This window comes from Sphingomonas sp. FW306-1B-B10E, from assembly GCF_058782005.1.
The window spans coordinates 55,496-110,631 of the sequence record NZ_JBYSXG010000001.1 but is presented as its reverse complement, the minus strand read 5'-3'; the positions used below and the strand labels follow the sequence as shown (position 1 = coordinate 110,631).

The following is a 55,136-nucleotide window of genomic DNA, read 5'->3' as shown; positions in this document are numbered from 1 at the left end:
CAGCCCGCAGGCGATCGCCGAAGAAAGCGTGCAGCCGGTGCCGTGGGTTGCCTCGGTCTCGATGCGCGGATCGCTCCATTCGATCTCGGGCGGATCCTCGGGATTGGCCGAATAGAGCCGATCGGTGACTTGAGGCTCGCCACCGTGCCCGCCCTTGACCAATACCGCGCAGCCATGCGCCGCGACCAGCGCCTGAGCATCGCCACCAAGCGCTTCGAGTTCGGGGAGGTTGGGCGTCACCACCGTTGCGCGTGCCATCAGCCGCTCGAACGCGGCGATCGTCGCATCGTCGGCGAGCGTCGCGCCGCTGGTCGCGACCATCACCGGATCGAATACGACCGGAACGCCGGGAAGCTCGCCGAGCTTCTCCGCCACCGCCAGCGCGGTGCGCGCCGATCCGATCATCCCGATCTTGATCGCGTCGACGCCGATGTCGCGGACGACCACGTCGATCTGCGCGAGGACCATGTCAGTGGGAATCGGATGGACGCCGCTGACTCCCAGGGTGTTCTGCGCGGTAATCGCAGTGATCGCGGTCATCGCGTGCCCGCCGAGCATCGTCACGGTCTTGATATCGGCCTGAATTCCGGCGCCGCCGCCCGAATCCGAACCGGCGATGATCAGGATGCGCGGGGTCATGCCGCCGACCCCGGAGTTGCGGCTAAAGTTGAGACCGAAGTTGAGAAAGTTGCGGTCCTGCGCGCCATTCTCGCAGGCCATGCCAACAGGCCGGGCGCGCGCACCGCAATGTTCGAGGAAATCAAGGGCACGGTCGACCGCATCATGCCCGGATTCCTGCCACGAAGCACGGCCTGTAGGACAGCGCTAAATCATCTTCACCGGGTGAATTTGCGCTCGCTCGATGCCGGGTGGCGGCGGAGCGTATCGCCCGTGCGCGTGGGCCGGTCCAGCAGCTCGCCGCCGCAATTGGGGCAATGCTCGTCGAGTGCGTCGGCGCATTCCGCGCAGAAGGTGCACTCGAACGAGCAGATGAACGCGCCGGGATCGTCGGCGGGAAGCTCCGCGCCGCAGCGTTCGCAATCGGGACGCATTTCCAGCATCAGATTCCACCTCCCGCCACCATTGCGCCACCTCTCCCCGTTCGTGCTGAGCTTGTCGAAGCACCGTTCTTCTCTTTCGCCTGACGGAGGAAGAAGGACGGCCCTTCGACAAGCTCAGGGCGAACGGAGGGGACGGAGATCACGCCGCCGCGTCGCGCACCGCGTCGCACACCCGGTCGACCACGGCCTCGACCTGGCCGCGATCGTCGCCCTCGGCCATCACCCGGATCACCGGCTCGGTGCCCGAGGCGCGGATGACGAGGCGGCCCTTGCCGTCGAGCTCGGCTTCGGCCGCGGCGATCGCATCCTTGACGCGGACCTCGTCCAGCGGCTTGCCGCCCTTGAAGCGGACATTTTTGAGGACCTGCGGCAGCGGATCGAAGCGGTGGAGCACTTCGCTCGCCGGTGCACCCGCGCGGACCAGTTCGGCGAGCACCTGGAGCGCCGCGACCAGCCCGTCGCCGGTGGTGGCATAGTCCGAAAGGATGATGTGCCCGCTCTGCTCGCCGCCGACATTATAGCCCGAGCTGCGCATCTTCTCGAGCACGTAGCGGTCGCCGACCGCGGTGCGCACCATGCCCAGCCCCTGTGCGGCGAGATGGCGCTCGAGCCCGAGGTTCGACATCACCGTCGTGACCAGCCCGCCCCCGGCGAGCCGCCCCTGGCGCGCCCAGCCGCCGGCGATCAGCGCCATCAATTGGTCGCCGTCGATCACCCGGCCGGTCTCGTCGACGACGATCAGCCGGTCGGCATCGCCGTCGAGCGCCACGCCGATATGCGCGCCCGAGGCGACGACGGTCTCGCGCAGCGTGTCGGGCGCAGTCGAGCCGACGCCGTCATTGATGTTCTTGCCGTTCGGCGTGACGCCGATCGCGATCACTTCGGCGCCGAGCTCCCAGAGCGCCGAGGGCGCGACCTGGTACGCCGCGCCGTTGGCGCAATCGATCACCACCTTGAGCCCGTCCAAGGTCAGGTCGCTCGGGAAGGTCGACTTGGCGGCATGGGTGTAACGCCCGCGGGCATCTTCGACGCGGCGGGCACGGCCGATATTGGCCGAGGCGGCGAGCGGCACCTCGCCGTCGATCAGCGCCTCGATCGCGAGCTCGTCCGCGTCCGAGAGCTTGAACCCGTCGGGGCCGAACAATTTGATGCCGTTATCGGCATAGGGGTTGTGGCTCGCCGAGATCATCACCCCCATGTCGGCGCGCATCGACTGGGTGAGCATCGCCACCGCCGGGGTCGGCATCGGCCCGACCAGCACCACGTCCATGCCCACCGAAGTGAACCCCGCGACCATCGCATTTTCGAGCATATAGCCCGACAGCCGCGTGTCCTTGCCGATGACGACGCGGTGGCGGTGCTCGCCGCGCGCGAAATGTGCGCCGGCCGCCATGCCGACCTTCATCGCCATCGCCGCGGTCATCGTCGCGACGTTGGTGGTGCCGCGGATTCCGTCCGTCCCGAAATATTTTCTTGCCATGTCTCGCCTGTTCGCGCCCTTGTGGCGTTTCGTGCCCGCAGCGATAGCGGCGAAAACCACAAAGGGCGAGCATGTCGCAACCTACCCGTATTCTTCTGTCGCTGATCGCCGGGCTGATCGTCGGCGCGCTGTTCGCGGCCTATTCGCCGCAGACTGGGCTCGCGGTCGCCGAATATGCGCAACCGGTCGGCCAGGCCTGGCTCAACGGATTGCAGATGACGATCGTGCCGCTCGTCGTCGCCTTGCTGATCACCGGCGTGACCGCCACTGCCGAGGCGGCGCAGGCGGGGCGTCTCGCGGGCCGCGCGATCGCACTCTACGTCGTCGTATTGTTCCTCTCGGCCGCCGCCGCCGCGATCCTCACGCCGCTGTTCCTCCAGATCGCTCCACTGCCGCAGGAATCGGCCGCGAGCCTGCGCGCCGCGCTGGCCGGTGCGGAGAAGATCGGGCCGGTGCCGCCGCTCGGCGAGTTCCTCGCGGCGATCATCCCCGCCAATATCGTCAAGGCGGCGGCGGAGAACGCCTTCCTGTCGCTGATCATCTTCTCGCTGGTCTTCGCCTTCGCGATCACGCGCGTCGGCGAGGAAGCGCGCACCATGCTGACGCGCTTCTTCATCGCGATCCGCGACGTGATGCTGGTGGTGATCGACTGGGTGCTGTGGATCGGGCCGGTCGGCGTGTTCGCGCTGGCGCTGGTGGTCGGCGCCAAGGCCGGCACCGGCGCGTTCGGCGCGCTGATCCATTACATCCTCGTGGTCGCGGGGGTCGGCTTCGTGGTCACTCTATTCGCCTATCCGGTGGCGATCATCGGCGGTCGGGTCGGCCTCGGTCGCTATCTGCGCGCCGCGACGCCGAGCCAGGCAGTGGCGATCAGCACCCAGAGCTCGCTCGCCACGCTGCCGGTGATGATCGAGGGCGCGAGCGGGCTCGGCGTGCCGGTCGCGGTATCGGGCGTGACGATGCCGCTCGCGGTCGCGATCTTCCGCGCGACCGGACCGGCGATGAACTTCGCGGTGGCGATCTATGTCGCCTCATGGTTCGGGGTGCCGCTCAGCCCGGCGACACTGGCGGTCGGCACCGTGGTCGCGACCTTGACCTCGCTCGGCTCGGTCAGCCTGCCGGGGACGGTCAGCTATGTCAGCGCGATCGCCCCGGTCGCCTCGACGATCGGCGCACCCGTGGCGCCGCTCGGGCTGCTCGTCGCGGTCGAGACCTTGCCCGACATCATGCGCACCGTCGGCAACGTGACCTGGGATCTGGCGACGACGGTGTGGCTCTCGCGCCGGGCCGGCGACGTGCCGCGCGACGAGGCCGATGCGATGCTGCAGGAGGCGGCGAACAGCTAGGGTGTCAGAGGACTGAACTCTCCCCGTTCGTGCTGAGCTTGTCGAAGCACCGTCTTTCTTTCTACAGCCAAGAGAAGACGGCCCTTCGACAAGCTCAGGGCGAACGGGGATGGGTTGCCCGTCACCCCGGCCCTGGGCCGGGGCACCATGCCACTAGGGAAAAGCTGGAGCCGCTTGCTTCTCCCGCATCCGCGCAGTTGACCCCGGCCCAAGGCCGGGGTGACGTGTAGCGCTACTTCAGCAGCACCAGCTCCTCGGCCATGCTGGGGTGCAGCGCGACGGTATCGTCGAACGCCTGCTTGGTGAGCCCGGCCTTCACCGCCACCGCCGCCGCCTGGAGGATCTCCGGCGCGTCCGGCCCGATCATGTGGATGCCGACGACCTTCCCAGTCATCCCGTCGCAGACCATCTTGTAGAGCGCGCGCTCGTTGCGGTTGGCCAGGACGTTCTTCATGGCGCGGAAGTCCGAGGCATAGACCTTGACCGAGCCGAGCTTGTTACGCGCCTCGCCCTCGGTCATCCCCACCGCCGCGATCGGCGGATGGCTGAACACCGCGCTCGGCACGCAGCTATAGTCGACCGTCCGCGGATTGTTGCCGAACACCGTGTCGGCAAAAGCCTGGCCCTCGCGGATCGCCACCGGGGTCAGCTGGATGCGGTTGGTCACGTCGCCGACCGCATAGATGCTGTCGACGTTCGAGCGGTTCTGCGCGTCGACCTTGATCGCGCCCTTGTCGTCGAGCTCGACTCCGGCCTCCTCCAGCCCGAGCCCCTTGGAATTGGGCACCCGGCCGGTGGCGAACAGCACCACGTCGAACTCCGCCGGCTCCTGCCCGGTAAGGAACACCTTCAGGCAGCCATTTTCGAGCTTCTCGATCTTCTCGAACTCGGCGTGGAAGCGGAAGTCGATGCCCTTGGTCAGCGAGATCTGGAGCAGCCGGTCGCGGACCGAATGGTCATAGCCGCGCAGGATCACGTCGGTGCGGTTGACCACGGTGACGTGGCTGCCGAACTCGTTGAAGATTCCGGCGAATTCGTTGGCGATATAGCCGCCGCCGGCGATCAGGATGCGCTTAGGCAACGTCTCGAGATGAAAGGCCTCGTTCGAGGTGATGCCATGCTCGGCGCCGGGGAAATCGGGGACGTGCGGATGCGCGCCGGTGGCGATCAATATGTATTTCGACGTGACCTTCTTGCCCGATGCGAGCGTGACTTCGTGCGGCCCGGTGACGGTGGCGCGCTCGAGGAGGATCTCGGCGCCGGCATTGTTGAGCCCCTGGGTATAGAGCCCATTCAGCCGATCGACATCGGCGAGGACGTTGTCGCGCAAGGTCGCCCAGTCGAAGCTGCAATCGGGGACGTTCCAGCCGAAGCGCCGTGCGTCCTTGAGGTCCTCGGCGAAGTGTGCGCCGTAGACGAGCAGTTTCTTGGGCACGCAGCCGCGGATCACGCAGGTGCCGCCGACGCGATATTCCTCAGCGATGGCGACCTTGGCGCCGTACGCAGCCGACACGCGCGAGGCACGCGTACCGCCCGACCCCGCGCCGATGACGAAGAGGTCGTAATCATAGTCAGCCATTCAATTCACTCCGGTGGCACCCATCGCCGATCTGAGGCCGAGGTGCTGGACAAAGGGGTCGAAGTCGCGGTCGCTATACAGAAGCGGTATGCGATCGAGGATGCAGCGGGTCGCGATCAGCGTGTCTATCGTCTTGCGGATCGTTATGCCCAAGCCGCGAAGCGCATGATAGTTGCGAGCCGCCACCTCCGCGATACGCGGATCTGAAATCTGGACGGAGGAATAGACGTCCAGATGTTCCTTCGCCGCCGAAAACGACCTGCCATCGCGGGTTCCTTGCAGCACTTCGGCAAGGATGAGGTCGCCGATGCCGATCTCCTGCTCGTCGAAAATGAGCTGTTCCAATCGTAGCGTCTGCAACGTGGTGCGGCTGGCAAGCTTGTCGATCCAAACGCTGCTATCGACGAGGATCATTCGGCAGCCGGGATGTACTTGCTCGTCCGCATATCGTCGAGATCGCCTTCCCAGCCTATGCCTTCGAGCCCTCGAAGCGCCTCCAACTGCCGATGCGCACGGACTGCACGGCGCAAAGCCTCTTCGACGGCTTCGCGCTTGGTCTTCACGCCAAGCGCGGCCATCGCCTCGGCCATCAAATTATCGTCGATCTCGATATTCGTGCGCATGATGTGTATCCAACCGCAGTTTTATACACATATGCATGAACGCCGCCGCAAACAAGCTCAGCGCTTCCGCACGAACTCCGCGCGGAGCACCAGCCCCTTGATGCCTTCATACTTGCAGTCGATCTCCTGCGCATCGCCGGTCAGCCGGATCGACTTGATCAAGGTGCCGCGCTTGAGCGTCTGGCCCGCACCCTTGACGGTAAGGTCCTTGATCAGCGTCACCTGATCGCCGTCCTGGAGCAAATTGCCCACCGAATCCCGGACTTCGACCGCGTCGTCCGCGCCGGCGTTCGCCGAGGCCTCGGCGGCGGGGACCCATTCCCCGCGCGCCTCGTCATAAACATAGTCGTCGTCGCTCATTCGCCGAATGCACGCTGGATGAGATCGTTGGTCGAGATGTCGAAGTCGCTGTCGCCCTGCGCCGCCGCCTTGGCCATTTCCTTGCCGAGCTCGACACCGAACTGGTCGAACGGATTGATGCCCAGCAGCACCGCGTTGACGAAGGTCCGCGCCTCGTAGAACGCGAGCAACGCACCCAGCGTGCGCGGATCGAGATCGTTCAGCAGCAGAGTCGAGGACGGCCGGTCGCCGGGATAGGCGCGCGCCAAATCCTCATGCGTCTTGCCCGCCATCAGCGCCGCGCCTTGCGCGAACATGTTGAGCAGCAGCTGGCGGTGGTGCCCGTCATCCTGCGCGTCGCCCTGCTCGATCACTCCGACGAACTCGACCGGGACCAGCCGCGTCCCCTGGTGGAGCAACTGGAACACCGCGTGCTGCGCATCGGTGCCGACCCCGCCCCAGGTGATCGGCGCGGTCGGCCAGCTGACGGCCTCGCCCTCGGCGGTGACGCGCTTGCCGTTCGATTCCATCTCGAGCTGCTGGAGATAGCTCGGCAACAGCCGCAGCCGCTCGTCATAGGCGAAGGTCGCGCGCGTCTCGCAGCCGCGCGCCTGGGTGTAATATAAATCGGCGAACGCCGCGAGCGCCGGTGCGTTCTGCGCCAGCGGGGTCAAACGGAAATGGCGGTCCATCTCGGCCGCGCCTTCGAGCATCTCCTCGAACGCTTCCCAGCCGAGCGCCAGCGCCGCGGGAAAGCCGATCGACGACCATAGCGAATAGCGCCCGCCGACGCTCTCGGCGAAGGGCAGCACGCGCGTCTCGTCGACGCCCCAGGCCACGGCCTTGTCGGGCGCCGCGGTCAGCGCGATGACGCGGCCGTACGGATCCTCGACGCCGCTGCCCGACAGCCAGGCCAGCGCGCTCTCGGCGTTGAGCAAAGTCTCGGTGGTGGTGAAGGTCTTCGAGGCGACCGCAATCAGGGTCGCTTGCGGGTCGAAGCGATCGAGCGCCTCTTCGAGCGCAGCCCCGTCGACATTCGAGACCACCGCGACCTCGTAGCGATCGGCATCGCGGCCCAGCGCGTCGACGAGCAGATCCGGCCCGAGCGCCGATCCGCCGATGCCGATATGGAGGATGTGGCGCACCGGCCCGAGCGCCTCGGCCTCGATCGCGTCGATCAGCGCGCGCATCCGGGCATGGAAGCCGCGCGCCCGCGCGACGCTCTCTGGGCTACCTTCGCCACGTTCGGCGGTATGCTCGGCGGCGCGACCCTCGGTGACGTTGATCGCCTCGCCGGCGAACAGCGCATCGCGCTTCGCTGAAAGGCCCATCGATTCAGCCAGCGCTTCGAACGCCTGCACGGCATCGGGCGTCAGATGCGTCTTCGACCAGTCGAAATGGATGCCGGCGACGTCGAGCGACAGCGACGCCAGCCGCGCCGAGTCGGCGTCGAACAATTGCTTGAGCGAAGCGGGCTTGAGGGCGTGGATCGTCGACCAGTCGGGCAATGCCATGTTCATCTCCTTGAACGCAGGCTGCCCCTATCCTCCCCCGAACGCGCCTGCCAGCGCTATTCAGCCGCTTGACCTACCCGCCCAGCCCAAGCAGAGCACGATCCATGGAAAACGCGCCCTCCGCCGAGCCCGAAACGCCCGCAGTCGATGCGCCCAAGCCCTATTCGGTGGGCACGGCCGCGGACAAGCCCAAGAGCGAATGGCGCGATCTCGCCTCGTTCCTCGTCAAGCTGGCGCTGATCGTCTTCGTGGTGCGCAGCTTCATCTTCTCGCCTTTCTCGATTCCGTCCGAGTCGATGCTGCCGCGGCTGCTGATCGGCGACTATCTGTTCATCACCAAATGGAATTATGGCTATTCCAAGCATTCGCTGCCGTGGAGCCTGCCGCTGATCCCGGGCCGCATCTTCCCCGGCACGCCGGCGCGCGGCGACGTAGTGGTGTTCAAGGCGCCGCCGGGCAATGATACCGACTGGATCAAGCGGGTCATCGGGCTGCCGGGTGACAGCGTCCAGATGGTGGGTGGCCAGCTGATACTGAACGGCAAGCCGGTGCCCAAGGACCGGGTCGCGCAATTCGTGTTGCCGATCTCGCCCAATTTCGAGCGCTGCCAGCCGCAGTTCCAGAATATCGACGCCGACGGCAATGCGGTGTGCAGCATCCCGCGCTTCCGCGAGACCCTGCCCAACGGCAAGACCTATGAAGTGCTCGACCAGGGTACGTACCCCAAGGACAATACCGGGATCTACACGGTGCCCGCCGGCCACGTCTTCCTGATGGGCGACAATCGCGACAATTCGACCGACAGCCGCTTCAGCCACGCCGACGGCGGCATCGAATTCGTGCCCCTTGAGAATCTCGAGGGCAAGGCCGTGATCAACTTCTGGTCGACCGACGGCAGCGCCAACTGGTTCCTGCCCTGGACCTGGTTCACCGCGGCGCGCTGGAGCCGCATCGGAGAAGGCTTCTGACCGCCCCTGCGCTGGGGGGATGGATCGCTGAGACCTTCGGCCGCAAGCCCGGCGACCTGGCCGCGTACCAGCGCGCGCTGACGCATGGCAGCCAGGCCGCTGCCAATTACGAGCGGATGGAGTTCCTCGGCGACCGCGTGCTCGGGCTGGTCATCGCCGAATGGCTGTTCGAGCGGTTCGCCGACGAACCCGAGGGTGCGCTGTCGCGGCGATTGAATGCGCTGGTGACCGGCCCGGTCTGCGCCGAGGTGGCGCGCGACATCGGTGTGGCGCCCTATCTGCGGCTCGGCAAACAGGCGCGCGAGGATGGCGCGGCGGACAGCGACAATGTGCTGGGCGACGTGATCGAGGCGCTGATCGGCGCCTTCTATCTCGAATTCGGGCTCGACGCGGCACGCGGCTTCATCCGCAAGGCCTGGTCCGAGCGGATCGACCTACAGGGCCAGGCGCCCAAGCACCCCAAGTCCGCGCTTCAGGAATGGGCCGCCGCGAACAACCGCCGCCCGCCGGAATACGAAATCGTCGACCGCTCGGGCCCGAACCATTCGCCGCGCTTCACGGTGAAGGTGAGCATCGGCAAACTGGCGGACGCGACCGGCGAAGGCACGAGCAAGCAGGAAGCGGAGACCGCGGCGGCTGGGGCGCTATTGGGGAAATTGAAGGGCTGAAGCAAGAAGACGGCGTTTCGACAAGCTCAGCACGCACCCCGGGGAATACGAACCTAAATCCGTTCGCCCTGAGCTTGTCGAAGGGCCGTCTTTCCTTCATCCTCAGGCGATGGGCTTCTGGGTCTATATCCTACACTGTCGGGGTGGCAGCTATTATACTGGCCACACCGATAATCTTGAGGTTCGCCTCGCGTAGCACGAAACGGGAGCGGTGGACGGCTTTACCTCGGACCGGCTTCCAGTGAAACTGGTGTGGTGCGGAGAACTCCCGACACGCCAGGAAGCCATCGCGATGGAACGCCGAATCAAGGGCTGGAGCCGCGCAAAGAAGATGGCGCTCATCCGCGGCGATTGGGACCTTGTCTCCGCGCTGGCGAAAAAGAAGAACGGCCCTTCGACAAGCTCAGGGCGAACGGGGTAAGGGCAGGCGAATGTCCCCTGATCTCCCTGATTCCCCCATGACTCAACATTGCGGCATCATCGCCATCGTCGGCGCGCCGAACGCCGGTAAGTCCACCCTGGTCAATGCGCTGGTCGGCCAGAAGGTCGCGATCGTCAGCCCCAAGGCGCAGACCACGCGGGCGCGGCTGATGGGCATCGCGATCGAAGGCGACGCGCAGCTCGTCCTGGTCGACACGCCGGGCATCTTCACCCCGGAGCGCCGGCTCGATCGCGCGATGGTCGCCGCTGCCTGGGAAGGTACCGAGGGCGCCGACCTGATCGCACTGGTCGTCGACGGCAAGGGCGGCACCGGCCCCAAGGTCCAGCAGGTGATCGAAAGCCTGGCCAACCGCCGCGAGCGGAAGATCCTGATCCTCAACAAGGTCGACATTGCCGACAAGCCGCGGCTGCTCGGCCACGCCGCCAAGCTCAACGAGATGCTGCCGTTCGACGAGACTTATTTCGTCAGCGCGCAGACCGGTGATGGCGTCCCCGAATTGAAGGCCGCGCTCGCCGCGGCGATGCCCGAGAGCGCGTGGCATTTCCCCGAGGACCAGGTCTCCGACGCGACCGAGCGGATGATCGCCGCCGAAGTCACTCGCGAGCAGCTCTATCTCCAGCTCCACGCCGAATTGCCTTACGCGAGCGCGGTCGAGACCGAGAAATATAGCGAGCGCGAGGACGGATCGGTCGAGATCCACCAGCAGATCCTCGTCGCGCGCGAAACCCAACGCGCGATCGTGCTCGGCAAGGGCGGCACCCGGATAAAGGAGATCGGCGCGCGCGCCCGGGCCGAATTGTCGCGGATCATGGGAGTGCCGGTGCACCTCTATCTCCACGTCAAGGTCAACCCGAAATGGGAGGAAGACCGCGGGCTCTACCGCGATATCGGGCTGGATTGGGTGGACTGAATCTCGTCCTACGCCGACAAAGTCCGGGGTGGAGAACTCTATACCAGCACTTCCTCCACCCAGGCCGGCACCAGCACCCCCGCAGGCCCCATCCGGCCCTCGTCGAACCACTGGCTGCCGCCCGACGGATCGAGATTGAGTTCGAGCGTCGCCGCGCCATGATGCCGCGCGGTCTGGACGAAACCGGCTGCGGGATAGACCGCCCCCGACGTCCCGATCGAGACGAACAAATCGGCTTGCGACAGCGCCGCCTCGATCCGCTCCATCTGGTACGGCATCTCGCCGAAGAACACGATGTCGGGGCGCAGTGCCTCAGTGCCGCAATTCGGGCATTCGGTTGCGGGCGGAAGCGGCTCTTCCCACGCGGTGCGAACCCCGCACGCTGCGCATAGCGCCGATTTGAGTTCGCCATGCATGTGGAGCAGCCGCGTCGAGCCGGCGCGCTCGTGCAGGTCGTCGACATTCTGCGTGACGAGCAGCAACTCCCCCGGCCATTCCGCATCGAGCCGCGCGAGCGCCTGGTGTGCCGCATTGGGCTCGACGCCGGCGAGCTTTGCCCGGCGTTCGTCGTAGAAGCGATGCACCAGCTCGGCATCGCGCGCTAGCGCTTGCGGCGTGCAGACATCCTCGACGCGGTGCCCCTCCCACAGCCCGCCAGGACCGCGGAAGGTCGCGATGCCGCTCTCGGCGGAGACGCCGGCGCCGGTGAGAATCACGATGCTGCGGATATCTGCCATTCCCGATCTCTACTGCCCGCCATGCCGTTGCCGCAAATGCCGTGTCGATTGCCGGCAACTCGGGGAGAACGCCGATGCTGTTATTGCTGCTGATCGCCATAGCGACGCCTCAGGAACGCCCTCTCGTCCCCGGCGACGACGACGGTACGCGCACGATAATCACCGAGAAACGTTGCGAGCCGAATTCGAGCGAGGAGGTATGCGTTACTGCCAATCCGAATCGCTATCGCCTCGAAAAAATCGAGCCGCGCTATGTCGAGCCGCCGGTCCGGGCGGCGCGGCGGCTCGGAGCAGGCGAGATCGCGGTTGAGGCCGAGCAACGCGGCTTCCCCGGCGCCACGGCGCCCGCCGCGATGATCCGCTTCCGCGTGCCGTTCGGCAAGAAGCCCAAATAGCCTCTGTCGCGCCGCCCCCCGATTGTGCCACAGCAAGCGCCATGACGAGCATCGGTATTTTCGGAAGTATGGGACGGATGGGTCAGGCGATCGCCGCGATCGCGCCCAGCCTCGGCGCGCAGGTCGCTGGCGGCGCGGATATGGGCGACAATCCCGCCGACCTCGCGCGCAAGGCCGATGTGCTGGTCGATTTCTCCGCCCCCGCCGCACTGGAGGCGCATCTCGGCGCCGCGCGCGCCGCCTGGACTCCGATCGTGATCGGCACCACCGGGATCGGCGCGCACCATCACGCGCTGATCGACGCCGCCGCGGCAGAAATTCCAGTGCTCCAGACCGGCAACACCTCGCTCGGCATCGGGATGCTCGCCCATCTGGTGCGCGAAGCGGCGGCGCGGCTCGGGCCCGATTGGGACATCGAGATCGTCGAGACGCACCACCGCAACAAGGCCGACGCGCCTTCGGGCACCGCGCTGATGCTCGGCGACGCCGCCGCGCACGGCATGGGCACCACGCTGGCCGAGGCCGGCGTCACCGATCGCGCCGGGCTGACCGGCCCGCGCGCCGAGGGCACGATCGGCATGGCGAGCCTGCGCGGCGGATCGGTGGTCGGCGACCATAGCGTCATCTTCGCCACGGCCGGCGAGCGCATCGAACTCACGCACCGCGCCGACGACCGCGCGATCTTCGCACGCGGCGCGGTCCAGGCTGCGCTCTGGCTCAAGGGACAGCAGCCCGGCCGCTACACGATGGACCAGGTGCTGGGCATTTGAACAAGGCGGAGATCGTCGAGTTCTTCGCACGGCTCGCGGCCGACAATCCGCATCCAGAGACCGAACTCGAATACAGCAATCCCTACACCCTGCTCGTCGCCGTCGCGCTTTCGGCGCAGATGACCGACGCGGGGGTCAACAAGGCGACGCGGGTCCTGTTCGCCGAGGCCGACACGCCCGAAAAGATGGTCGAGCTCGGCGAGGAGGCGCTCAAGGCGCGGCTGCGCACGATCAACTTCTACAACACCAAGGCCAAGAACGTCCTTGCGCTCAGCCAGGCGCTGATCGACCGGCACGGCAGCCAGGTCCCTGAGGACCGCGCGGCGCTCGAAGCGCTGCCCGGGGTGGGGCGCAAGACCGCGAACGTCGTGCTCAATTCGGCGTTCGGGCACGAGACCTTCGCAGTCGACACGCATATCTTCCGCGTCGGCAACCGCACCGGGCTGGCGCGCGGCAAGACCCCGCTCGACGTCGAATTGAAGCTCGACAAACGCGTCCCCCAGCCCTTCCGTCTCCACGCGCATCACTGGCTGATCCTCCACGGCCGCTATACTTGCAAGGCGCGCACGCCGGAATGCTGGCGCTGCGTCGTCGCCGATCTCTGCGCCTACAAGCCCAAGACTCCGGCGCCCGCCCCCGCACGCAAGCCCGCGCCGCGCTGACGCGGAAACGGCTGGCGCGGCCCGATTTGCTTTGCTAGGCGCAGCGTCCAGGCACCCGTAGCTCAGCTGGATAGAGCGCTGCCCTCCGAAGGCAGAGGCCAGGGGTTCGAATCCCTTCGGGTGCGCCAAAAATGGTCATGTAATTAGCCACTTACACACATTGCTCAGCGGGCCGGATTAGCGCTTTTTTGGCCACGGAAGCAGCCCGGAAGCAGTCCAGACTGCAGTTTCGATCTCGCAAATTTTGTGGGGAATCGAGGCGATCGAAGCCGGTTGAACGACCTGCGATCGCATCAGACAGGCTAAAACGTGCACCAGATTGCGAGTCGGCTCGAGACAGCTTTCGCAAGATTCAATCGGCTCATTGTGACGTTGCTCCGCGCCGACGCGCTGAAATCCACAACGTACGTGCGATCGATCAGGTGTGTGCGACGGCTATGTTGTTGGTAAGGCTGAGGTCCTGAGTTCAATACTGACCGGAAGCGCCATTTTTTCCAGTTATACCATTGATTTAGCCATCCTTTTTGGGAGGCAGGGTACGAAGCTGACTTTTGAAAGTGTATCGGAAGCGAACGAGGGCGCTGCCTGGGATAGCGTGGCGCATACTTTTCGTGTGGAAGATTCTGATTTGAGGCCGCGATCCCTTTATCCGCGGAGCTGAGGAGCTCAGCAGGCGATGTAGTCGAGCACCCGCCTTTCCCGTCCCTTAGTACGTAGCCTGCCAGCCTTAAGCGTGGCCGATGGACGAGCCTAGCTGCGATGCCTAGCGCCTAAGCGGTGCCGAACAAGTATTGATCCATACTCATGGAAGACTGCGAGCACGATTTTTAAGTGCTGCCACTTTTCGACGGCAGTTCTAAGTCCCGAATGATGCCGCATCAGGTTACAAATATGTAATGAAGTGGTTTCTTTACACCGCAAATAATTGAGTTAATCATTTACGCGCAACCGCTCGTCCGATCTCCTTGAGAAGCTGTCAGGTAACGAGCCCCAATGGAAGGCGCATCGACGGAAGGCGGGTTGAGGTCCGCACCAGCGAGCGGCCAGGGCGGTTAATGGCGCGTTTGCAGATCGTCGAAGCCTTCGTGGAGAAGGCGCGTATCGCAATCACTCCTGACACTCTCTACGAGGCGCTTATCCAATGCTGCTTCGACATGGGCGTGCGATACTTTGCGCTGACCCATCACATCGACTTCGGCCGGGAAGCGGGTCCGGCGGTGCGCCTTCACAACTATCCTTCTTCCTGGGAGGAGTGGTTCGACGAGCGCGGACTCGGGCGAACCGATCCCGTCCATCGCGCTTGCAACCTGGCCAGCGTAGGCTTTGCCTGGTCGTCCGTGCCCGACATGATCAAGTTGACCCCGGATGATCGGCGCGTGCTCGAGCGCGCGTATCAGGTTGGAATAGGTCAGGGATTCACGATCCCTGCGAGCGTACCGGGCGAGGCGCTGGGATCCTGCTCGTTTGCTGTCGATGCGGGTCACGCTTTCCCTGAGCAGTTTCAGTTTGTCTGCCAGCTCATCGGCGCCTTCGCATTCGAAGCAGCCCGGCGGATATCGGGATCCAGAAATATCCTTGCCGACCAGACACCGGTTCTCACGGACCGACAGCGCGACTGCGTTTTGTGGGCGGCACGCGGCAAGACAGATTGGGAAATTGCCGTCATCCTGGGGGTCGGGCACGAAACGGTGATCCAGCACTTAAAGCATGCTCGCGAACGCTACGGCGTCCAGAAACGCGCCCTATTGGCGGTCCGAGCATTGTTCGACGGATTGATCAGCTTCTCTGATATTTTGAAGCACTGACGCTATCCCCATTTCTTGGGATACCGCTCCTCCGCGATGATCGGGATGCTTGAACCTCGTCTTTCGAGGGGTTTTGCGCCATGGTCCTTCTCGTCGATTCATCAGTCGATAAAATTGCCGACACTGCCTTCCGATCGATGTTCGCAGCACGGAAAAGCGTCTTCATCGATCTGCTTAAATGGGACCTGCCTGTTCTCGACGGATGCTATGAGATCGACCAGTTCGACGACCAGCACGCGCGCTACCTGATCCTCACCAATGATGCCCACGAACATCTGGCGTCGGCCAGGCTCCTTCCCACGACACGCCCCCACATCCTGGACGGCCTCTTCCCCGCGCTTTGCGCCGGCGAGATCCCGCGCGGCCCGCGAGTCTGGGAGATCACCCGTTTCTGCCTGAGCCGGCAGCTACGATCCGCCGACCGCCGCCAGATTCGCAACCAGCTCGTGTCCGCACTGGCCACCCACGCGCTCGATACCGGCATTGATACCTATACGGGTGTCGCCGAAATAGCGTGGCTGCAGCAGATCCTGGGCTTCGGCTGGCGGTGCCGCGCCCTCGGCGAACCGTTGCCGAGCGACGGCTGCCTGCTTGGCGCGCTTGAAATCACAATCACCCCCGAAACGCCGGCCGCCCTGGCTGGAGGCGGCGTCTGGGCTCCCGTCACGGCCCGTGAAACGCCGGCGCGCCGTATCGCCAACGCCTGAGGTTATCGCCATGAAGCAAGATCTAAACGCCAAGCCCGCTGGTTTCCACGCCGCGCTGAGGGAACTCACAACTCGAGGATGGTGCGTCATCCAGAACGCACTGCCGCGCGAAACCATCGAAGCGCTCGATGCCGATCTCGCGCCCATCTTCGAGGCAACGCCCTTCTGCGAGGGCGATTTCTATGGCGGCCGCACCAAGCGGTTCGGACGTCTGCTCAAACACTCACCCCATGCCGCCTCCTTGGCCATGGATGAGCTTATCCTCGCCGTCAGCGAGGCCGTGCTTTCGCCATGGTGCGACACGCTTCAGCTAAATTTGATGCAGGCGATCGCACTGCACCCTGGTGCGCCAGCGCAATTCCCGCACCGCGACCAGGACATGTGGCAGGGCGTAAAGGGCGAGGTCGAATATCTCGTCAACGTGATGTGGCCGCTGACCCGCTTCACGGTCGAGAACGGCGGAACGATCATATATCCCGGCAGCCACGGCAGCGGTGCGCTGAGCGAATCGCTGCCCGAAGGACTGATCGTTGCGGATTTCAAACCAGGCGACGCATTCCTCTTCCTGGGGTCGACTCTGCATGGGGCCGGCGCGAACCGTAGCGCCGACATTCGCAAGGCAGTCGTGGTCAGCTACTGCCTCGGATGGCTCAAGCCGTACGAGAACCAATGGCTCGCCTATCCGCCGGCGGTCGCCTGCGGCTTCTCCCCGGAGCTCTCCGCCCTGGTCGGCTATCGCCAGCACCGCCCCAATCTCGGCAATTACGAGGGCGTATGCCCTTCGCTTCTCCTCACGGGAGACCTCCCGGAGCATATCGCAGCGGTGGACGCTCTGCGACCAGACCAGGCCGAGGCCGTCGCGGCGCACAGGATTCGACAGGAGGCCGCCGCATGAGTCCGCTTCAAGCTATGGAGCGCAGCTACGCGACGCTCAAGCAGATACTGCGCGAGGGCCGGTATGCACCCGGCGCCCGCCTGGAAGCAAACCGAATCGCCGAGCAGCTCGGCGTCAGCATGACGCCGGTACGCGATGTCCTTCAGCGCCTGGTGGGCGAGCATCTCGTCGAGGCGAGCGCCGGAGAAGGATTTCATGTGCCGCGGCTGGGAGAGGCGGCGCTGCGCGATCTCTACGAATGGCATTCCGCACTCGTGCAGATGGCGGTGCGCACCGCCAGCAATCCGCTCGTAAGAAACGACTCGGATGATGAGACGGTCGCCGCCAGAACGGCGCTACTGTTCGAGCGGTTCGGCGAGATGGCGCCCAACCGCGAGATACGACGCGCGATCGCGAGTGCTGGCGATCGCCTTCACCCGTTCCGCATGCTTGAGTCGGAAGTACTCGAGCCACTACTCGGTGAACTCGACGAACTGGCCGAAGTCGACAGCGGACTTCCATTAGCAATCCGACGCTATCATATCCGGCGGATTAAGGCGGCTTCCCAGCTAATTCGGCGTCGCGAGGCGCCATGATCAAACACACGATTATAATAGGATTATAAACTTCTTATAAGCGCCGGCATGACCGATCTTCTCGTAGTCGCATCTCGCGACAGGAGAATGATCATGGACCGCGAAACCAACGAAAAGATCGACCTGATCGATCTCGGCGTTGCCAGCGCCGAGACCCAGGGCGCCCTCGACGGCAAGTATGACGTCGTCGGCCTCATCCCGCGCGAAGGCCTGTCGGACGACTGATCCGAATACGCCGGTCCGGCCATGCGCCGGGCCGGCGCAATCAGGGCTTCCGCCGTTCAACGCAAACCGGAGTTGCTCCCATGCAAACCGAACACGACCAAGCGGTCGATCTCATAGATCTCGGCCCTGCCAGCATGGAGACCCAAGGCGCGATGACCGGCACCTTCGACGTCATCGGACTCATTGAGCACGCGGGCCTGTCGAACGACTGATCCGCAATCGCGGGCCCGGCTACTCGCCGGGCTCGCCATTCAAAAACGGAGAATTCTCTTGAAGAACGAAGCACACGCGGTCGTGGACCTGATCGATGTTGGCGCCGCGAGCGTCGAGACGCGGGGCAGCTGTACGGGCATGTTCGAGCTTATCGGATTCGTCCTGCCCGAAGCGCTGTCGGACGATTGATCGTCCGCGTGTGCCGGCCCAAAGCTGGCGCCGCACCACCGAGAGATCCTGGCAACCGGAATGTTCTGGCGCATATTGCCCCACGCGACCGCCTGCGTCGCTTCCGACAAGCTGTTCTTGCTGGATATCCGGCAGGACCGTTATTTCCGGGTGCCCGCCGCTGCATCAGGCGAGATGCTTGCCTGGCTCAACCGGAACTATGCCGGGGTCGTCCCCAAAGCCGTGACTGACACGTTGGAACGTGCGCATATCCTCAGGCCAGACGATCCGCAACCGGCCAACGTGCTCAAGGAGCGCGTGACCATTCCCGCTGCGCTCACCCAGACCAGGGCGCGCTATGCCGGAAAGGAGCACCCCATTCGAGTTGGGATCGAGGTTGCCCGCATGCGGCTGTCGCTTCGCGCATTGTCGCTGAACCACATCCTTTCCGGCATCGTCACCCGGGACCCTCTGCCACGACGTGGGCCGGCGGCGCTAGCGGAGGCGCATGCGTTCGAGCGCGCCCGACATCTGGTACCGATCGCTCGGAACTGCCTGCTCGATTCGCTGGCGCTCGAGCGTTGGCTGGCGCGGCGCGGCGTGGGATCGCAGCTCGTCTTCGGCATCGCGCCCGAGCCGTTCGCGGCCCATTGCTGGCTGCAGACCCCCGAGGCGATCCTAAACGACAGCTACGATCACGTATCGGGCTTCACGCCGATCCTCGCTACATGAACAGGGCAGCCTATCTAGCCTGCGTTGCAAGACCCGGCTCCCAAATGGCTGAGCGCATGTGCAGCCTGGCCGATCGTCTGCGGTCGCCCACTATGGTCGCGTCGGTCGACGTACCGGGCCTAGTCGTCTTCGGTGATCCCACTGCAGCGCAACTGGTGCTGCCAAATGGTAGCGGGATCATCCTGGGCCATCTGTTCGATCGCGAGGGTAGCGGGCGGATTACGAGCGCGTCGAAGCTTGACCAGCCTCTCATTGCCGACTTTGTGAAAGCTTATTGGGGTGGCTATGTCGCGATTCGTCGGCTCGAAGATCGGGTCGAAATCTTCCGCGACCCGTCAGGTATGGTCCCCTGCTATCACGCGGAAATCGAAGGCGTTCATGTCCTGACCTCCCGGCCGGACCTATTGTTCGGTCCCGGCCTTCTCGAAGCTGTCGTCGACTGGACAATTGTCACCCAATCACTGGTCTTCCGTGACTTCCGGCCAGCGCGTACCTGCCTGCGGGGCGTGAGCGAGTTGCTTCCCGGAGTCGTGTTCGATTTAGGCGAATTAGGCCCTTCCACGCGTTGCGCCTGGTCGCCTTGGGCTTTCGCCGGGCTCACCGCCCGCATCACTGACCCTGCCGCCGCGGTCGCGAAGCTGCGTGACGTGACGGCAGCGACGCTCGCCGCATGGGCGGGATGCTTTGAACGGCCGTTGATCGAGATCTCAGGCGGCCTTGACTCCTCGATCGTCGCCGCCGGGATGCGCGCACCGCAGCCGGGGGCGCATTGTGTCACCTTCGGCCCAGCCCCGGGGGACGCGAGCGAACTGCCTTGGGCAAGGGCCGTCGCTGACCATCTAGGACATCCGCTTGTCGAACTGGTTGCCGATGCTGCAACGGTCGACATTTTCCACAGCGACGCGCAAGACTTGCCGAGGCCCTGCGCGCGCGCCTTCGCCCAGGCACTCGACCGTCCGATCCAGGCGCTGGCCGCCGAACTTCGCGCCGACGCTTTCTTCGGCGGCGGCGGCGGCGATAGCATGTTCTGCCTCTCCCACTCGGTTTTTCCTGTGCTCGACCGGCTTGCCGCCGACGGTCTCGGCAAGGGTGTCCTGGAAACGGCAGGTGACGTTGCGCAGCTCACACGCACCAATATCTGGAAGGTCTTGGGGGCCGCCGCACATCGCTGGACGCGCGCTCACGCGTCGATGCCTTCGCCGACTCCTAACAGATTTCTGGCATCGCATGCCCGCGAGGCTCTGCCCTGGCCCGAAGGAAATCCCTGGCTCGCGGCCCCTCATGGAATCCCATTGGGGAAGCGCAAGCATATCTGGTCGATCATGGGAATACAGAACCAGCTTGAAGGCTATGGCCGCGAAGCGAGGGCCCCGTTGCTCGCACCGTTGATGTCGCAACCAATCGCTGAGACTTGCATCGCCATCCCCAGCTGGTTCTGGTGCGCCGGCGGCACCAATCGCGCAGTAGCGCGCGAAGCGTTCCGTGGCAGCTTGCCCACTTCCGTAATCGACCGCCGAACCAAGGTTTCCTTCAGCAGCCTCGCCTACCGGATCATCAAGGCGAACGCGTCCACCCTGCGCGATATGCTCCTGCAAAGCACACTTGCGCGGCAAGGACTGATTGATCGCGATCGCATCACCGACTTTCTTGACGGTTCAATGGCGGACGGTGAGGCACTCCCCGAGCTTATGGCGCTCGTCGACGTCGAGGCATGGGTGAGACACTGGGAATGCCGGTCCTCGAGCGCTTAGGTCCATGGGTTGCAGGAAAGCGCGGGCTTGCGAAACCCGGGGCGGGGCGCCCGCCCGTCCAGCCGCCCCCGCATGAACGAATTCGGGCCGACAGCGGATCGGCGGCTTCCGATCGTCAAACCGTAGAGCAGAGGCTCTTCCTATCGACCTATTGTCGGCGTGAAGTCAGGATCAAGCTGGAGCGAGCCGCGGTCCCAACGACCGCGGCCTCGCCCGCTTCAATTCGCGCTGGCCGCGTTCATGGTCTCGGGCGAAATCCGAGTGTGCGGTTGGGGGGCGCAGCCTGTACGCCGGGGCGATCGTCGCAGCCGGCGGCCGCCGGCGGCGGCGGCACTGCGGCGTCAGGACCACCGGCCGGCGGCGCGTCATGCCGAGGACGGCCTGGCCCACCCGCTCCACCGGGCCCATGCGGCAGTGCGCCAGCGGGGCCTGTTGCAGTCACACGACCATTTGCGGCGACCAGATAGGAAGCTCGAAACTGGCCATCTTCATAACGCCCCTGCGCGGTCACGTCTTGCCCGACCGCAAGACTAAGACTGGAAGAGCGCCCGACATCGATCATTGTCTTGCCGGTCTGGTCCTGGACGACAATACGGTCGCCGAACATCTCGACCACCTTGCCCTTGACCGTAACGACACCACTGCCGCTGGCGAGCTTGCCGATCGGCGTCGCGTTCAGTGGTGCCATCTCGATCGACGGTCGGGTCAGCGAAACGGCGCCCGCGCCGCCCGCGGCGCCAAGCGCGAGCAGCAGTGCGGCGCCGACGCTCAGCGCCGGCCCACGCGAAAGGCGGGGGAACTTGTCCATGAGGCTCGTCATCGTCTGTCTCCTTGTCGTCGATGAGAGCCATGTACGACTCTGCCTCCCACGCCCCGCTGAACCCTCGCGTTCAGTTTGGGTTTAACCCCGGGAGGTAGCCACGGCGCATGCGCATCCTGCTAGTCGAAGACGATCCTGATCTGGGCCCCGCCATCGCCCGCGCGCTGCGACAGGAGAATTGCGCCGTAGATTTGGCTGCGAATGGGATCGATGCCGGGCATCTTGGCGATACCGAGCATTATGACGCGGCCGTGCTCGACCTGGGCCTGCCGGGAAAGGACGGCTTTACTGTGCTGCGCGAGTGGCGCGAGGCTGGCCGCACATTGCCCGTGCTGGTGCTCACCGCGCGCGACGGCTGGTCCGACAAGGTCGCCGGGTTCAAGGCGGGTGCGGACGATTACTTGACCAAGCCGTTCCGGGTGGAGGAGCTGACGATGCGGCTGCGCGCCCTCATCCGGCGGGCCGCGGGACATGCTGCCACGCGCATCGCCTCCGGCGCACTCGCGTTTGAAGCGCAAACCGGGCAGTTCGAACTGGACGGCTTGCCGCTTAGACTTACGGCGCTCGAGTGGCGCGTGCTCTCCGCACTAACGCTTGCCAAGGGTATCGTTATCGAACGGCTCGACTTGCTCGAGCGGGTTTATGAGGGCGATGCCGACACCGATTCCAACAGCCTGGAGGTCATTATAGGCCGGCTGCGCAAGAAGATCGGTGCCGAGCTGATTGAGACGGTGCGCGGGCGCGGATACCGGCTTTGCGAGATGCCGCCGTCATGAGGCTGGTGCCACGATCGATCCGGGGACGAATGCTCGCCTTGTCGGCGATCGCGACATTGGTCGCGCTGCTGTTGGCCGGTGTCGTCGTCGCGGGGATCCTCGGGAGGGTGGTGACACAGGGAATCGACCGGCGCCTCGATGCCCAGCTTGCGCTGATCGCGACGGCGGTGGGCAAAGACGGCACGCTCGACCGCGCGCGGCTGCGCCAGGTGCAGGGCGTGCTCGATGCCGGGCCGGGATGGCGCTGGCGGGTCGAGACGCCCGCCATGACGCTTGGGTCGGAAGATTTCCCGCAGATCGAGGCGGGGCCGCCGGGACACCGACGAAGCGAAGCGGATCTTGTTCGCGCGCGGCCCATCGAGGGGCACGGCCCTGACAGGGACGCCGTGCACGGCCGCACGCTGCGTCTGGAAACGTCTGGGGGAACGGCGACACTATTCGCCACCGCGCCGCGAGACGTCATCGAGCGTCCGGTTCGCGACGCCTTGCTTCCGCTCCTCGGGATGCTGGCGGCGATAGGCGCTTTGCTGGGCCTCGCTGCGGTGTCGCAGGTCGCGCTGGGCCTTCGCCCCGTCCGCCGCTTGCGCGACGCGGTCGCTGCAATCCGCGACGGGAGCATGGCGAACGTCGATGCGGGACAGCCCGAAGAGCTTCGCCCGCTCGCCGAGGAACTGAACGCGCTCGTCCGCGACAATCACGCAGCGCTCGCGTCCGCGCGCGCGTCCGCCGCAAATCTCGCCCATGCGCTCAAGACGCCGACTGCGACTCTCGCTTTGGAACTGCGCGACGATCCACGTGCCGCTCAGGTCGAACGGATCGACATGACGATCCGACACCATCTGTCCCGCGCCCGGCTGGAATCATCCTCGGTCAGAGCTATGACCAGTGTCGATCCGGCATTGGGTGCGTTGGCCCGCACGATATCGCAGCTCCATGCAAGCCGGAATATTTCCATCTCAGCCGCCCCGGCGCGCGATTGGGCAATCGCGGTCGATCCGTCGGATTTTGACGAGTTGCTCGGCAATTTGATCGACAATGCCGCACGGCATGCGCGCACGGCCGTCGTAATCGACGTCCAGCGCAACGGACGAATGCTCGGGTTCGTAGTTTCCGATGACGGACCAGGGATTCCTGTGGCGGAGCGCGACCGTGCGACCGCGCCAGGCGTCAGGCTGGACGAGCGTGGCGATGGCCATGGCTTCGGGCTCACCATCGTGCGCGAACTCGCCGCGCTTTATGGCGGTGCACTAGAGCTAGACAGAGCTGTCCAAGGCGGCCTCGCTGCGACCGTCACGCTTCCCATTTCAACACGAACTTTCCCCTGACGCTCGCTGGCTATTTGGAGCGACTCAAAGACAGTTCCCAGGATACATTAGGCGGATCTGAACCACTGAAACGGGCCAGAACTGCACCTCGATGTCGTCCGGCCTCGACTCACGAAGGGACAGGCAGTTCCGCGATGGGACGCGGGAGATCAGCAGCGCGCGCCGCGCCTTCCGCGACGGCGTCAGGGCTCGCGCGCTCTTGGCCCGCGCGGCACGCTTGCGATCGGTGAGAGTTCACGGCGGCTGGCCCCATGCCTGCGCGCGCCGCCGCGACGGCCGACCGCCTGCAAAAGTGCGTCCTTGCCTGCGCCTGCGGCGTTGCGCCCCACGGCCGCCTTCTCCGCGAGACTTGTCCGAAGTGGTTTCGATTCTTGCGCATTGTGATTGGCTTGCCTTTTGAACCGTTACAATCCTAGTCTTGGAGCGCGCCGCTCAAAGTGCGGCGCCGAGGCGTGAGAACCTTGTTTGGGGTCCCAATCCAACCGTCGTTTGCCGGGTGGCTGACGCGCATGTCCAGGCCGTCCGCGGCTAAAGGCGTCGGCGCAAGTCCTCAAACTTGTTCTCAACACCCGGCTTGCCGGCCGGGCTGCCTTGCTTTTCTGGAGGCAGGACGATGGGGGTCATGGTCGGACAGGGCAGCAAGTCCCGGACGCGGCTGATGTCGCCCCCGGCTCCCTCGACTGCGGCGGCGTTTGGCGAGCCGGACGAAAGTGCCGCCGCGGGTCCGCTCGGGCTGGAGATGATCTACCGCAACGAGCGCCACGCGCTGGTCCGCTTCATCACCCGCTATCGTTCCAATCCAGAGGAAGCAGGGGATGTCGCCCAGGAGGCGTTCCTGCGCCTAGCGCAGAGCGAGCAGGCACGCAGCGAACCGATCGCGCGGCCGCGCGCATTCCTGCGACAGGTGGCGCGCAACCTGCTGCGCGACCGCGCCAAGAGCGCCGCGGGGCGGGCAGAATTGCTGCGCACAGCCTATGACGACGAGGTCATTTCGGTAGCGAATGAAGTCGCGCGACTCGAAGCACGCGATAGTCTTGCACGCATCGAAGCGGTAATGCGCAGGATGAAGCCCAGGACTCGGGAAATATTCATGGCGCACCGCCTCGACGGCCTCAGCTATTGCGAAATCGCGCAGCGCACCGGCATGTCGGTCTCGGGCGTCGAGAAGCAGATGGCCAAGGCGATGACGATGCTGCTTCGGTACGCGGACAAAGATTGATGCCCGTCTCCGGGAATGGGAATAGCCGAAGCCCCGCCGTCACCAAGCAGGCCGGAATCTGGTTTGCGCGGATGCGGGGCCCCGATCGCGCGCGCTGGCAAGGAGAATTCGAGCGCTGGCGCGATGCAGATCCCGCACACGGCGAGGCTTACGCTGCGACCGGCGAGCAATGGCTGGCGACCGGCGGTCTCGCGGGAACCGAGCTAGGCCGCAACCGGGGCTTGCCCGAGCCTAGAACTCCGGTGTGGCAGATGCCGGCCGCGCGGCCCGTGTTCGCGCTGGCGGCGGTGGTGCTGGTCGTGCTTGCCGGCTTCTGGCTGCTGCGCGCGCCTTCCGCCGCGCCGGACACGACACTGGCGGCAACGGCCGGGCCGCAGGCGACGCGGGTGGGCGAGATCCGCACGGTCAAGCTGGTCGACGGGACTGTTGTCACCCTCGACACGGACAGCGCGATCGACGTCCGCCTGTCGGGCGGCCTGCGCCAGGTCCGGCTGATGCGCGGCCGGGCGCGGTTCGACGTTGCGCACGATGCCGCGCGGCCGTTCCGGGTCGAGGCGGGCGGCCGTACGGTCACGGCGCTGGGCACCATGTTCGATGTCGGGCTCGAGCCGGGAGGGGTGCGGGTGAGCCTGTTGCGCGGGTCGGTCGAGGTTCGCGGCGTCGCGCCCGCGGGCGGGATCGCGGCGGTGACGCCGCTCGCGCCGGGCGAGTGCTTCACCGATGTCGCCCACCGCCCGCAGGTGGTGAAGGCGTCACCCGGCTTGCCGCAATGGGTCTCGGGCATGCTCGATTTCGACGGCGTGCCGCTCGGCGACGCGCTCAAGCAGACCAATCGCTATTCGGCGCGCAAGATCCGGCTGGGCGACCCGTCGCTCGCCACGCAGCGGGTGACCGGTGGGTTTCGGCCGCTGCCGGTCGAGCAACTGGCGACCGCGCTGGCGGCGGCCTTTTCGCTGCATGTCGAGCGCTCGCCGCAGGGCGATTTGATCCTTCGCCGCCGCTTACCCGACCGCACGAAATAATTTTGGGCGGGTCTCCCGCGCAATCTCGTCTCGCACCCCAGACCGCCAAATCGGCGGCACGGAAATGGGGAGCGATACATGCGAGTGGGAAAACTGGGCGCGCTTGCGCTGGCGGGCACGGCGATGGTCATGGTCGTGCCGGCGGCACTCGCGCAGGCGGACGCCCGCGAATTCGACCTGCCGAGCCAGGATCTCGGCTTCGCGCTTCGCACGGTCGCGCAGCAGTCCGGCACGCAGGTCATTGCGCCGACCGATCTCGTCGCTGGCCTTCGCGCGCCTGCGCTCAAGGGGCGCTTCCGTCCCGACCAGGCGGTATCCCGGCTGCTGCGGGGAAGCCGCCTGCGGGCAGTCACGGTGGGCAGCACGCTCGTTGTCCAGCGCGATGATGTCGCCGAGGTGAATGAACCCTCCGAACGGCAGGGCGAGATCCTGGTTACCGGCACACGCATCCGCGGCGGCGGGCCGGTCGGCGTCCCTGTCATCACGGTCGACCGCGAAGCGATGGTCGAGGATGGTTTCTCCACGACGCAGCAGATCGTACAGTCGATCCCGCAGAACTTCAGCGGCGGCGCCATCGAGGGGATGAGCGGACTGATCACCGGCGCGGGAAACGGCAATGTCAGCCGCGGTGTCGGTGTCAATTTGCGAGGGCTCGGTCAGGGTTCGACGCTGGTACTCGTCAACGGCGACCGGCCCCCGCTCGGCGGCTTCTCCGGCACCTTCTCCGACCTCTCGATTATTCCCGCTTCGGCGATCGAGCGCGTCGAGATCGTGCCCGATGGCTCTTCGGCGATCTACGGATCGGACGCCGTGGCGGGCGTGGTCAACGTCGTTACTCGCAACAATTTCAGGGGTGCCGAAACCAGCTTTCGGATCGGATCGGCTGACGGCGATGCGCAGGAATATCAATTCAGCCAGTTGTTCGGCATCAAATGGGCCAGCGGTCATGCCGTCCTGGCCTATGAATTCTACCACCGCGACAATCTCTCCGCCGACGATCGGCCTTATATCACTGACGACCTGCGGCCCTTCGGCGGCGGGGACTATCGTGGCAATTATGCGAGCCCGGGCACAATCGTGGCGGGCGACGTCAACTTCGCGATTCCGCGTGGGCAGTTCGGCAACAGTCTCACCGCCGCGCAGCTCACGCGCGGCGCAGTCAACCGGGGCGATGGCTGGGACGGGGTCGACATCCTTCCGCAGCAGCAGCGGCATTCGCTGTTCGTGTCGCTCAGCCAGGACCTGACCAGCAATCTGCACTTTTATGCGCGTGGGCTGGCGACTTGGCGCAGGTTCGACGTCGCGGTTCGCAGCGGCAGCGACACGCGTCGCACCGTTCCGGTCACCAACCCTTATTATGTCGATCCGATCGGCACGCGTCTTCCGATTGGAGTGAATTACAGCTTCGTGCGGGACCTTGGCAACGAGCACTATCGCGGAGACGTACGGGCCTATGGCGAGACTGCGGGTCTCGAACTGATCCTCGGTGAATGGTCGGTCGATGCGCACGGAACCTGGGGCAGGCAGGACGAGCGCTACGATTATCTGAACCGCGTCAACTCGGCGCGCCTGGCGCTTGCGCTTGCGGACACCAATCCGGCCACCGCGTATAATCTGCTCGGTGACGGGCCCTCCACCAATCCCGCGACGATCGAGTCGATCCGCGGCTACAACAAGCGCCGCTGGGACGCCATCGTCTGGTCGACGTCGGCGCGCGCGGACGGGCCGCTCTTCGCACTGCCCGCGGGCGATGTGCGCCTCGCGGTGGGCGGTGAATATCGCGAGGACCGCTACCGTGACCGCGAGAATGTCTCCTACACCTCGACGCTCGCGCCGCGCGCCAACGCACTGACCCCGCTTCCCGGACCCCGCATCGTCAAGGGTGCCTATGCCGAACTACGCGTCCCGGTGTTCGCGGAAGGGATGGCGGTGCCGCTGTTCCGCCGCCTCGACCTGTCGGCAGCGGTCCGCACCGAGCACTATAGCGACTTCGGCAGCACCACGAACCCGAAGGTCAGCATGGCCTGGGAGCCGCTCGGCGGTGCGACGCTGCGCGGCAGCTACGGAAAATCGTTCCGCGCGCCCGGGGTCACCGAGCTGCGGCAGGACCCCGATACCTTCGGTCAATTCGCCTATCCGGTCGCCGACCCTCAGTCGCCTACCGGCATGTCCAACATCATGGTCATTCGCGGAAATGATCCCGACCTCGGGCCAGAGCGCGCCACGACCTGGACGCTGGGGGCGGACCTGAAGCCCGCGGCTTTGCCGGGACTAAGCGCGGGCGTGACTTGGTTCAGCGTCAATTATCGCGACCGGATCGCATCGGTCGCGTCGAGCGTGACCAGCTATCTCATCAACCGCGACATCTATGCCCCGATCCTGACCTTCAACCCTTCCGCGGCGCGCATCGCCGAACTGTTCGCCTCGCCTTACTATCTCGATCTGGCGGGCATCCCGAGCACGGCACCTATCGTCGCGATCGCCGATGCGCGGACACGGAACCTGTCGATCGTGAAGCAGTCGGGCCTCGATTTCGCTCTGCAATATGATTTCGGGCTGGCGGGCGGAAACGCCACGATCGGCGCAAATGCGACCTACATCTTCGAAATCAATCAGCAACTGACGGCGACGTCGGCGCCGGTCGATGTGGTAGATACGGTCGGCAACCCCGTCGATCTCAGGATCCGCGGCCGGGCGAGCTGGAACGAGGGTGGCTTCGGCGCGGCGCTGTTCGTCAACCATGCGGACGGGTATCGAAACCTGACCATAACCCCCACACAGCGCGTATCGCCCTGGACCACCTTCGATCTCAATCTGAGCTACGCTTTCGAGCGTCCCTCGGGGCCGTTGGAGGGACTCAGGGTCGCGCTCAACACGACCAATCTGCTCGATTCCGACCCGCCTTATGTCAGCTACGTCGTCGGCACGCTCGCCGTCGGCTTCGACGGTGAAAATGCGAATCCGCTGGGTCGCTTCGTCGCCCTGCAGGTCACCAAATCATGGTGAGGTACCTGGCGGCAACGGCCGCCCTGACCTTGCTCGCCAGCATGACCGGGGTGGCGCACGCAACGCCCCCGGCTTGCAGGGAGCGCCTGTTGCCGCTTCCCCCCGGGGCGGCAACAGGCAAAAGGTCGATCACCGCGCGCGACCTCATCGAGCTGCGCGACTTCGGCATGATGTTCGACACCAGCCGACGACCGTCCTTCAGCATCTCGCCCAACGGGAAATATGCGGCGCTAATCCTCAGGCGCGCCGATGCTGAGAGCGACAGCTACTGCTTCGGCGTAATGCTCCTGTCTATGGACGGCAGGTCGCCGGCCCGGCTGATCGACGTCGGAGGCGAGTTCATCCAGGCGATGACCGATCCTTACGGCGTGACGGGAGTGCCATCGGGTCTTCCGGTCACCGAGCCGCCCGTCTGGTCACCCGACGGAAGCTCGCTTGCCTATCTGCGCCGCGACAACGGCCAGACTCAGATCTGGCGGGTGGGCCTGGACGGCGCGCCGGCCAGGCCAATCACTACCCTTGCCACCGAACCGCGAAGTCTCGCCTGGAGCAAGGACGGGGGCGTGTTGTTGTTTACCACGCGCCGACTGTTCGACGCCGGGTTGGTCGAGATTGATCGCGAGGGCCGCTCCGGGTTTCTGTATGACGAGCGTTTCTGGTCGGTCGCCTATGCCCGGCCGACGCCCCGGTTGCCGCTGCCGACCGAGATCAATGCGATGCGTGTCGCAACCGGGGAAAGCCGCATCATCACGGCCGACCAGGCCGCCCTCCTGAAGGGTGAAGTTGTAGCGGGGTTTCCCGCGGATGCTCAGGCGACTGCGATCTCCTCCTCCGGAATGCGGGCCTGGGTAGCGAGCGAGAAGCCCGGCTTGCCCCGCGGTCCGACCATGCTGCGCGTCGAGGCGGCCGGGACGAGCGTGGCGTGCACTGGCGACGCGTGCCATGCGCCGGTCGCGGGGCTCTGGTGGAGCGGGCCGGACACGCTATTCGTCCTGCGCGGCGGCAGTGCCGATAATGGCGGACGTAGCGCGCTTTACCGGTGGCGCCCCGGTTCGGAGCCGGGCCCGCGGTTGTTGTTCGATACCGACGACTTTCTGCCCGGGTGCGCTGTCTCGGGCACAAACCTCGTCTGCGCCCGTGAGGCCGCTACACGCCCTCGCATATTGGTGCGTATCGATCCGGCGACCGGCCGCAGCACGAAAATCTTCGATCCCAATCCCGATTTTGAAACGGTGCGTCTGGGCAAGGTCGAGCGGCTTAGCTGGACCGACCGCAGTGGCGTTCGCACCTATGGAGATCTCACGCTGCCACCCTCTCACAAGGCCGGCGAGCGCCATCCCCTCATCGTCGTCCAATATATCTCGCGAGGCTTTCAGCGCGGCGGGCAAGGCGACGAATATCCCATCCAGCTGCTCGCGGCACGCGGCTATGCCGTGCTCAACTTTCAATGGCCGGCGGAAGCCCCGGAAGCCGCGGCAAAAACGAGCGATGAGGCGGCTCAGCGCGTCAAGGTAAAGAACTGGTCGGGACGTCGCCGGATCTTCACAGCGCTCGAAGCCGGCATCGACACTGCCATCACCAAGGGCGTCGTGAACCCCGATCTGATCGGCATTACGGGCCTGAGCGACGGCGCGAGCACCGTCCAGTTCGCGCTAAACAACTCCACCCGGTTCAAGGTGGCGATCATGTCGTCCTGCTGCGACGACCCTAACGTCGTGTTCAGCGCCGGCCCGGCCTATGGCAATACGGTCGTGCAAGGCGTCGGATATCCGCCCGCCGGCGCGGAAGGTCGGGCGTTCTGGCGAGCCCAATCAATCGCCGTGAATGCGAATCACCTCCGGGTGCCGCTGTTGATGAATTTGCCCGACGGCGAGTTCCGCATCGCGCAAGAGGCCTTTGCCGCGCTCAAGGCGAACGGCGCGCCGGTAGAAATGTATGTCTACCCGGACGAATGGCACAGCAAATATCATCCGGCGCATCGCCTGGCGATCTATAGCCGCAATCTGGCCTGGTTCGATTTCTGGCTCCGCGGAATTGAATCGAAGGACCCAGGTCGCGCGGCCGAGATCGCGCGGTGGAAGGCCATGCGAGCTGCAAGTTAAGTCGCGAAGGTTGAACGATTGCTTTCGGGGCAAGCGCGCCGGTCGGCACGCCCTGGCCCTTTGGCTGCGCCGGCGGAAAGATGCTTGGCCCGAGCTTCTGGAAGCGATCCTCGCGCTCGAGATTTTCTCATTCGGCGAACGGATCTCGATTGGACATGCGTCTGGCGTTGCTATGCGCGTGCTGAGGCGGAAGGACAACTCTCGGCGAAACCGATGAAGCCGGGTCAGCAAGGTCGCCGTCGTGGCGATCGTCGCAATGGAGGCGGCGCACACTTCACGTCGGGTGCAGCTCCGCCGGCCCGTAACGATGTCGGCCGGACGCGTCCCGTCCCAAATGCTCCTCGGTTGAAGAAGCGATGGAGCCGACCAATTTTAAGGATCTGTCGCAGACGCTCCTTTGCCGAAGACGGGGGACAAATGGCGGCAACGCCGCCGATCTGGTCGGCCCACTCAACGCCAATCCTTATCCCAGCTCAATGCGTTGCGAGGACCCGCGCTACGCTTGGCGCGTTAAGGGGTGCAGCGGATGGAGAGGTTGATGAGTACCATGTTCGCAAATGAACGCCGCGTGCGTTGCCGCGCGATGCTCGCTCGCGATATTGCGGTAAGCACTGGCGACCCCATCCGTCGTCGTGATCAGCTCTGCCTGGCGCAAGCGCTAGAGCGTCAGCTTCGGAAAACTCCCGAAGTCTATCTATTGCCGGTGCCAAATTGAACGTATCAATGATTTATTGAACGCGCGCAGCCCCGGCACCATCGTTTGCGTTCTCGCATTGCCGCGAAACTTCGAGTGTCCGAATTCGATCGACTGTATGGGGCGGTTGAATAGACTTTACGTTTTTCTTGGGGAAGACTTTATGGAAGTCGTAAGGCTCGCGCCCGGTCAGATGGCGGCCGAGGATGCGGATTGCATCAAGATCAACGAAATCGAAATGGGCAGATACTCGCTGGTGGCGTCCGCGCTGATGGCGTGCGGCGACGGCGAAAACATGGAGTCTGTCGCGCTTGTCGCTAGTGATCCGTATCCGACGTATGAATCCGCTGAGGCTGCCGGCCTTGCCTGGGCGGAAGCCCATTGCGTCGAGACCATCTTTGTAGAAACCGGCGGAAATTCGGAGCCGTTAAGAGCCCCACGCTGAACCACTCTGCTTGTCCATTTCATTCCTGCAACCCGTCGGTAGCACGACAAATGGTCGAGCTGACGCAGCGGGGGTGGCACCTCGCTTGCCGCGGTGCTTCGCTCTCAGGCAGCCAGGGCGTAGCGCCGACAATGATCCAGATAGCCCGCCTCGTGGCTGCCAGCGAGCGACACAACACTTTCCCATAGCCAGGTCGGAGCGTCGATCATCGCCTTGCGATCTGCCTCAAGCACGCCAAGCCATTCGGTACGCGTGGCCGCGTCCATCTGCCGGGCATGCGCCTTGCCAACCACAAAGGCAAGATAGCGGGCTGCCTTCACCGCCTGCGACCGGTTGAACTGGTCAAGCTCGATCTTGAGGTCCTGCGGGGCTAATTCTCTAATGAACAGCGAACGGCCAAGCATCTCAACAGACGTCATTCGCTCGCCCAGATGCGGGGACAATGCCCGCGCCGCGGCGACAACGCGTTGCGCATTGTGCTTCGGCATCCTGGCATTCCTTGCCGGGGGTGCCACCGGCGCGATTGCCTCTTTTAGATCGACAAGCGCATAATCTGCGCGGCCTTTGTTATTCTTCAATTCAACTATAGCGGCAAAGCGCATCAATCCCAGCGAACTGCAGCCCTTCACCCAATACGCTGCGTCGACCAATCTCACGACACGATCATTGGTCTTGTCGTTCAGCGACAGGATCATCTGTGTCACCGCAGGGTCTGCGAAGACTGCCTGCAGCCCGCGGCGCTCCTCAGCCTCAAGCGCCCAGAACTTTTTGCCGAGCGGAATCTTCGGCTCGACCGCTTCGAGGCGCTCCCTGGCAAGATGCTTCCAGCTGCGACCGATGGCAGCGCGCTTTACACTACGCACGACATCAGGCTCGACGCCGGCGACGCCGCTGGTCGGGTCATGCATCGCGGCCGCATACCCTTCGATCATCTCCTCCATCATGTGAGCGGTTGTCACTCCCGGCAGGTCGGAACCGCGAGCCGCAGTCGCGAGCGAGAGGCCGAGTCGGATCAGGTCGTGCGCTGGATTGCCGATCACTGCCTGATCAAGATCGCGGATCTGAATCTCCACGCTGCCGTCGCCATTGGTCAGCGGTCCAAGATTGCCGACATGGCAATCGCCGCAAATCCATATCGAAGGGCCTTGGGGGACGCGCTTGGCCGCGGGCGATCCCTCCAGCCACTCATAGAACTTTACCGTATTTCCGCGCACATAGGCGTGCGCAGAGCGCGCCATCTTGCGGGTGCGATTGATCTCAAGGATAGCCTTACGTTCGGTCAAGTTCGGCATCGATGCATGCACCTCAGTCGGATAGGGCATTGCCAACGCGCGAAGCGCACAATTGTAACAAAACATTGCTGCGACTGAACGAGGTCGATGTTCGTGGCGCTTCTCCAAGGGCTGGCTCAAAATTGCACCGCATGGGCGACCCAAGCGGGAGCGCCGCGCGTTCCAGAAGTTGTTACCGTCTTCCGGCGGCCGAATGCGAGCTTTATTCTGATCCGCATGTGGTGCAGCGAATTCGACGCGTGCCGCGTTGCCGATGGACAGGCGTCCTCAGTTTACTCAGCCCAGCTTGGCCGTAGCCGTCGCTTGGGTTCGAGCCGAGCTAGCCACACCGCTTGCCGACGACCCGAGGGGAGCTAGCTGCGATTCGGTGGCTGAAGGATCCTCAGCTTAGTCCGTCAACAGTGATTTGCGTTTCGCCGCGCGGGGAAGTCGATCGAGCGGGCTAGCTGAGAAAAGCTGTTAGTCCGGCCCCCACGCAAAAGCTCTCGTCCCAACGCTTTGCCCCACAGACGCTCTATCGGAGAAAAATTTCCGTCTGCTCATCCAAACGCCGTCCGGCATCGGTCTAGTGGTTGTAGACCCAAACGGAGGACACCGATGCCGCCCGCCCTGATGCTCTCGATCGTAACATTGTTCATTCTGGGCGTCGCAGTGACCGCGATGAACCTTGGCCGGATAATTCAGGCCTGGATGATCCACAGGTCATTGCGTGCGGCAATGGCCACGGATCGCAAACTGGCAGAAGATCTCGCGGCCAAGCTCGATGTTGTGGGGCAGCGCGCGGAGCCACGCAGCGACGATCGGGCCGGCCTCGTGCTCGTGGCTATCGGTTTGGCTACTGCGGGATATGGCCTGATCCTCAACGATGCTTCGATCCGTCAGGTGATGGGCGCTGCGTTATTTCCGGTGCTCGTGGGCGCTGCGCTGCTGCTGCGCCACGCGATGCACAAGCGCGCCGTTGCGAAAAAGAATATTGGCGGTGTCTGATGACCTGGAACTCTCCGGTAGGGCAGCGCGTGGGGACAGGCTTGCATTCTCGGCCCTGGTCCGGCGACACGAAGCGAGGGTCCGTTCTTTCCTCGCGCGCACGGCGGGCGCACAGGCGGCTGACGACCTTGCGCAAGAAACGTTCCTGCGTGCTTGGCGTAACGCCACCCACTTTCGCGGAAGTGGTAGTTACGCCGGCTGGCTCCTCGCGATCGGGTGGAGAGTGTTTCTCGACGCGAGCAAGAGGCGGCGTCTCGAGCTTGAGCGGCGAAGCGAGATCCCTTTGCCGGGGGTTCAATCGTTCGAGGATCCGTCGGCAAGAATGGATGTTGAAAGGCTGATGGCCTCCCTCGCGCCCGAAGAACGGGCGTGCCTCGCGCTGTGTTTCGGACAGGGTTGGTCGCACGGCGAAGCCGCCGAAATACTCGGGATCCCGCTCGGCACGCTGAAGTCGCGAGTTGCCCGAGCCACGCAGAAATGCAGAGCAATGCTGGACTCAGAATGATGGACGACGAGATTTCCGCCCTCCCCTCCCTGCTCCGCGAAGCAGAGCGTCCGGCCGACGAGGCGTTTGTTAGCGACGTAGAATGGCTGGTCGAGCTCGACTTCGCTTTCGAGGGTCGACGCCGAGCAACGCTCAGGCGCTGGTTGATCGATCTTGGTTCAGCCTCCGCCGTTGGAGGTGTTGCCTATGTGTTGGCAAGTCCCGCATCGACGCTTCTGGCCGCGTCCTCGACGACGTTCGTCGGGCCCTTGCTAGCGGCGACGGCCGTTCCGGTTCTTTGGCTCCTTGCTCGGGGCTCCGCCACCACTGCCTGATCGCCGCGATCCCCGATCCTAATCTGTCCCACCCATTTCAGCCGGGAGGTCTACATGCGATGCCCTGCACTTGGTCTAATATCGTTCGTCGCGATGCTCGCGCCGCTGGCGTCAGGAGCCGATGCTGCGCCCTACAATGTGGATGGCCGCTTTGACATTGGCGGTCGATCCATTCGCATTGGCTGTCAGGGGACGGGCTATCCGACGGTAGTCGTCGACGCCGGCCTCGGAACGGCGCCTGCGGAAGATGATGGATGGCGCAGCATTGCCAGCAAGGTTGCCAGGCGCACGCGCATTTGCCTCTATGACCGCGCCGGGCTTGGTGGCAGCGACCCCGCGCCCAAAGTTCCGCGCACCAGCATGGATGCTGCGGTCGATCTTAATGCCGCCCTGCATAAAGCAGGTCTGAAGGGGCCGTATCTCCTCGTTGGCCACTCGATCGGCGGACTGCATGCGCAAGTCTTCGCCAGCCGCTACCCCGCGAATACTGCTGGCATAGTGCTGATCTCCGCGACGCATCCCGACCAAGTGAAGACTTGGCTGTCGTTGCTGCCGCCCGCTGCTCCGGATGAGGAGGAGGCGATCACCAACGCCCGGGCCTTTCTAACCAGCATGGTCGACGATCCAACGAAAAACGAGGAAATGCTGGCGTTCGGGCAGAGCGCGGCACAGGCGCGTGGTCTGACAACCCTTGGTGCCAAGCCCGTCATCGTTGCCACGCACAGTCCGCGGTACCGGATGGTGCCCGGGTTGTCCGAACCGATTGCAGACGAGCTTGAGGCGGCGACCCAGCAGCTTCAAAGGCGGTTCTTATCATTGTCCTCGAACGCACGACAGAATGTAGCGGCGACTGCCGGACATGGGTTGCCCCACGAGGATCCCGGCTTCGTGGTCAACAATATTCTGCAGGGGGTCGCGTTGGTACGCAAAGCGTCGGCCCGCCCTTAGCTAGCCTCGCCCAGAGCGGAATCAGGCGGATGGCCGATGAGCGATGGCCCTGACGGACTGCCGCTATGCGAGGTACCTTTAGCGCAAGGCGCTGGCACCCTGCCGCATCCCCCACATGGTGCATGTCATGTGTTGGGAGATTGCTAGAGATGCGAAAGGTTCGCCTCGACGAAATGGCTCTGTGCGAACGAGGCGAGTGGTCATCCGCGACTTCTACATCGAAACGCGCCGTCACCGGTAATTCAGGATTGGCGGCGGGAAAGGGCGTGCGCATAAGGGGTTATGAGTTCGAAACCTTCACTTGGTGATCTCCGGTTCCTCGATGAAGATGGCGAGGTTGCCGCCCTGATGCGCTCGCAGGATTGGTCGACGTCTCCGTTGGGACCGCCCGAGCAATGGCCCCACTCGCTTCGATTGGTCGTTGGCCTGATGACGGCGTCAAAGTTCCCGATGTTCGTCGCCTGGGGCCAGGAGCTTGGGTTCCTCTATAACGATGCCTATGCTGCCATCCTGGCGAGCAAGCACCCAGCCGCACTCGGGCGGCGCTTCCATGATATCTGGGCGGAGATCTGGGACGACATCCATCCCCTGATCGCGGCCGCCTTGGCCGGCCAGGCGACCTATCGCCAGGATCTGCCGTTGCTGATGCACCGAGACGGCTTCGATGAGCAGACCTGGTTTACTTTCTCCTACTCGCCCGTTCACGACGAGCATGGAGAGGTCGCAGGAATGTTCTGCGCGTGTACGGAGACGACTGGCCGCGTGCAAGCCGAGCGGGCGGTCCGGGAGAGCGAGGCGCGCTTCCGCAACATGGCCGACCACGCTCCGGTGATGATGTGGGTGACGGATCCGAGCGGCTATTGCATCTACCTCAACCGCGGCTGGTATGATTTCACCGGGCAGACGCCGGAGGAAGCGGAAGGGTTCGGCTGGCTCGACGCTACGCATCCGGACGACAAGGCCGAGGCGGAGCGGGTATTCCGTGAGGCCAATGCAGCGCGAGCACCGTTCAGGGTGGAATATCGGCTGCGCCGGGCAGATGGCAGCTATCGTTGGACGCTCGACGCCGCGGCTCCCCGCTTCAACGAGGACGGGACCTATCTCGGGTATGTCGGCTCCGTCATCGATATAGATGCGCGCCGAGAGAGCGAGGAACGGCAACGCCAGAGCGAGGCAACCTTGCGGAAGCTCACCGACGCGCTTCCCGCCTTCGTGTGGTTCGCGAAACCGAACGGCGAGCTAACGTATTTCAATGATCGCTGGTACGCCTACACCGGCCAGTCTCCGGCTAAGGCACTTCCTAACGGCTGGACGGACGCCCTCCACCCTGATGATGTCGCAGCCACAGCGGAGCGATGGGCGGAAGCGCGCGCAGACGGGGCCAGCTATGAAATGGAGGTGCGCTATCGCCGCCAGGACGGGGCGTATCGTTGGTATGTGGCGCGCGCAGAGCCGATACGGGACGGTGAGGGCGTCATCACCACCTGGGTAGGCAGCTCAATCGACATCCACGATCGCAAGGAGGCCGAGACAGCGTTGCGCGCCACCGAGGCGAAGTTCCGGCTGATGGCCGATGCGGTGCCGCAGATCGTCTGGATCACTGACGCGGACGGCCGGGCCGAGTTCTTTAACCGGCATTGGTCTGACTACACTGGATCTGCCTACTTTCCGGAAACCGCTGCGGCGGTCGCGGCGGAGCACGTGCATCCAGACGACAGAGCAGTGACGATGGCCGCATTCGAGGAGGCGCGCCGCACTGCCGGCACCTTCTTGATCGAGCATCGTATTCGCGCCGCCAATGGGGACTATCGCTGGTTCCTAGTGCGCGGGGAGCCGTATCGCCAGGCTGCGAATGGTCCCGTGGTACGGTGGTTCGGCGCGTCAGTCGATATTCATGATCGCAAGCTCGCCGAGGCCGCATTGCGCAAATTGAACGAGACTTTGGAGAGGCAGGTGGCCGAGCGCTCGGCAGAACGCGATCGCCTGTGGAACCTGTCGCAGGACATGTTGGCCCGCGCCGACTATAGCGGCATGATGTCGGCGGTCAGCCCGGCATGGACCCAGGTGCTGGGATGGAGTGAGGGTGAATTGCTCAGCCGTGGCTATGCCACGTTTATGCACCCAGAGGACATGCCGGGCACGCTGGCCGCGATCGAGCGGATGAAAGAGAATCGTCAGCCGACCCGTTTTGAGAACCGCATCGCCACTGCGGAGAAAGGCTGGAAATCCATCGAGTGGACCGTGGCACCAGAGCCCGACGGCCTTAACTTCGTCGCTGTCGGCCGCGACCTCAGCCTTGCAAAGGCGCGAGAAGCCGAATTGGAAGCCGCGCAGGAAGCCTTGCGGCAGAGCCAGAAGATGGAGGCGATGGGCAGCCTTACCGGCGGGGTGGCGCATGACTTCAACAACCTGCTCACACCGATCATCGGCTCGCTCGACATGCTGGTGCGAAAGGGCTTGGGCAATGAGCGCGAGCGGCGGCTGATCGACGGTGCGCTGCAATCTGCCGAAAGGGCCAAAACCCTGGTGCAGCGCCTGCTCGCCTTCGCTCGACGCCAACCGCTTCAGTCGACTGCGGTGAACCTGGCCACGCTAGTCGATGAAATGGCTGGCCTGATCGGTTCGACGGTCGGCCCGAACATCGACGTGCGAGTGACGCTTGCGCCCGACCTGCCGCCTGCGCTCGCCGATGCGAACCAATTGGAGATGGCGTTGCTCAATCTAGCTGTGAACGCGCGCGACGCGATGCCGCATGGCGGCCAGCTTACGATCGGCGCACAGCGCGAGAGCGTTCGCGCAGAGCACGCCGCAGGGCTGAGGCGCGGCCATTATATTCGATTGTGGGTCCGCGACACGGGGGCGGGAATGAACGAAGTGACGCTTAGGCGGGCGATCGAGCCGTTCTTCTCAACTAAGGGGATCGGCAAGGGTACCGGGCTGGGCCTGTCCATGGTGCATGGGCTGGCCGCACAACTTGGCGGTGGACTGACCATCGACAGCACGCCTGGCGATGGCACAACGGTGACGCTTTGGCTGCCGATCAGCGTGCTGCCCATCGAGCATCAGGAGCAATCGTCCGATCGGATCGACAGGCCTGTTGGACGAGGGCTCGCACTCTTGGTGGATGACGAGGACCTCGTCCGGATGAGCACGGCCGATATGCTGAACGATTTTGGGTTCAAAGTCCTCGAGGCTAGTTCTGCAGAGGAAGCTCTTGACCTTCTGCATGCCGGCGAAGCGCCGGATCTGCTTGTGACGGATCACCTGATGCCAGGCATGAGCGGTGCCGACCTAGCGCGTGCCGCACGAGCCCATAATCCGAATTTGCCGGTCCTCGTGGTATCCGGCTATGCAGAAGTGGAAGGGATTGCGCCTGACCTGCCTCGCTTGACCAAGCCTTTCCGCAATGCGGATCTGGCGGCGTGCCTGCGCGAAATGCTGTCAACAGGCTAGGTGTTAGGACAGACCCGCGGGCGAACAACCCTTTCCGCCTGCCCCGATCGACGAGCCGCTAGCCAAAAAACAGGCCTCCAGTTCTTCGAAGGGGAAGCCGAGCTAAATAGCGAGTCCGAATCTGTGCGGTTCCTTACTGATGCAAAAGCGGTCCGTTTTCTCCCGATTGAACGAAAGCCGCGGGGAGCCGAATCAGTGCAAGGGTTGGCGGGCAAGGTCTTATGTAACCTGCCGGTCGGCAGAGCGCCCGATCCCGGTCATTCAGCGTCGGCTGCGGCGGACTGGCAGCTTTCATGGACGAGAGCGGCGATAGCTGCCGAGCTCCGGCAATCAATCCTGAAACAAGCCTCGATCGGTGAATCGCATCTTATCAGGATTCAACGATAGTTGTGCGAGGTAGGCACGGCCGGCTGACCTGACCTTATCAGCGAGTACCGAATCCGGCCTTTGCTTCAGCTCGTACGCTGCCCCACCGGTTAGCATGCTGAGTATCGCAAGCTGCTCGTACAGCTTCTGTTTCTCCGCCGCAGGAGCATCGGCGATCCCAGACGGGCCAATCAATACAGTTCGCATCTGCTCAATGAGCGCCATGCCCTGAGCATGAGTAATCTCTTTGCCAGAGGCCGCTTCATAACTCGCCCCAATGAACGCGGAGATTGCCGTCGCGAGGTCGTGATGAGGCTGACCAAACAGGTCCTCGACAGCGGCGAACTTCGGTAGCAGCAACTCGAGAGTGGAGCGTACTTCCTCCTGTCGTACCGCGGGGTAGCGGCTCACTATCGATGGAATGGCGCTTGCTGCGGGAGTGGAAACGAAGCGGATCGAGGTCGCCGACCTTTTGACGGGGGAAGTCGGCGAGACCCTCTTTTTAGCATTCGGTTTGACCTGCTCGCCGATGAGCGCGCGGGTTCTCGATGCCAGTGTGTTAGCTGCAAGCGCATTTGAGAACGCTCCTCCGTCCAGCAGGTAGACATTCTGTGCTCTAGCGGACGTGGCAAGGGAAAATGCGGCAACGGAGACAAGGGCCATGAGCAGCTGACGCATTTGGATTCCCGTTCGGCTTGCGATCGTGGCTCTGGGGTGGCTTGACCCGCCAGTTCCACTTGCATCGGGATTGGCACGCATCCAACTTGCTTCGTCGGCAAGTGAGGTGCGACGAATCGTGCGTGCAGTACGTCTAGGCCAATTCGAAAACTCCTCTGCCATGCCTCACCGGAACTATGCTCACCGGGCACGGTGGGTCCGCGAACTCGCGGACCGACGATCTCCTCTGCAAACGGAGAAGTCCTGCTCGAGGAATTCTCCCCCAACACAGGCAGAATGGCGAATTCTCGGTATCACGCTGGCGTGACCTGAACGGCCGGCGCTGGGCGAAGGCGGATCAGCAGCTGCTGGCGGACCGCCATCTGCCGGTCCGTCGGGCTGCCAAGGTCCGCTCCCGGACATCGCCCAACCCGGTTTTCCGGTGCTGACAGGTCCGCTCGCCACCAACCACCCGAAATCTATCAGACGCTCAGGGATTGGTGTTGCCTGCGTTATCCGCCGTTCCGTTTCTAGCGTCTCGCTTTGGGCCCGCGAGAGTTCGAGGCTGGTGGGAAGCGGTCATTCGCCCGCATTGAAATGGAAGCTTCAGACCATGCTCGCGCATAATTTGTGAGTAAAATCCACCCCCGACTGGAGGTCATCCGCAAGCTTCTTCAAGTCGTGTCAATGATCTTCACCCGGCTCAGCGCCGACGAGGGCGGTCGCCGCCATTCGGCTGAGACCATACAGCGCATCTCCCTGAATGAGCATTCCCGAAAACTTTCGTCCGGGGTGACGCATAACCGCCGCGCTAGTCGCATCGGAGTATATCTCGATCTGCTCTGTGCGCATTCAGGCTCCCCCTCTGTAAGGAAACTCTGGCCAATGGCGGCTACGTCCGCAATTTGGGGCGTTAGCCGCCTGGCAGGTTACGGCCCAGGAGCGGCCAGGCAGGTTCTAGCATTTGCTGCTTGGCGGCTTTGCGCCTCAGTAGCAGCCGTTCCGTAACCTGGGCTCGATTCCCAGACCAGCCGTCGATTTTTTCCGCATAAACATTCGACCGCGCTTCAACTATACAGCCCGGTCTCACCGAGGACTTCATCAGCGACGTTGCTCAGGCGGTGCAGTCGCTGGCATCGTGCGGATCAGTTTGATCGGCGGACCACCCTCCACGATGTCGAAGCTCGAATAGTCCGGTTCGAATTGACCCACGATCCCAGTATCCTCGCTACGGAAGCGAGTCAGTGAAAGCGCGATCAATCGCTCCGAGCGCGGGCCGCCCGTATAGGCGAATAGGCCATCGGGACGCGCCTCGATCGTGACCGAGAGCCCGCCGCCTGCAAAGGCACCGGTAACCTGCGAGAGTTGGGCGCGGGTCAGCATCTTGGGCTCCGCGGTCGGCGCTGCAATATCAGCCCAGCCATAATCGGTCGCGATTGCGCGGACGACCTCGTCAATCAGCTTCCTGCCTTGGCCCCCGTTGACGAGAACCACTACGCCTTCGCCCCGATCGACATAGGCGACCATGAACGACTGAAAGCCTTCGTTCAGGCCGTCGTGCCCGAAGCGCCGCGCTCCGTCCGAATAGACTGCCGGCCCCAAGCCCCAATTGCCCTTGATCGGCGTCAGCATCTCACGTGCCATTGCGGGCGAAAGCCGATGGCCGTCCCTACCCGCGACCGAAGCCTGCACGTCGATCAGCAGTCGTGCAAGATCGGTCGCGCTCGTCCATAGGCCAGCGGGCCCGAGCTCGGGGTAGACGTGATATTTGCCCGGGATGGGATTGTCACGGACATGCGCCGAAGCGAGGTCGGCGAGGATGGTCCCGGATGGCGGCTGCGCGTAGGCGCTTCGAGTCATCTTCAGCGGCCCCAGCAATTCACGTTGCGCGAGGGCGGCGAAGGGCATCCCGCTTAAGTCCGAAAGCGCTAGCTGCGTCAGTACATAGCCGCCGCCTGAATAGCTCCACTGTCCGCCCGCGGGCTGGGTGCTGCGAACCGCACCACTGTTGGCCGGAGCTGCGCCATCAAGGATCTGGACGGGAGACGGTAAAAGCGCGTCGGGTGAATAGCCGGGGAAGCCGTGGACGTTGAGCCCGGCGGTGTGGCTCAACAGCTGGCGGAGGGTAACACCGTCAGGGGCTAGCTTGGGATCACGCGGCAGCTGCCACGATCGCAGGAAGCGGTTGATATCCTGATCGAGGCCGAGCTTGCCCTGCTCCACCAGTCGCAACGCAATGACAGCTGTGGCGACCTTGCTGATTGAGGCTGCCTGAAACGCGGTGTCCGGGGTTACCGGTGCACAACTGGAGGTATCGCGAACGCCCCAGCCTCGAGCCCAGGCAACCTTCCCGCCGTGGATGACTGCAACGCTGATCCCGGGAACCGCGTAGGTTCGCATCCGTTCGGCCAGGCTGTACGATTTGGCGCCCGGTTCGACGACCGGCGGCTTCAAATTCGCTTCGACGTACCGGCTATGCGCATTGCTCGGCCCGCCCGCTGCTAGGATCGGAAGCGGGCAGCGTCGTTCTTCTGCATGAGCATATGCGGCGCTGCCGGCTGTCAAGCTCGTTGCGACTGCGCCGATGAGCGCGATCAAGCGGAAATGTGCGTTGGGCACGCGGCATCTCTCCTGTTTTCAAATCGTGTTGATCGAAAGCCCTGGACGCCGAGACAGGACTGCCGACGCGTGCGGGGCTAGGTATCACCGACCTGGATTTGCCGGCGCCAGCGTACGCTTCACGGCCCCGGTGCTTCCGCCAGCCTCGCCGGAAAGAGCTGGGTGTGCCACCGCACCACGACCGAAAGGGTGGCCAGCTCGATCGCCAGCACCGTTGCCTGCAGCATCGCCTGCCTTCCGTCTAGGAAGAGCGTGGCCATGAAGATGATGAGGGTCGCGGCGGCTGCCAGCGTGAGTATTCCGGTACGCCGGACGCGCGCCCAGTCGCGGTCCAGCATTGCCCAGGCGATCCGCAAATGTCCCACGCCGAGCAAGAGCAGAAGGAGCGACAGCGAGGGTACCGCAGCCTGATAAACTCCGCGCAATAGGAATTCCTGCGCCCCGCCTTGCAACAGCGCGCCGGCAAGCCCGGTCTGGCCAGGGTATAGATAGGGGAGCCCGGCCGCGCAGCCGATCTGAAGCGCGGCCATCGGGATCATGATGCCGAACGCGAGCGCGTAATTCGTCAGGAGGAACCGGCCTTCTTGCCGAGTGATCATCTCGCGCCAGGCCGCGGTCAGACACCCAATCGCGAACCGCAGCGGCTTCCTTTCCGTCAACGCCGTTTCGAACTCCACCCGCATCGCGAGCGACCATTCTTGCCGGTTCTCGCTGAGGCTGGCTACAGCCAGCGCCATCACGGCTCGCGCTATGATAGCCTTCATGCGGTTGCACCTTTGCTGGGAAAAGGGCTGTGACTGCCAGGTGCATCCAGCGCCACCGCAAAGCCCGCAGCTGTCAGCCGATATGCGTGGCGCGCCGGCCGGCCAGGTTGCAAGGGCTCGCGCCACTCGGCCTCGACTAGCCCCTGATCGGTCATCCGCATGAGCAACGGGTAGAGTGTGCCGGACGAAAGGCCCGTCTCCTTCATCAGATCATATCCGTGCCGCCATTGCTGGCGCTGCGCAGACATCGCCTCAAGCAAGACGCGCATCTGTTTCGACGGTTGCCGGATTCGAGCCATGCATCATCACAACATATGTAGACTTAAGAGTCAACAGCTCCGCGCTGCATGGCTCCGAGTCGCCCAAACGCGTGTTTGAACAGAGATTTGCCCGCAAGGAACAGCTGACGTGTGGCCGCTAACGAGATTCGGAACCGAAGAGCTGCCGGTCGGCAAGCGGCCAGTTCCAGCCAATCAACGGTCGGCCCTGGACGGCAAGTAATTGCCAACCTTGCAGGCACCCCATTTCTTGGAATGGCCCTAACATTTTTGGCGCGAAATGATGCACTCCGCGCGATGGCCAGTCCGAACAGCGGCGCCATGGCACGCGCAGGAGCGGGCATGATCGAGATACATTTGCTGCGCTACGCCATAGCCGCCGCGGACAGCGGCAGCTTCAGCCAAGCTGCTGACCGCTTCGGCATCAAGCAGTCGACGCTCAGCAATCGCATCCGCCATCTTGAGGACCGCTTGGGGATTGCTTTGTTCCGGCGCTCAACGCGGGGCGTCGTGCCGACCGACCCAGGCGAAGGAGTTTTGCGTAGGGCGCGCAGGATCGTCGACGATATCGACGCCCTCAACCGGGACTGTGCGGCCATCGCACGTGGAACGGCGGGCACGCTGCGGTTCGGCTTCCACGGGTCCCTCGCAAGCGGCGATCTATCGGCCGTGATTCGGGACTTCCGTACGGCTTGGCCGGCCGTCGAGCTTGCAGCTCGCGAGCGCAGCCGCACCCGGCTGCTGCGCGGACTGGAACGCGACCATCTCGACTTTGCGGTGCTGAGCGGCCGCTCGCAGCGCTCGGGCATCGTCTCGCTGTCATTCTGGAGCGAGCAGGTGATGATCGGCCTCAAGAGCGAAGACCCGCTGTGCGCGCGCGATCCACTCTTTTGGACCGACCTCACGGGGATGGATTTCATCATCAGCAAGGTCGATCCCGGTCCCTTTCTCAACGACTTGGTTACATCGCGCCTGGCGAGCCCGGGCTTTGGCCCGAGCATTCGCGTCCAGGACGTGCGGCGCGAGAATCTGTTTTCCTTCGCATCCGACGGGTGCGCTATCGTCACGACGGGGGTTGCGGCAGCCATTGAGGGCGTAACGCTGCGGCCGGTGCACGATGCTTTCGGCGCGACCCATCTCGAGCAAGCAATCCATTGGCGGCGCGACAATGAGAGCGCCGCGCTTCGGCGGTTCCTCGACTTAGTGGCGCACCGCTATGCCCGTGCACTCCCCGCTCATTGAACCCGATTAAGTTCGAAGAGCCGCCGCGCGAGGGGGAAGCGCGGCGACCCTTCCCGTGCCGGCCTTCCCAAGGCGGCTCGGGACAGGCGGCGCGGATCAGCGAACGCCGGTACTCCTGGCCGTTACCTTTTTGCCGACAGAGGCGACGCGCAGGCTATCGCGCGCGCCGGACAAGGCATTCAAACTACCGCCGAACCTTCGCGAATTCCCGATCGCTGGCCATGAAATGCACGAGCATCGGCACGATCAGCTTGGCCGGTCCGCCCGAAGGCTGTCCCGTTACCGCGGCATGGGCATCCGCATAAGCCAACAGGTCGCGATACACCACCGCAGGCAGGTCGATCGTGATTTTGACTGGCTTATCGTCGGGGATCCGACCCAGCTTTAGCGTCATCGTGATCCCCCTTCTCCGGGCGCGACCACGATGTCTCGCGTGACGATCACGCGCAGCTGAAAGGCCGGCCGAATGGTGAGCGTCGGCTGGACCCCCATCTGGCGGCGCACTAAGTCCTGACCGGTGCGGCCGATGGACTCGGACGCGCCTTGGCGCAGGGCGCGAACTAGGTCATCTTCGTCGCCGCTAGCGACCTCGGTCCCGACGCTCAGCAAAGTCGAGACGAGCGCGGCGCGCAGCATCCCGCCCCAGTGCTGGTTCACGCGATCCTCCAGACCCGAATAGCCTGAGGCGTCGGCGCCGGGCAGCCGATCGAGCTGAATTGAGCGCCCGTCGGGCAGGATCAGACGGTCCCAGGCAAGCAAAACCCGATTCTGGCCGAACGAGACCTGCGAATCATATTCGCCGATCAGCCGGCTCCCCTGCGGGATCAGCAGATAACGGCCGCTGACGCTGTCATAGACATTCTGGGTCACCTGCGCCGTGATGGTCCCCGGGAGGTCGGAACGGATGCCCGTGATGAGGGCCGCCGGGATGACGCTCCCGGCCTGCACGATATAGGGCGAGCTCGGCGCTGCGACGCGGAAGTTGCTTTCGGTCGGACCATTGCCGTCAGCGCGCAGGAAGTTGCGCCTGGCCCCCTGGTCGCTCGCGGGAGCTGTCGGAGAAGCAGGCCCGGCTGCGGTGCCCGCCACCGCCGGCAGAGCGACCGATCCCGGAGCTAAGGTGGCTTCCGAAGTGGTAGCGCTTTCGCCGCCGACGAAAACCCTGCTGGTCCGGGCCGCATCGCGCTCCTGCCTGACGCGCTCGCGCGCCGTCTGGGCCGCGTTGGCGCCGTTCCCGGTAGACGCAGCAGGAGGCGGAGCGCCAATCGCTGGCGGTGTGACATCCGCGCCGCGCTGCTGCGCGGACAGGATCGGACGCCCGAGATCGCCGGGGAGCGGCGGCCCCAGCTTCGGGACTTGGGAATAGTCCTTCGGGGCGCCGGCAAGGCTGTCGGACGTTGCGCGATTGTCGGTCGCATAAAGCTCGGTCTGGCTCTTCGGCGCCGACGGCTGGAGCGCATAGATCAGCGCTTCACCGATGCCAGCGGTCGCGAGCAGCCCGACCACGGCCAATGCCTTGCGCGAAAGGCGCATGACGCGAGGCGGATCGCTGCGCAGGCGCAGATCAGGAGGTGCCATCGGAGCCGGTTCGTCAGCGGCGCTCATTTCGACTTCCCCCGGCGAGCATGATCATCGCGGTGAATTCGAACGCGCTGTTCGGACTTGCCCGCGCCCAGGCGTAGCTCGGCGCAGGCGAAAAGACGATCGACCACCAGGTAGCGGCCGCGCAGGCGGAAATTGACCAGCTCGCCCTCGCCCTTCGCGCCGACGATGAACAGCGGCGGGAGATCGCTCTGGCCGATGTTCGGCGGCAGTTCGACGAAGACCTGCTTCCCGTCGTCAAACGCGCGGAGCGGTCGCCACTCGGGATGGTCGCCTTCAATGCGATAGCCAAAGTGCAAGGCGTCGATATCGATGTGGGACACGACAGGCACCGCGACCGCAGCGACGCGATTGCGCGCGGCAAGCGCGATCAGCGCATCCTGCGGATAGGTCCAGGAGACCGAAGCCATATAGGTCTCGGGCGTAGAGCGCAGCTCGAGATGATAGGTGCGGCGATCGGTGTTGATGACGAGGTTGGTGACGAGCCCCGTCCGCGTCGGCTTGATCAGGATATGAACGCGCTGCCCGGCCCCCTTCCCGCTCACGGTATCGCCGATGATCCAGCGGACCGTGTCGCCGGCCGCGACCGGTCCCGGCCCGACGAGCTGCTCCCCTTCCTGGAGCGCGATGTCGGTTACCTGTCCGGGCGCAGCATAGAGCTGGTAGAGCGCGCCTTCCGCCCAAGGGTAAAGCTGGATCGCGTTCAGGAAACCTTCGCGCATCGGTTGCATGCGGGCCGCCGCGTTCGCGGTGCCGATCCGCGCCCTGGGATTGGCCTCTCGTGCAGCCGCCGCGGAGATCGGCTTTAGCTGTCCCGGCAGCGGCAAGGGCTCCGGAATCCGCACGATCTCGACTGGCTTCGGCGGATCGGGCGGGGGCACCGCCGCAGGCGCGGTGTCAAAGGCTGGCGGGCGCGTCTGCGCGTGCGATGCTGAGCAGGCGGCGAGCGGCGGGAGGATGAACAACAGCGGCAGTATGGGCGTGCGGTGATGGATCATTGCGAGAGCTCCTTTGACCAGTTGAGGGCGTTCACGAACAGCCCGAGAGGGTTCTTGCGCAGCGCCTCGGACGTCCGCGGCGTCTGGATCACCACCGTCGCGATTGCCGACCAGCGCTCGGTCGCGGCAAGGCTGCCGTCCTGATACCGGCGCTCGGTCCACGAGATGCGGAAGCTGTTATCGGAGGCGCGGATTACGCTGGAGACGTCGACCGCGATCTGCAACTTGCCGACCTGCCCGAAGGGGTCGTTGTTCCGAGCATAGTCGTTGAGCGCGAGCGCGCCCTTGGCAGTGGTGAAGTCGTAGGCCCGCAGCCAGCTTTCGCGCAGAATGACAGGGTCAGCGGGGATGCCGCGGACGTTCTCGATGAAGCGCGCCAGATGGTAAGCGATCTGCGGATCGCTCGGACGATAGTTGGCCGCAGCCGGCGCGATAGCCTGCGCTTCGCCAAGCTTGTCGACCTGGACGATCCACGGCGTGATCGTGCCGCGCATCGCCATGCCAATCAGCCCGGCGATGGCCAGCGCCAGCAGGGCAAGCGCCGCGAAGCAGGCAAGCCGCCAGCTGCGCGCCTGGACGCGCGACGAGCCGATACGGTCGTCCCACGCCTGACCGGCGCGTTGATAGGGGGTCTGGGGCTCTGGCGTTGCGCCATAACGCACGGTCGATCGTCGAAACATGGCAATTCACTCCTTGTCGGTCACGCTGACGGAGGCGCCAGGCCCGCGGCTGTCGCCGCCGCGCAGGGTGTGGGTCGCGACGGAAGCGCCATGGACGATCGCTTGATGGCGACGCATCGACTTGGCCCAAGCCGGCGGTTCGCTGCGCGTCGAGTTCGCCGCAGGCAGGGCTGCCAAGGAGCCGGCATCGGCCTCAAGTACAGGTGCCGCCGTCGCGCCCACCGCCTGAGGGTTTGGTATGTCGCCGCCGTCGCGCTCGACCGGACCGCCCCCGGTCTGCTGCTTTGGCACACCGCCTGAATCGCGCTCCACTGGCGCGGGTGCCGGCGCAGGCGCAGACCCTGATGAGATGCTGGCGCTTATGGGACCGCCGCTGCTGCCGCCGCCTGATCCGCTCATCCCGGCGGCGCGACGAAGCGGTGACATCGCGCTGCCGGCCGCGGTTTGGCCGACATTGCCGATGCCCGACGCGACGCCGGCGATGCCCGACTTGCCTTCGGCGCCAACGCGATATGCGCCGGCGGCAGTACTGACCGTCCGGCCGGCCCCCGCCAGCGCGCCAGCGGCACCGAGCGCGGCGCCTCCAGCGGCCGCGCCGGCCGCAATGACGCCACCGGCGGCGAGCGCGGTGCCGGCAGCCGCGCCCGCACCCAGTTGCGGGCCGCCTGAGACGATGCCGCTGGCAATGCCGGGACCGAAGATGCCGAGGCCGAGCAGGCAGAGCGCGCCGAGCACGATCGCCATCGCGTCCTCGATCGTCGGCTGCGCGTTGCCGATCGCGTTGGTGAATTCGGAAAAGAGCGTCGAGCCGATGCCGACGATCACGGCCAGTACCAGCACCTTGATGCCCGATGACACCACGTTGCCGAGTACGCGCTCGGCCATGAACGCAGTCTTCCCGAACAGGCCGAACGGGATCAGCACGAACCCGCACAGCACGGTCAGCTTGAACTCGATGAGCGTGATGAAGAGTTGCACCGCCAACACGAAAAAGGCGAGCAGCACGATTACCCAGGCGAACAGCAGGACGACGATCTGGATGAAGTTCTCGAAGAAGCTGATATAGCCCATCAGTCCGGAGATGGACTCGAGGATCGGGCGCCCAGCGTCGAGCCCGACCTGCGCGACTCGGCCCGGCTGGAGCAACTCCGCCGTCGTAAATCCCGTGCCTGACGCCTTGAGCCCGAGCCCTGCGAAGCTCTCGAAGACGATCCTCGCAAGCCTGTTCCAGTTGCCGATGATGTAGGCGAAGATGCCGACAAAAAGGGTCTTCTTGACGAGGCGGGCAATGATGTCGTCGCCTTCGCCGAAGGTCCAGAACAGCGCGGCGAGCGTCACATCGATGACGATCAGCGTCGTGGCCAGGAAGGCGACCTCGCCTTGCAGCAGGCCGAATCCGGAGTCGATATAGGAAGTGAAGACCTCGAGGAACCGGTCGACGACGCCAGTGCCGCCCATGTCATTGCTCCTGATTGAGCGCGGCGTCCTCAGGGACGGTCGCCGGTTCGGTGGTTTTGCCGAGCGCGTCGTCGACGAGCGGCTCAGCGGGGGCGGCGCCGAGGAACCGCCGGCGGTTCTCGGCCCAGGCTGCGAGGCAGCCCGGGTCCGAGCCCGCCGCCTGCCCGGCCAACTGGCAGCTCCGAAGCTTGGCCTGGAGCGGGTCTTTGGGCAGGTCGGTCGAGAGGGGCGCAGGGGACGATGCCGACTTCGGCTCGTCACGCAAGGCGAGAAGGCCGATGGCGAGGGCGACGCCAAGGCAGGCGAACGCGCCGATGCGAGCGGGAAGCCGAATGTTCATCGCCCGGACCTTCAGCGGTGGAACATCTGGACCGGGGTCGGGCGATAGCCGGTCCCGGGCGCCAGGAAGCGGCGCAGCTGCTCACGGGCCTGATCCTGCGCTGCGGCACGCTGCGAGGCTTCGAGCGCCTGCGCGCGTCCTTGCGCCGCGACCACCGCGGTAAGGTCGGCGAGCTGCCGGGCCTGGAGCGCAAGCAGCTGGTTGCTTGCCTGGGCGGCCTGTAAAGCGCCGGAGGCCGACTGGCTGGAGCCGATCAGCCGGTCCATCGCAACGCGCGAGCCTTCGATATTGCTGACCACCCCGGCCTGGACCTTGAGCGCGTCCTCGAAGCCGGCGACGGTGTCCTCCCAGCGGGCGCGGGCCTTGTCGACGAGCGCCTTGTCGGTCAAGGACATCAGCGAGCCGCGATAGCGGCTGGTGAAGGCCTGATCGATCGACTGGACCGAATAAGCGATGCGCTGCGCGTTGGACAGAAGCTGCTGGGTCGCGCGGACCTGGGACTGGAGCGCGGCGAGCGCGGAGGTCGGAAGCGATGCCAGGTTCCTGGCATCGTTGATCAGCGACTGCGCTTCATTCTGGAGCGACTTGATCTGATTGTTGATCTGCTCGAGCGTCCGCGCGGCAGTCAGTACATTCTGGGAATAGTTGGTCGGGTCGTAGACGACGCCGCCGAACTGGGCATGCGCCGGCGCCGCCATGCAGAGCAGCAAAGCCGATCCGCTCGAAAGTGCGAGGCGGCGTAGCATTGGGGTACGCATGACATTTACTCCTGGTGAGTGACGGGGAGAAGGTCGGCGGCCCAATCGAGACCGCAGGCGCGCAGCCACGCTGCGGCAAAGCCGGCACGGTCATGGGCTTCGAAAAGTTCGGCGATGCGCCGCTGGTCGGTTCGCGACGATGCCGCGGCGAAGGCGAGCGCGACCTCGCCGAGACCAAGATCGAACAGGCGGTTGCCGCGGCGCGACTGGCAGTAATAGTCGCGCTTGGGTGTCGCCCGGGCGAGTATCTCGATCTGGCGGTCGTTCAGGCCGAAGCGGCGGTAGATAGCTGCGATCTGCGGCTCGAACGCACGCTCATTGGGAAGGAAGATTCGGGTCGGACAGCTCTCGACGATCGCCGGCGCGATCGCCGAAGTCTCGATATCGGCAAGGCTCTGCGTCGCGAAGACCACGCTCGCATTCTTCTTGCGGAGTGTCTTGAGCCACTCGCGTAGCTGGGCGGCGAAAGCCGGGCTGTCTAGGACGAGCCAGCCTTCGTCGATGATGATCATCGTCGGGGCACCGGTCAGATGTGCTTCGATACGGTGGAACAGATATGACAGGACGGCAGGCGCGGCTGCACTGCCGACCAGTGCCTCGGTCTCGAATGCCTGGACGCGCGCATCCCCCAGATGCTCGGATTCGGCATCGAGCAACTGGCCATGCGGACCACCGACGCAATAGGGGCCGAGCGCCTGCTTGAGTTGTTGCGACTGGAGCAGGACCGCGAGGCCGGTCAGCGTCCGTTCGAATACCGGCGCAGATGCCAGCGAGTTGAGGGCCGCCCAGAGATGCTCCTTCGCCTGCGGATCGAGCGGTACGCCTTCGGTGGCGAGGATCGCCGCAAGCCATTCGGCCGCCCAACTGCGCTCGGCGAGGTCGTCGATCCGCGCAAGCGGCTGCAGCCGAACGCCAAGCGAGCCTTCGTCCTGCGGCGCAGCCCCAAGATCCTGCCAATCGCCGCCCATGGCTAGGGTGGCGGCGCGGATCGACCCGCCAAAGTCGAAGGCGAAAATCTGGGCCTGATCGTAGCGGCGAAACTGCATCGCCATCAGCGCGAGCAGCACCGACTTGCCGGCACCGGTGGGGCCGACGATCAGCGTGTGGCCGACATCGCCGACATGGAGCGAGAAGCGGAACGGGGTCGAGCCTTCTGTCCGCGCGAAGAACAAGGGGGGGCCATCGAAATGCTCGTCGCGCGGCGGCCCCGCCCAGACCGCCGACAGCGGCACCATATGCGCGAGGTTCAGCGTCGAGATCGGCGGCTGGCGGACGTTGGCGTAGACATGACCGGGCAGGCTCCCCAGCCACGCCTCGACGGCGTTCATCCCCTCGGCGATGACAGTGAAGTCGCGGCCCTGGATAACCTTTTCGACCAGCCGCAGTTTCTCGGCCGCAAGGCCCGGATCGCCGTCCCAGACGCTGACGGTGGCGGTCACATAGGCCTGGCCGACCATGTCGCTGCCGAGTTCCTGCAGCGCGAGGTCGGCATCCGCCGCCTTGTTCGAGGCGTCGTTGTCGACCAGCACCGACGCCTCGTTGGTCATCACCTCCTTGAGGATAGCGGCGATCGACTTGCGCTTGGCGAACCATTGCCGGCGGATGCGCGAAAGGAGCCTCGTCGCGTCGGTCTTGTCGAGCATGATCGCGCGCGTGACCCAGCGATACGGGAAGGCGAGCCGGTTGAGATCGTCGAGCAGCCCTGGAAAGGTCGCGCTCGGAAAGCCGGTGACGCTCAGCGCGCGCAGATGCTGATTGCCTAGCTTGGGCTCAAGGCCGCCGACCAGCGATTCGTCGGCCAGGATCGTGTCCAGATACATCGGGATCTCGGGCACGCCGACGCGCTGCCGCTTGGTCGAGATCGTCGAATGGAGGTAAGTCAGCGTCTCGCCGTCATCAAGCCAGTGCGCCTCGGGCAGGAAACCTTCGAGCAGCTGGAGCAACCGCGTGCTGCGGTCGACGAAGCCGGCGACCACCTCCTGCGGATCGACGCCGGCCCGCGATCGGCCCTCGTAGAGCCATTCTTCGGCGCGCGCGGCGTCCTCGGCGGGCGGCATCCATTGCAGCGTCAGGAAATAGGCGCTTTCGAAATGCGCGCCTTCCTCGGCGAACTGCTCGCGGCGCTCGCGCTCGACGAGCGCGGAAGCCGGGTCCGGAAAAGCGTCATCCGGATAGTCGAGCGCCGGCACGCGCTGCGCCTCGAAGAAGATCGCCCAACCCGAGCCCAGCCGACGCAGCGCGCTGTTGAGGCGGCCGGCGGTGGCGACCAGCTCCGACGGCGTCGCCGAATCGAGGTCGGGACCGCGGATCGCGGCGGTCCGCTGGAACGAGCCGTCCTTGTTGAGCACCACGCCGGGAGCGACCAGCGCCGCCCAGGGCAGGAAGTCCGAAAGGGTCGCACCGCGGGCGCGGTATTCGCGCAGGAACATCATGTCCGCCTCACGCGCGCAGATAAGTGGGATAGCGCATGTGACGCCGCCCGACCTCGAGGAATTGGGGATCCCGGCGCGCTGCCCAGACAGCGGCGGCGTGGCCGACGGCCCAGATGAGCAGTCCGACCAGCCACAGGCGAAGGCCGAGGCCGACGGCCCCTGCTAGCGTACCGTTGACGATCGCGACCGAACGCGGCGCACCGCCGAGCAGAATCTGTTCGGTCAGCGCGCGGTGGACAGGCGCGTAATAGCCCGGGATGGCCGCGCCGGGATCGAGCGTATCCATCAGATCAGCGCCCCGCCGCCGAAGCTAAAGAAGCTGAGGAAGAAGGAGCTGGCCGCGAACGCGATGCTCAGCCCGAACACGATCTGGATCAGGCGCCGGAAGCCGCCCGAGGTCTCGCCGAAGGCCAGGGTCAGGCCGGTCACGATGATGATTATCACCGCGATGATTTTGGCGACCGGCCCCTCGATGCTCTCCAGGATCGACTGGAGCGGGCTTTCCCAAGGCATAGAGGAGCCCGAGGCGTGCGCCGGCCAGGCCAGTATGGCCGCCACTGCGCAGGTGGTGAGTGCCGCCGCACGGGTGCGGGCGGCGGAAAGCGAGACGTTCATTCGGCTTCTCCGTCGGTGAGGAATGCAAGGCGATATTCGCCCGAGGGCTTGAGCCCCCGGACGCGGGCGAGCTCGGCAAGGCGGCGGCCGGTGCCATCGCGCACCAGCACCGCGATCAGGCCGATGGTTTCGGCGATGAGCGGGCGCGGCACGGTGGTGACGGCCTCCTGGATGAGCTGCTCGAGCCGGCGCAGCGCGCCGAGCGCGGTGCCGGCATGGATCGTTCCGATGCCCCCGGGATGACCGGTGCCCCAGGCTTTGAGAAGGTCGAGCGCTTCGGACCCACGAACTTCGCCGATCGGAATGCGGTCGGGGCGAAGCCGCAGCGACGAGCGCACCAGGTCGCAGAGCGTCGCCACGCCCTCCTTGGTCCGCATCGCGACCATGTTGGGCGCGGTGCATTGCAGTTCGCGCGTGTCCTCGATGAGCACGATGCGATCGCTGGTGCCGGAGATTTCGGCGAGCAGAGCGTTGGTCAGTGTAGTCTTGCCGGTGCCGGTGCCGCCGGCGACCAGGATATTCTCGCGCCCGGCGACTGCGGCGCGAAGGGCCGCGCACTGGCTCGGCGAAATAATCGCCGAAGCCACATACTCGTCGAGGGTGAACACGGCGACGGCAGGCTTGCGGATCGCAAAGGCCGGCGCGGTCACCACCGGCGGCAACAGCCCTTCGAAGCGCTCACCCGATTCCGGAAGCTCGGCCGAGACGCGCGGCGAGCGGCCATGGACTTCGCTGCCGACATGATGCGCGACCAGGCGAATGATGCGCTCGCCATCGGCCGCCGTCACGGTCTCGCCGGTGTTGGCGAGCCCGCTTCCCAGCCGGTCGATCCAAAGCCTCCCGTCGGGGTTGAG

At 64.8% G+C, this 55,136-nt stretch carries 58 protein-coding genes and 1 tRNA gene (2 of these 59 running past the window's edge); 32 read left to right on the top strand and 27 right to left on the bottom strand.

The annotated features are described in order from the left end of the window. The 3 genes from thiD to glmM form a co-directional block, all read right to left on the bottom strand. Positions 1-639, bottom strand: the 5' portion of a protein-coding gene (thiD, locus tag AC3WJI_RS00565) for a bifunctional hydroxymethylpyrimidine kinase/phosphomethylpyrimidine kinase (protein ID WP_492755358.1). 519 nt of this gene lie to the left of the window's left edge; the window shows 639 of its 1,158 coding nt (coding positions 1-639); it begins with the start codon at positions 637-639; its stop codon lies beyond the left edge, outside the window. Positions 640-836: 197 nt separating this feature from the next. Beyond that, positions 837-1,061: a DUF1272 domain-containing protein gene (locus AC3WJI_RS00560; RefSeq protein WP_492755277.1), complete on the bottom strand. Its 225-nt coding sequence runs from the start codon at positions 1,059-1,061 to the stop codon at positions 837-839. A gap of 139 nt (positions 1,062-1,200) precedes the next feature. Beyond that, entirely contained in the window at positions 1,201-2,541 is a 1,341-nt protein-coding gene (gene glmM, locus AC3WJI_RS00555) for a phosphoglucosamine mutase (RefSeq protein ID WP_492755276.1), read from the bottom strand. A gap of 71 nt (positions 2,542-2,612) precedes the next feature. Between glmM and AC3WJI_RS00550 the strand changes: the two genes are divergently transcribed. After that, a complete protein-coding gene (locus AC3WJI_RS00550; RefSeq protein WP_492755275.1) occupies positions 2,613-3,887 on the top strand; it encodes a dicarboxylate/amino acid:cation symporter in 1,275 nt (424 codons plus the stop codon). Positions 3,888-4,119: 232 nt separating this feature from the next. Here the strand turns inward: AC3WJI_RS00550 and gor are convergent, their stop codons facing one another. From gor to pgi, 5 genes are read right to left on the bottom strand one after another with little or no spacing between them, the layout of a single operon-like run. Further along, on the bottom strand, positions 4,120-5,466 hold the full coding sequence (gene gor / locus AC3WJI_RS00545; RefSeq protein WP_492755274.1) for a glutathione-disulfide reductase: 1,347 nt from the start codon (positions 5,464-5,466) through the stop codon (positions 4,120-4,122). Beyond that, positions 5,467-5,880, bottom strand: a complete 414-nt coding sequence (gene vapC / locus AC3WJI_RS00540) for a type II toxin-antitoxin system VapC family toxin (protein ID WP_492755273.1) — start codon at positions 5,878-5,880, stop codon at positions 5,467-5,469. Next, on the bottom strand, positions 5,877-6,089 hold the full coding sequence (locus AC3WJI_RS00535) for a type II toxin-antitoxin system VapB family antitoxin (RefSeq protein ID WP_492755272.1): 213 nt from the start codon (positions 6,087-6,089) through the stop codon (positions 5,877-5,879). Before AC3WJI_RS00535 ends, vapC begins: the two co-directional genes overlap by 4 nt. A 57-nt stretch (positions 6,090-6,146) precedes the next feature. Further along, a complete protein-coding gene (locus tag AC3WJI_RS00530) occupies positions 6,147-6,449 on the bottom strand; it encodes an alkylphosphonate utilization protein (protein ID WP_492755271.1) in 303 nt (100 codons plus the stop codon). Further along, complete coding sequence (pgi, locus tag AC3WJI_RS00525) at positions 6,446-7,942, bottom strand: glucose-6-phosphate isomerase (protein ID WP_492755270.1); 1,497 nt, start codon at positions 7,940-7,942, stop codon at positions 6,446-6,448. The genes AC3WJI_RS00530 and pgi overlap by 4 nt, the downstream gene beginning before the upstream one ends. Before the next feature lie 104 nt (positions 7,943-8,046). On the opposite strand from pgi, the gene lepB reads away from it, so the two are divergent. The 4 genes from lepB (at position 8,047) to era (ending at position 10,930) form a co-directional block, all read left to right on the top strand. After that, entirely contained in the window at positions 8,047-8,910 is an 864-nt protein-coding gene (gene lepB, locus AC3WJI_RS00520; protein ID WP_492755269.1) for a signal peptidase I, read from the top strand. Positions 8,911-8,921: 11 nt separating this feature from the next. Then, positions 8,922-9,578, top strand: coding sequence for a ribonuclease III (gene rnc / locus AC3WJI_RS00515; protein ID WP_492755357.1), 657 nt, complete (start codon positions 8,922-8,924; stop codon positions 9,576-9,578). Between the two features lie 211 nt (positions 9,579-9,789). Further along, positions 9,790-9,999 carry a GIY-YIG nuclease family protein gene (locus AC3WJI_RS00510; protein ID WP_492755268.1) on the top strand — a complete coding sequence of 70 codons (210 nt, stop codon included), beginning with the start codon at positions 9,790-9,792 and terminating at the stop codon, positions 9,997-9,999. Positions 10,000-10,036: 37 nt separating this feature from the next. Further along, positions 10,037-10,930, top strand: a complete 894-nt coding sequence (era, locus tag AC3WJI_RS00505) for a GTPase Era (protein WP_492755267.1) — start codon at positions 10,037-10,039, stop codon at positions 10,928-10,930. 38 nt (positions 10,931-10,968) lie between these two features. Here the strand turns inward: era and AC3WJI_RS00500 are convergent, their stop codons facing one another. Continuing rightward, positions 10,969-11,667, bottom strand: coding sequence for an NAD-dependent deacylase (locus AC3WJI_RS00500; RefSeq protein ID WP_492755266.1), 699 nt, complete (start codon positions 11,665-11,667; stop codon positions 10,969-10,971). Positions 11,668-11,741: 74 nt separating this feature from the next. Between AC3WJI_RS00500 and AC3WJI_RS00495 the strand changes: the two genes are divergently transcribed. The 13 genes from AC3WJI_RS00495 to AC3WJI_RS00435 all read left to right on the top strand — a co-directional run bounded on the left by AC3WJI_RS00495 (position 11,742) and on the right by AC3WJI_RS00435 (position 20,565). Continuing rightward, the gene (locus AC3WJI_RS00495; RefSeq protein ID WP_492755265.1) at positions 11,742-12,062 is read left to right on the top strand and encodes a hypothetical protein; all 321 of its coding nucleotides are present in this window, start codon (positions 11,742-11,744) and stop codon (positions 12,060-12,062) included. 41 nt (positions 12,063-12,103) lie between these two features. Beyond that, entirely contained in the window at positions 12,104-12,832 is a 729-nt protein-coding gene (gene dapB, locus AC3WJI_RS00490) for a 4-hydroxy-tetrahydrodipicolinate reductase (protein WP_492755264.1), read from the top strand. Next, complete coding sequence (nth, locus tag AC3WJI_RS00485) at positions 12,829-13,494, top strand: endonuclease III (RefSeq protein WP_492755263.1); 666 nt, start codon at positions 12,829-12,831, stop codon at positions 13,492-13,494. The genes dapB and nth overlap by 4 nt, the downstream gene beginning before the upstream one ends. Positions 13,495-13,545: 51 nt before the next feature. Then, a tRNA-Arg gene (locus AC3WJI_RS00480) sits at positions 13,546-13,622 on the top strand. A gap of 927 nt (positions 13,623-14,549) precedes the next feature. After that, positions 14,550-15,299 carry a LuxR family transcriptional regulator gene (locus tag AC3WJI_RS00475; protein ID WP_492755262.1) on the top strand — a complete coding sequence of 250 codons (750 nt, stop codon included), beginning with the start codon at positions 14,550-14,552 and terminating at the stop codon, positions 15,297-15,299. An 80-nt stretch (positions 15,300-15,379) separates the two neighbouring features. Next, positions 15,380-16,006 (top strand): acyl-homoserine-lactone synthase, encoded by a 627-nt coding sequence (locus tag AC3WJI_RS00470; RefSeq protein WP_492755261.1) that lies wholly within the window; start codon positions 15,380-15,382, stop codon positions 16,004-16,006. Between the two features lie 10 nt (positions 16,007-16,016). Next, positions 16,017-16,901, top strand: a complete 885-nt coding sequence (locus tag AC3WJI_RS00465; protein ID WP_492755260.1) for a phytanoyl-CoA dioxygenase family protein — start codon at positions 16,017-16,019, stop codon at positions 16,899-16,901. After that, on the top strand, positions 16,898-17,476 hold the full coding sequence (locus tag AC3WJI_RS00460; RefSeq protein ID WP_492755259.1) for a GntR family transcriptional regulator: 579 nt from the start codon (positions 16,898-16,900) through the stop codon (positions 17,474-17,476). The genes AC3WJI_RS00465 and AC3WJI_RS00460 overlap by 4 nt, the downstream gene beginning before the upstream one ends. A gap of 93 nt (positions 17,477-17,569) precedes the next feature. Next, on the top strand, positions 17,570-17,701 hold the full coding sequence (locus tag AC3WJI_RS00455) for a benenodin family lasso peptide (protein WP_492755258.1): 132 nt from the start codon (positions 17,570-17,572) through the stop codon (positions 17,699-17,701). An 80-nt stretch (positions 17,702-17,781) separates the two neighbouring features. Next, the gene (locus tag AC3WJI_RS00450) at positions 17,782-17,913 is read left to right on the top strand and encodes a benenodin family lasso peptide (RefSeq protein WP_492755257.1); all 132 of its coding nucleotides are present in this window, start codon (positions 17,782-17,784) and stop codon (positions 17,911-17,913) included. A gap of 58 nt (positions 17,914-17,971) precedes the next feature. Then, positions 17,972-18,103 (top strand): hypothetical protein, encoded by a 132-nt coding sequence (locus tag AC3WJI_RS00445; RefSeq protein ID WP_492755256.1) that lies wholly within the window; start codon positions 17,972-17,974, stop codon positions 18,101-18,103. Between the two features lie 60 nt (positions 18,104-18,163). Beyond that, positions 18,164-18,814 carry a lasso peptide biosynthesis B2 protein gene (locus AC3WJI_RS00440; protein ID WP_492755255.1) on the top strand — a complete coding sequence of 217 codons (651 nt, stop codon included), beginning with the start codon at positions 18,164-18,166 and terminating at the stop codon, positions 18,812-18,814. A gap of 44 nt (positions 18,815-18,858) precedes the next feature. Next, positions 18,859-20,565: an asparagine synthase-related protein gene (locus AC3WJI_RS00435; protein ID WP_492755254.1), complete on the top strand. Its 1,707-nt coding sequence runs from the start codon at positions 18,859-18,861 to the stop codon at positions 20,563-20,565. Positions 20,566-20,803: 238 nt separating this feature from the next. Here AC3WJI_RS00435 and AC3WJI_RS00430 read toward each other — a convergent pair whose 3' ends face one another. After that, a complete protein-coding gene (locus AC3WJI_RS00430; protein ID WP_492755253.1) occupies positions 20,804-21,385 on the bottom strand; it encodes a hypothetical protein in 582 nt (193 codons plus the stop codon). A 107-nt stretch (positions 21,386-21,492) separates the two neighbouring features. Here AC3WJI_RS00430 and AC3WJI_RS00425 point away from each other — a divergent pair, with 107 nt between their 5' ends. The 8 genes from AC3WJI_RS00425 to AC3WJI_RS00390 all read left to right on the top strand — a co-directional run bounded on the left by AC3WJI_RS00425 (position 21,493) and on the right by AC3WJI_RS00390 (position 31,974). Continuing rightward, positions 21,493-22,161 carry a response regulator gene (locus AC3WJI_RS00425; protein ID WP_492755252.1) on the top strand — a complete coding sequence of 223 codons (669 nt, stop codon included), beginning with the start codon at positions 21,493-21,495 and terminating at the stop codon, positions 22,159-22,161. After that, positions 22,158-23,486, top strand: a complete 1,329-nt coding sequence (locus AC3WJI_RS00420) for a sensor histidine kinase (RefSeq protein WP_492755251.1) — start codon at positions 22,158-22,160, stop codon at positions 23,484-23,486. Before AC3WJI_RS00425 ends, AC3WJI_RS00420 begins: the two co-directional genes overlap by 4 nt. Before the next feature lie 613 nt (positions 23,487-24,099). After that, a complete protein-coding gene (locus tag AC3WJI_RS00415) occupies positions 24,100-24,705 on the top strand; it encodes an RNA polymerase sigma factor (protein ID WP_492755250.1) in 606 nt (201 codons plus the stop codon). Beyond that, the gene (locus AC3WJI_RS00410; RefSeq protein ID WP_492755249.1) at positions 24,705-25,727 is read left to right on the top strand and encodes a FecR family protein; all 1,023 of its coding nucleotides are present in this window, start codon (positions 24,705-24,707) and stop codon (positions 25,725-25,727) included. Before AC3WJI_RS00415 ends, AC3WJI_RS00410 begins: the two co-directional genes overlap by 1 nt. Positions 25,728-25,805: 78 nt before the next feature. Continuing rightward, positions 25,806-28,733 (top strand): TonB-dependent receptor, encoded by a 2,928-nt coding sequence (locus AC3WJI_RS00405; protein WP_492755248.1) that lies wholly within the window; start codon positions 25,806-25,808, stop codon positions 28,731-28,733. A 41-nt stretch (positions 28,734-28,774) separates the two neighbouring features. Then, a complete protein-coding gene (locus tag AC3WJI_RS00400; RefSeq protein ID WP_492755247.1) occupies positions 28,775-30,835 on the top strand; it encodes an Atxe2 family lasso peptide isopeptidase in 2,061 nt (686 codons plus the stop codon). Positions 30,836-31,373: 538 nt separating this feature from the next. Continuing rightward, positions 31,374-31,550 carry a hypothetical protein gene (locus AC3WJI_RS00395; protein ID WP_492755246.1) on the top strand — a complete coding sequence of 59 codons (177 nt, stop codon included), beginning with the start codon at positions 31,374-31,376 and terminating at the stop codon, positions 31,548-31,550. A 16-nt stretch (positions 31,551-31,566) separates the two neighbouring features. Further along, positions 31,567-31,974 (top strand): hypothetical protein, encoded by a 408-nt coding sequence (locus AC3WJI_RS00390; RefSeq protein ID WP_492755245.1) that lies wholly within the window; start codon positions 31,567-31,569, stop codon positions 31,972-31,974. A 104-nt stretch (positions 31,975-32,078) separates the two neighbouring features. Here the strand turns inward: AC3WJI_RS00390 and AC3WJI_RS00385 are convergent, their stop codons facing one another. Further along, positions 32,079-33,266 (bottom strand): DUF2252 family protein, encoded by a 1,188-nt coding sequence (locus AC3WJI_RS00385; protein WP_492755244.1) that lies wholly within the window; start codon positions 33,264-33,266, stop codon positions 32,079-32,081. A gap of 597 nt (positions 33,267-33,863) precedes the next feature. Between AC3WJI_RS00385 and AC3WJI_RS00380 the strand changes: the two genes are divergently transcribed. From AC3WJI_RS00380 to AC3WJI_RS00360, 5 genes are all read left to right on the top strand, one after another. Next, the gene (locus AC3WJI_RS00380) at positions 33,864-34,253 is read left to right on the top strand and encodes a hypothetical protein (RefSeq protein ID WP_492755243.1); all 390 of its coding nucleotides are present in this window, start codon (positions 33,864-33,866) and stop codon (positions 34,251-34,253) included. Next, positions 34,246-34,758 (top strand): RNA polymerase sigma factor, encoded by a 513-nt coding sequence (locus AC3WJI_RS00375; protein WP_492755242.1) that lies wholly within the window; start codon positions 34,246-34,248, stop codon positions 34,756-34,758. Before AC3WJI_RS00380 ends, AC3WJI_RS00375 begins: the two co-directional genes overlap by 8 nt. Further along, positions 34,758-35,072: a hypothetical protein gene (locus AC3WJI_RS00370; protein WP_492755241.1), complete on the top strand. Its 315-nt coding sequence runs from the start codon at positions 34,758-34,760 to the stop codon at positions 35,070-35,072. The genes AC3WJI_RS00375 and AC3WJI_RS00370 overlap by 1 nt, the downstream gene beginning before the upstream one ends. A 93-nt stretch (positions 35,073-35,165) precedes the next feature. Beyond that, the gene (locus tag AC3WJI_RS00365; protein WP_492755240.1) at positions 35,166-36,020 is read left to right on the top strand and encodes an alpha/beta fold hydrolase; all 855 of its coding nucleotides are present in this window, start codon (positions 35,166-35,168) and stop codon (positions 36,018-36,020) included. 282 nt (positions 36,021-36,302) lie between these two features. Beyond that, positions 36,303-39,473, top strand: a complete 3,171-nt coding sequence (locus AC3WJI_RS00360; protein WP_492755239.1) for a PAS domain S-box protein — start codon at positions 36,303-36,305, stop codon at positions 39,471-39,473. Between the two features lie 330 nt (positions 39,474-39,803). Here AC3WJI_RS00360 and AC3WJI_RS00355 read toward each other — a convergent pair whose 3' ends face one another. The 5 genes from AC3WJI_RS00355 to AC3WJI_RS00335 all read right to left on the bottom strand — a co-directional run bounded on the left by AC3WJI_RS00355 (position 39,804) and on the right by AC3WJI_RS00335 (position 44,178). Further along, the gene (locus tag AC3WJI_RS00355) at positions 39,804-40,517 is read right to left on the bottom strand and encodes a DUF6683 family protein (protein ID WP_492755238.1); all 714 of its coding nucleotides are present in this window, start codon (positions 40,515-40,517) and stop codon (positions 39,804-39,806) included. Positions 40,518-41,180: 663 nt separating this feature from the next. Further along, positions 41,181-41,348: a DUF6959 family protein gene (locus tag AC3WJI_RS00350; protein WP_492755237.1), complete on the bottom strand. Its 168-nt coding sequence runs from the start codon at positions 41,346-41,348 to the stop codon at positions 41,181-41,183. A gap of 249 nt (positions 41,349-41,597) precedes the next feature. Continuing rightward, the gene (locus tag AC3WJI_RS00345) at positions 41,598-43,115 is read right to left on the bottom strand and encodes a serine hydrolase domain-containing protein (protein ID WP_492755236.1); all 1,518 of its coding nucleotides are present in this window, start codon (positions 43,113-43,115) and stop codon (positions 41,598-41,600) included. A 119-nt stretch (positions 43,116-43,234) separates the two neighbouring features. After that, complete coding sequence (locus tag AC3WJI_RS00340; RefSeq protein ID WP_492755235.1) at positions 43,235-43,879, bottom strand: hypothetical protein; 645 nt, start codon at positions 43,877-43,879, stop codon at positions 43,235-43,237. After that, positions 43,876-44,178, bottom strand: coding sequence for a PadR family transcriptional regulator (locus AC3WJI_RS00335; protein WP_492755234.1), 303 nt, complete (start codon positions 44,176-44,178; stop codon positions 43,876-43,878). The genes AC3WJI_RS00340 and AC3WJI_RS00335 overlap by 4 nt, the downstream gene beginning before the upstream one ends. Before the next feature lie 321 nt (positions 44,179-44,499). Here AC3WJI_RS00335 and AC3WJI_RS00330 point away from each other — a divergent pair, with 321 nt between their 5' ends. Then, on the top strand, positions 44,500-45,399 hold the full coding sequence (locus AC3WJI_RS00330) for a LysR family transcriptional regulator (protein WP_492755233.1): 900 nt from the start codon (positions 44,500-44,502) through the stop codon (positions 45,397-45,399). Positions 45,400-45,583: 184 nt separating this feature from the next. Here the strand turns inward: AC3WJI_RS00330 and AC3WJI_RS00325 are convergent, their stop codons facing one another. The 11 genes in view from AC3WJI_RS00325 to trbB are tightly spaced (at most 11 nt apart) and all read right to left on the bottom strand, a layout consistent with a single transcriptional unit that may run on beyond the window. Then, positions 45,584-45,793, bottom strand: coding sequence for a DUF2274 domain-containing protein (locus AC3WJI_RS00325; protein WP_492755232.1), 210 nt, complete (start codon positions 45,791-45,793; stop codon positions 45,584-45,586). Then, positions 45,790-47,004 carry a TraB/TrbI/VirB10 family type IV secretion system protein gene (locus AC3WJI_RS00320; protein WP_492755231.1) on the bottom strand — a complete coding sequence of 405 codons (1,215 nt, stop codon included), beginning with the start codon at positions 47,002-47,004 and terminating at the stop codon, positions 45,790-45,792. The genes AC3WJI_RS00325 and AC3WJI_RS00320 overlap by 4 nt, the downstream gene beginning before the upstream one ends. Then, entirely contained in the window at positions 47,001-47,999 is a 999-nt protein-coding gene (trbG, locus tag AC3WJI_RS00315) for a P-type conjugative transfer protein TrbG (RefSeq protein ID WP_492755230.1), read from the bottom strand. The genes AC3WJI_RS00320 and trbG overlap by 4 nt, the downstream gene beginning before the upstream one ends. After that, positions 47,996-48,679: a conjugal transfer protein TrbF gene (gene trbF / locus AC3WJI_RS00310; protein WP_492755229.1), complete on the bottom strand. Its 684-nt coding sequence runs from the start codon at positions 48,677-48,679 to the stop codon at positions 47,996-47,998. Before trbF ends, trbG begins: the two co-directional genes overlap by 4 nt. 6 nt (positions 48,680-48,685) lie before the next feature. After that, positions 48,686-50,137 carry a P-type conjugative transfer protein TrbL gene (gene trbL / locus AC3WJI_RS00305; protein ID WP_492755228.1) on the bottom strand — a complete coding sequence of 484 codons (1,452 nt, stop codon included), beginning with the start codon at positions 50,135-50,137 and terminating at the stop codon, positions 48,686-48,688. 1 nt (position 50,138) lies between these two features. After that, the gene (gene trbK-alt, locus AC3WJI_RS00300; protein ID WP_492755227.1) at positions 50,139-50,477 is read right to left on the bottom strand and encodes a putative entry exclusion protein TrbK-alt; all 339 of its coding nucleotides are present in this window, start codon (positions 50,475-50,477) and stop codon (positions 50,139-50,141) included. A gap of 11 nt (positions 50,478-50,488) precedes the next feature. After that, positions 50,489-51,235: a P-type conjugative transfer protein TrbJ gene (gene trbJ / locus AC3WJI_RS00295; protein ID WP_492755226.1), complete on the bottom strand. Its 747-nt coding sequence runs from the start codon at positions 51,233-51,235 to the stop codon at positions 50,489-50,491. Between the two features lie 5 nt (positions 51,236-51,240). Further along, complete coding sequence (gene trbE, locus AC3WJI_RS00290) at positions 51,241-53,667, bottom strand: conjugal transfer protein TrbE (protein ID WP_492755225.1); 2,427 nt, start codon at positions 53,665-53,667, stop codon at positions 51,241-51,243. A gap of 7 nt (positions 53,668-53,674) precedes the next feature. Then, a complete protein-coding gene (locus AC3WJI_RS00285; protein WP_492755224.1) occupies positions 53,675-53,953 on the bottom strand; it encodes a VirB3 family type IV secretion system protein in 279 nt (92 codons plus the stop codon). Further along, complete coding sequence (locus tag AC3WJI_RS00280) at positions 53,953-54,282, bottom strand: TrbC/VirB2 family type IV secretion system protein (RefSeq protein WP_492755223.1); 330 nt, start codon at positions 54,280-54,282, stop codon at positions 53,953-53,955. Before AC3WJI_RS00280 ends, AC3WJI_RS00285 begins: the two co-directional genes overlap by 1 nt. After that, positions 54,279-55,136, bottom strand: the 3' portion of a protein-coding gene (gene trbB, locus AC3WJI_RS00275; protein WP_492755222.1) for a P-type conjugative transfer ATPase TrbB. Its footprint extends 117 nt past the window's final position; only the last 858 of its 975 coding nucleotides appear in the window; its start codon lies off the right edge, out of view — the gene reads right to left on this strand; its stop codon occupies positions 54,279-54,281. Before trbB ends, AC3WJI_RS00280 begins: the two co-directional genes overlap by 4 nt.

What these genes read in the sequence shown, in the direction of transcription:
- vapC (WP_492755273.1), bottom strand. Translation starts at nt 5,880, where the DNA reads ATGATCCTCGTCGATAGCAGCGTTTGGATCGACAAGCTTGCCAGCCGC.
- AC3WJI_RS00500 (WP_492755266.1), bottom strand. Translation starts at nt 11,667, where the DNA reads ATGGCAGATATCCGCAGCATCGTGATTCTCACCGGCGCCGGCGTCTCC.
- AC3WJI_RS00455 (WP_492755258.1), top strand. Translation starts at nt 17,570, where the DNA reads ATGGACCGCGAAACCAACGAAAAGATCGACCTGATCGATCTCGGCGTT.
- AC3WJI_RS00355 (WP_492755238.1), bottom strand. Translation starts at nt 40,517, where the DNA reads ATGCGTCAGCTGCTCATGGCCCTTGTCTCCGTTGCCGCATTTTCCCTT.
- AC3WJI_RS00460 (WP_492755259.1), top strand. Translation starts at nt 16,898, where the DNA reads ATGAGTCCGCTTCAAGCTATGGAGCGCAGCTACGCGACGCTCAAGCAG.
- trbK-alt (WP_492755227.1), bottom strand. Translation starts at nt 50,477, where the DNA reads ATGAACATTCGGCTTCCCGCTCGCATCGGCGCGTTCGCCTGCCTTGGC.
- AC3WJI_RS00435 (WP_492755254.1), top strand. Translation starts at nt 18,859, where the DNA reads ATGGCTGAGCGCATGTGCAGCCTGGCCGATCGTCTGCGGTCGCCCACT.
- trbE (WP_492755225.1), bottom strand. Translation starts at nt 53,667, where the DNA reads ATGATGTTCCTGCGCGAATACCGCGCCCGCGGTGCGACCCTTTCGGAC.
- AC3WJI_RS00535 (WP_492755272.1), bottom strand. Translation starts at nt 6,089, where the DNA reads ATGCGCACGAATATCGAGATCGACGATAATTTGATGGCCGAGGCGATG.
- AC3WJI_RS00450 (WP_492755257.1), top strand. Translation starts at nt 17,782, where the DNA reads ATGCAAACCGAACACGACCAAGCGGTCGATCTCATAGATCTCGGCCCT.
- AC3WJI_RS00370 (WP_492755241.1), top strand. Translation starts at nt 34,758, where the DNA reads ATGGACGACGAGATTTCCGCCCTCCCCTCCCTGCTCCGCGAAGCAGAG.
- era (WP_492755267.1), top strand. Translation starts at nt 10,037, where the DNA reads ATGACTCAACATTGCGGCATCATCGCCATCGTCGGCGCGCCGAACGCC.
- trbF (WP_492755229.1), bottom strand. Translation starts at nt 48,679, where the DNA reads ATGTTTCGACGATCGACCGTGCGTTATGGCGCAACGCCAGAGCCCCAG.
- AC3WJI_RS00430 (WP_492755253.1), bottom strand. Translation starts at nt 21,385, where the DNA reads ATGACGAGCCTCATGGACAAGTTCCCCCGCCTTTCGCGTGGGCCGGCG.
- AC3WJI_RS00410 (WP_492755249.1), top strand. Translation starts at nt 24,705, where the DNA reads ATGCCCGTCTCCGGGAATGGGAATAGCCGAAGCCCCGCCGTCACCAAG.
- AC3WJI_RS00380 (WP_492755243.1), top strand. Translation starts at nt 33,864, where the DNA reads ATGCCGCCCGCCCTGATGCTCTCGATCGTAACATTGTTCATTCTGGGC.
- AC3WJI_RS00400 (WP_492755247.1), top strand. Translation starts at nt 28,775, where the DNA reads ATGACCGGGGTGGCGCACGCAACGCCCCCGGCTTGCAGGGAGCGCCTG.
- AC3WJI_RS00405 (WP_492755248.1), top strand. Translation starts at nt 25,806, where the DNA reads ATGCGAGTGGGAAAACTGGGCGCGCTTGCGCTGGCGGGCACGGCGATG.
- AC3WJI_RS00285 (WP_492755224.1), bottom strand. Translation starts at nt 53,953, where the DNA reads ATGGATACGCTCGATCCCGGCGCGGCCATCCCGGGCTATTACGCGCCT.
- AC3WJI_RS00475 (WP_492755262.1), top strand. Translation starts at nt 14,550, where the DNA reads ATGGCGCGTTTGCAGATCGTCGAAGCCTTCGTGGAGAAGGCGCGTATC.
- AC3WJI_RS00425 (WP_492755252.1), top strand. Translation starts at nt 21,493, where the DNA reads ATGCGCATCCTGCTAGTCGAAGACGATCCTGATCTGGGCCCCGCCATC.
- AC3WJI_RS00530 (WP_492755271.1), bottom strand. Translation starts at nt 6,449, where the DNA reads ATGAGCGACGACGACTATGTTTATGACGAGGCGCGCGGGGAATGGGTC.
- AC3WJI_RS00340 (WP_492755235.1), bottom strand. Translation starts at nt 43,879, where the DNA reads ATGAAGGCTATCATAGCGCGAGCCGTGATGGCGCTGGCTGTAGCCAGC.
- AC3WJI_RS00365 (WP_492755240.1), top strand. Translation starts at nt 35,166, where the DNA reads ATGCTCGCGCCGCTGGCGTCAGGAGCCGATGCTGCGCCCTACAATGTG.
- AC3WJI_RS00280 (WP_492755223.1), bottom strand. Translation starts at nt 54,282, where the DNA reads ATGAACGTCTCGCTTTCCGCCGCCCGCACCCGTGCGGCGGCACTCACC.
- AC3WJI_RS00465 (WP_492755260.1), top strand. Translation starts at nt 16,017, where the DNA reads ATGAAGCAAGATCTAAACGCCAAGCCCGCTGGTTTCCACGCCGCGCTG.
- trbJ (WP_492755226.1), bottom strand. Translation starts at nt 51,235, where the DNA reads ATGCGTACCCCAATGCTACGCCGCCTCGCACTTTCGAGCGGATCGGCT.
- AC3WJI_RS00440 (WP_492755255.1), top strand. Translation starts at nt 18,164, where the DNA reads ATGTTCTGGCGCATATTGCCCCACGCGACCGCCTGCGTCGCTTCCGAC.
- AC3WJI_RS00395 (WP_492755246.1), top strand. Translation starts at nt 31,374, where the DNA reads ATGAGTACCATGTTCGCAAATGAACGCCGCGTGCGTTGCCGCGCGATG.
- AC3WJI_RS00495 (WP_492755265.1), top strand. Translation starts at nt 11,742, where the DNA reads ATGCTGTTATTGCTGCTGATCGCCATAGCGACGCCTCAGGAACGCCCT.
- AC3WJI_RS00335 (WP_492755234.1), bottom strand. Translation starts at nt 44,178, where the DNA reads ATGGCTCGAATCCGGCAACCGTCGAAACAGATGCGCGTCTTGCTTGAG.
- AC3WJI_RS00320 (WP_492755231.1), bottom strand. Translation starts at nt 47,004, where the DNA reads ATGAGCGCCGCTGACGAACCGGCTCCGATGGCACCTCCTGATCTGCGC.
- gor (WP_492755274.1), bottom strand. Translation starts at nt 5,466, where the DNA reads ATGGCTGACTATGATTACGACCTCTTCGTCATCGGCGCGGGGTCGGGC.
- dapB (WP_492755264.1), top strand. Translation starts at nt 12,104, where the DNA reads ATGACGAGCATCGGTATTTTCGGAAGTATGGGACGGATGGGTCAGGCG.
- AC3WJI_RS00350 (WP_492755237.1), bottom strand. Translation starts at nt 41,348, where the DNA reads ATGCGCACAGAGCAGATCGAGATATACTCCGATGCGACTAGCGCGGCG.
- pgi (WP_492755270.1), bottom strand. Translation starts at nt 7,942, where the DNA reads ATGGCATTGCCCGACTGGTCGACGATCCACGCCCTCAAGCCCGCTTCG.
- AC3WJI_RS00325 (WP_492755232.1), bottom strand. Translation starts at nt 45,793, where the DNA reads ATGACGCTAAAGCTGGGTCGGATCCCCGACGATAAGCCAGTCAAAATC.
- glmM (WP_492755276.1), bottom strand. Translation starts at nt 2,541, where the DNA reads ATGGCAAGAAAATATTTCGGGACGGACGGAATCCGCGGCACCACCAAC.
- trbL (WP_492755228.1), bottom strand. Translation starts at nt 50,137, where the DNA reads ATGGGCGGCACTGGCGTCGTCGACCGGTTCCTCGAGGTCTTCACTTCC.
- AC3WJI_RS00560 (WP_492755277.1), bottom strand. Translation starts at nt 1,061, where the DNA reads ATGCTGGAAATGCGTCCCGATTGCGAACGCTGCGGCGCGGAGCTTCCC.
- AC3WJI_RS00385 (WP_492755244.1), bottom strand. Translation starts at nt 33,266, where the DNA reads ATGCCGAACTTGACCGAACGTAAGGCTATCCTTGAGATCAATCGCACC.
- trbG (WP_492755230.1), bottom strand. Translation starts at nt 47,999, where the DNA reads ATGATCCATCACCGCACGCCCATACTGCCGCTGTTGTTCATCCTCCCG.
- AC3WJI_RS00470 (WP_492755261.1), top strand. Translation starts at nt 15,380, where the DNA reads ATGGTCCTTCTCGTCGATTCATCAGTCGATAAAATTGCCGACACTGCC.
- AC3WJI_RS00415 (WP_492755250.1), top strand. Translation starts at nt 24,100, where the DNA reads ATGGGGGTCATGGTCGGACAGGGCAGCAAGTCCCGGACGCGGCTGATG.
- AC3WJI_RS00550 (WP_492755275.1), top strand. Translation starts at nt 2,613, where the DNA reads ATGTCGCAACCTACCCGTATTCTTCTGTCGCTGATCGCCGGGCTGATC.
- AC3WJI_RS00360 (WP_492755239.1), top strand. Translation starts at nt 36,303, where the DNA reads ATGAGTTCGAAACCTTCACTTGGTGATCTCCGGTTCCTCGATGAAGAT.
- lepB (WP_492755269.1), top strand. Translation starts at nt 8,047, where the DNA reads ATGGAAAACGCGCCCTCCGCCGAGCCCGAAACGCCCGCAGTCGATGCG.
- AC3WJI_RS00420 (WP_492755251.1), top strand. Translation starts at nt 22,158, where the DNA reads ATGAGGCTGGTGCCACGATCGATCCGGGGACGAATGCTCGCCTTGTCG.
- AC3WJI_RS00330 (WP_492755233.1), top strand. Translation starts at nt 44,500, where the DNA reads ATGATCGAGATACATTTGCTGCGCTACGCCATAGCCGCCGCGGACAGC.